Annotated in this window: 41 protein-coding genes, 3 pseudogenes and 1 CRISPR repeat array; of the genes and pseudogenes, 25 read left to right on the top strand and 19 right to left on the bottom strand. The window is 70.6% G+C overall.

Annotated elements, in window-relative coordinates; genetic code table 11:
- Positions 1-595: 595 nt before the first annotated feature.
- Together ACFYNS_RS30550 and ACFYNS_RS30545 are read left to right on the top strand one after the other, a co-directional pair.
- Positions 596-784, top strand: a complete 189-nt coding sequence (locus ACFYNS_RS30550) for a hypothetical protein (RefSeq protein ID WP_388606100.1) — start codon at positions 596-598, stop codon at positions 782-784.
- A gap of 66 nt (positions 785-850) precedes the next feature.
- Positions 851-1,087: pseudogene (locus ACFYNS_RS30545) on the top strand (DNA methyltransferase); the annotation flags it as partial.
- Positions 1,088-1,175: 88 nt separating this feature from the next.
- Here the strand turns inward: ACFYNS_RS30545 and ACFYNS_RS30540 are convergent.
- Both ACFYNS_RS30540 and ACFYNS_RS30535 read right to left on the bottom strand, forming a co-directional pair.
- Positions 1,176-1,547 (bottom strand): hypothetical protein, encoded by a 372-nt coding sequence (locus tag ACFYNS_RS30540; RefSeq protein ID WP_388606098.1) that lies wholly within the window; start codon positions 1,545-1,547, stop codon positions 1,176-1,178.
- A 59-nt stretch (positions 1,548-1,606) separates the two neighbouring features.
- The gene (locus tag ACFYNS_RS30535) at positions 1,607-2,101 is read right to left on the bottom strand and encodes a hypothetical protein (protein WP_388606096.1); all 495 of its coding nucleotides are present in this window, start codon (positions 2,099-2,101) and stop codon (positions 1,607-1,609) included.
- A gap of 110 nt (positions 2,102-2,211) precedes the next feature.
- Between ACFYNS_RS30535 and ACFYNS_RS30530 the strand changes: the two genes are divergently transcribed.
- Positions 2,212-2,391 carry a hypothetical protein gene (locus tag ACFYNS_RS30530; protein WP_388606095.1) on the top strand — a complete coding sequence of 60 codons (180 nt, stop codon included), beginning with the start codon at positions 2,212-2,214 and terminating at the stop codon, positions 2,389-2,391.
- A 225-nt stretch (positions 2,392-2,616) separates the two neighbouring features.
- Here the strand turns inward: ACFYNS_RS30530 and cas2e are convergent, their stop codons facing one another.
- From cas2e to cas3, 8 genes are read right to left on the bottom strand one after another with little or no spacing between them, the layout of a single operon-like run.
- Entirely contained in the window at positions 2,617-2,976 is a 360-nt protein-coding gene (cas2e, locus tag ACFYNS_RS30525) for a type I-E CRISPR-associated endoribonuclease Cas2e (protein ID WP_388606093.1), read from the bottom strand.
- Positions 2,973-3,935: a type I-E CRISPR-associated endonuclease Cas1e gene (cas1e, locus tag ACFYNS_RS30520; protein ID WP_388606091.1), complete on the bottom strand. Its 963-nt coding sequence runs from the start codon at positions 3,933-3,935 to the stop codon at positions 2,973-2,975. Before cas1e ends, cas2e begins: the two co-directional genes overlap by 4 nt.
- Before the next feature lie 4 nt (positions 3,936-3,939).
- Positions 3,940-4,689, bottom strand: coding sequence for a type I-E CRISPR-associated protein Cas6/Cse3/CasE (cas6e, locus tag ACFYNS_RS30515; RefSeq protein WP_388606090.1), 750 nt, complete (start codon positions 4,687-4,689; stop codon positions 3,940-3,942).
- Positions 4,689-5,405 (bottom strand): type I-E CRISPR-associated protein Cas5/CasD, encoded by a 717-nt coding sequence (cas5e, locus tag ACFYNS_RS30510; protein ID WP_388606088.1) that lies wholly within the window; start codon positions 5,403-5,405, stop codon positions 4,689-4,691. The genes cas6e and cas5e overlap by 1 nt, the downstream gene beginning before the upstream one ends.
- Complete coding sequence (gene cas7e / locus ACFYNS_RS30505) at positions 5,402-6,595, bottom strand: type I-E CRISPR-associated protein Cas7/Cse4/CasC (RefSeq protein WP_388606086.1); 1,194 nt, start codon at positions 6,593-6,595, stop codon at positions 5,402-5,404. The genes cas5e and cas7e overlap by 4 nt, the downstream gene beginning before the upstream one ends.
- 9 nt (positions 6,596-6,604) lie before the next feature.
- Entirely contained in the window at positions 6,605-7,288 is a 684-nt protein-coding gene (gene casB, locus ACFYNS_RS30500; protein WP_388606084.1) for a type I-E CRISPR-associated protein Cse2/CasB, read from the bottom strand.
- Positions 7,285-9,024, bottom strand: coding sequence for a type I-E CRISPR-associated protein Cse1/CasA (gene casA / locus ACFYNS_RS30495; RefSeq protein WP_388606083.1), 1,740 nt, complete (start codon positions 9,022-9,024; stop codon positions 7,285-7,287). The genes casB and casA overlap by 4 nt, the downstream gene beginning before the upstream one ends.
- On the bottom strand, positions 9,014-11,971 hold the full coding sequence (gene cas3 / locus ACFYNS_RS30490; RefSeq protein ID WP_388606081.1) for a CRISPR-associated helicase Cas3': 2,958 nt from the start codon (positions 11,969-11,971) through the stop codon (positions 9,014-9,016). The genes casA and cas3 overlap by 11 nt, the downstream gene beginning before the upstream one ends.
- Before the next feature lie 236 nt (positions 11,972-12,207).
- A CRISPR array of direct repeats spans positions 12,208-14,395; the repeat unit is 28 nt; unit sequence CTGCTCCCCGCGCAGCGGGGATGGACCC.
- 148 nt (positions 14,396-14,543) lie between these two features.
- Between cas3 and ACFYNS_RS30485 the strand changes: the two genes are divergently transcribed.
- The 4 genes from ACFYNS_RS30485 to ACFYNS_RS30470 all read left to right on the top strand — a co-directional run bounded on the left by ACFYNS_RS30485 (position 14,544) and on the right by ACFYNS_RS30470 (position 19,660).
- Positions 14,544-15,773 carry an IS701 family transposase gene (locus ACFYNS_RS30485; RefSeq protein WP_388606105.1) on the top strand — a complete coding sequence of 410 codons (1,230 nt, stop codon included), beginning with the start codon at positions 14,544-14,546 and terminating at the stop codon, positions 15,771-15,773.
- 690 nt (positions 15,774-16,463) lie between these two features.
- Positions 16,464-17,801 carry a sensor histidine kinase gene (locus ACFYNS_RS30480; RefSeq protein ID WP_388606079.1) on the top strand — a complete coding sequence of 446 codons (1,338 nt, stop codon included), beginning with the start codon at positions 16,464-16,466 and terminating at the stop codon, positions 17,799-17,801.
- 36 nt (positions 17,802-17,837) lie between these two features.
- Positions 17,838-18,614: a hypothetical protein gene (locus ACFYNS_RS30475; RefSeq protein WP_360295069.1), complete on the top strand. Its 777-nt coding sequence runs from the start codon at positions 17,838-17,840 to the stop codon at positions 18,612-18,614.
- A gap of 101 nt (positions 18,615-18,715) precedes the next feature.
- The gene (locus ACFYNS_RS30470; RefSeq protein ID WP_388606077.1) at positions 18,716-19,660 is read left to right on the top strand and encodes an ArsR/SmtB family transcription factor; all 945 of its coding nucleotides are present in this window, start codon (positions 18,716-18,718) and stop codon (positions 19,658-19,660) included.
- Between the two features lie 181 nt (positions 19,661-19,841).
- Here ACFYNS_RS30470 and ACFYNS_RS30465 read toward each other — a convergent pair whose 3' ends face one another.
- The gene (locus ACFYNS_RS30465; protein ID WP_388606075.1) at positions 19,842-20,489 is read right to left on the bottom strand and encodes a response regulator; all 648 of its coding nucleotides are present in this window, start codon (positions 20,487-20,489) and stop codon (positions 19,842-19,844) included.
- A 253-nt stretch (positions 20,490-20,742) separates the two neighbouring features.
- On the opposite strand from ACFYNS_RS30465, the gene ACFYNS_RS30460 reads away from it, so the two are divergent.
- The 9 genes from ACFYNS_RS30460 (at position 20,743) to ACFYNS_RS30420 (ending at position 30,034) form a co-directional block, all read left to right on the top strand.
- Entirely contained in the window at positions 20,743-21,246 is a 504-nt protein-coding gene (locus ACFYNS_RS30460) for a hypothetical protein (protein ID WP_388606073.1), read from the top strand.
- On the top strand, positions 21,246-23,264 hold the full coding sequence (gene lanKC / locus ACFYNS_RS30455; protein ID WP_388606071.1) for a class III lanthionine synthetase LanKC: 2,019 nt from the start codon (positions 21,246-21,248) through the stop codon (positions 23,262-23,264). Before ACFYNS_RS30460 ends, lanKC begins: the two co-directional genes overlap by 1 nt.
- Before the next feature lie 61 nt (positions 23,265-23,325).
- Positions 23,326-23,415 carry a class III lanthipeptide gene (locus ACFYNS_RS30450; protein WP_360295057.1) on the top strand — a complete coding sequence of 30 codons (90 nt, stop codon included), beginning with the start codon at positions 23,326-23,328 and terminating at the stop codon, positions 23,413-23,415.
- 64 nt (positions 23,416-23,479) lie between these two features.
- A complete protein-coding gene (locus ACFYNS_RS30445) occupies positions 23,480-23,569 on the top strand; it encodes a class III lanthipeptide (RefSeq protein WP_360295054.1) in 90 nt (29 codons plus the stop codon).
- 58 nt (positions 23,570-23,627) lie between these two features.
- Positions 23,628-23,717: a class III lanthipeptide gene (locus tag ACFYNS_RS30440; RefSeq protein WP_360295051.1), complete on the top strand. Its 90-nt coding sequence runs from the start codon at positions 23,628-23,630 to the stop codon at positions 23,715-23,717.
- 162 nt (positions 23,718-23,879) lie between these two features.
- Complete coding sequence (locus ACFYNS_RS30435) at positions 23,880-25,784, top strand: FtsX-like permease family protein (protein ID WP_388606069.1); 1,905 nt, start codon at positions 23,880-23,882, stop codon at positions 25,782-25,784.
- Positions 25,781-27,079 carry an MFS transporter gene (locus tag ACFYNS_RS30430; protein WP_360295046.1) on the top strand — a complete coding sequence of 433 codons (1,299 nt, stop codon included), beginning with the start codon at positions 25,781-25,783 and terminating at the stop codon, positions 27,077-27,079. The genes ACFYNS_RS30435 and ACFYNS_RS30430 overlap by 4 nt, the downstream gene beginning before the upstream one ends.
- The gene (locus tag ACFYNS_RS30425) at positions 27,072-29,162 is read left to right on the top strand and encodes a prolyl oligopeptidase family serine peptidase (protein ID WP_388606068.1); all 2,091 of its coding nucleotides are present in this window, start codon (positions 27,072-27,074) and stop codon (positions 29,160-29,162) included. Before ACFYNS_RS30430 ends, ACFYNS_RS30425 begins: the two co-directional genes overlap by 8 nt.
- Entirely contained in the window at positions 29,159-30,034 is an 876-nt protein-coding gene (locus ACFYNS_RS30420; RefSeq protein WP_388606066.1) for an ABC transporter ATP-binding protein, read from the top strand. The genes ACFYNS_RS30425 and ACFYNS_RS30420 overlap by 4 nt, the downstream gene beginning before the upstream one ends.
- A gap of 69 nt (positions 30,035-30,103) precedes the next feature.
- Here ACFYNS_RS30420 and ACFYNS_RS30415 read toward each other — a convergent pair whose 3' ends face one another.
- The 3 genes and pseudogenes from ACFYNS_RS30415 to ACFYNS_RS30405 all read right to left on the bottom strand — a co-directional run bounded on the left by ACFYNS_RS30415 (position 30,104) and on the right by ACFYNS_RS30405 (position 32,190).
- A complete protein-coding gene (locus ACFYNS_RS30415) occupies positions 30,104-30,550 on the bottom strand; it encodes a universal stress protein (protein WP_388606104.1) in 447 nt (148 codons plus the stop codon).
- A pseudogene (locus ACFYNS_RS30410) lies at positions 30,502-30,852 on the bottom strand (APC family permease); the annotation flags it as partial. The gene ACFYNS_RS30415 and the pseudogene ACFYNS_RS30410, both read right to left, overlap by 49 nt.
- Positions 30,853-30,978: 126 nt before the next feature.
- Positions 30,979-32,190, bottom strand: coding sequence for a saccharopine dehydrogenase family protein (locus ACFYNS_RS30405; protein ID WP_388606064.1), 1,212 nt, complete (start codon positions 32,188-32,190; stop codon positions 30,979-30,981).
- Between the two features lie 122 nt (positions 32,191-32,312).
- On the opposite strand from ACFYNS_RS30405, the gene ACFYNS_RS30400 reads away from it, so the two are divergent.
- On the top strand, positions 32,313-33,014 hold the full coding sequence (locus ACFYNS_RS30400; RefSeq protein ID WP_360295034.1) for a TetR/AcrR family transcriptional regulator: 702 nt from the start codon (positions 32,313-32,315) through the stop codon (positions 33,012-33,014).
- 262 nt (positions 33,015-33,276) lie between these two features.
- Here ACFYNS_RS30400 and ACFYNS_RS30395 read toward each other — a convergent pair whose 3' ends face one another.
- Entirely contained in the window at positions 33,277-35,361 is a 2,085-nt protein-coding gene (locus tag ACFYNS_RS30395; RefSeq protein WP_388606062.1) for a M4 family metallopeptidase, read from the bottom strand.
- Positions 35,362-35,771: 410 nt separating this feature from the next.
- Between ACFYNS_RS30395 and ACFYNS_RS30390 the strand changes: the two genes are divergently transcribed.
- From ACFYNS_RS30390 to ACFYNS_RS30380, 3 genes and pseudogenes are all read left to right on the top strand, one after another.
- Positions 35,772-36,695, top strand: a complete 924-nt coding sequence (locus ACFYNS_RS30390; protein WP_360295028.1) for a hypothetical protein — start codon at positions 35,772-35,774, stop codon at positions 36,693-36,695.
- A gap of 316 nt (positions 36,696-37,011) precedes the next feature.
- Positions 37,012-37,248 carry a hypothetical protein gene (locus ACFYNS_RS30385; protein ID WP_360295025.1) on the top strand — a complete coding sequence of 79 codons (237 nt, stop codon included), beginning with the start codon at positions 37,012-37,014 and terminating at the stop codon, positions 37,246-37,248.
- Between the two features lie 10 nt (positions 37,249-37,258).
- Positions 37,259-37,738 (top strand): annotated as a pseudogene (locus ACFYNS_RS30380) (ATP-binding cassette domain-containing protein); the annotation flags it as partial.
- Between the two features lie 461 nt (positions 37,739-38,199).
- Here ACFYNS_RS30380 and ACFYNS_RS30375 read toward each other — a convergent pair.
- On the bottom strand, positions 38,200-38,691 hold the full coding sequence (locus tag ACFYNS_RS30375) for an FBP domain-containing protein (RefSeq protein WP_360295022.1): 492 nt from the start codon (positions 38,689-38,691) through the stop codon (positions 38,200-38,202).
- Between the two features lie 71 nt (positions 38,692-38,762).
- Between ACFYNS_RS30375 and ACFYNS_RS30370 the strand changes: the two genes are divergently transcribed.
- Positions 38,763-39,338 (top strand): TetR/AcrR family transcriptional regulator, encoded by a 576-nt coding sequence (locus ACFYNS_RS30370; protein ID WP_388606059.1) that lies wholly within the window; start codon positions 38,763-38,765, stop codon positions 39,336-39,338.
- Between the two features lie 49 nt (positions 39,339-39,387).
- On the top strand, positions 39,388-40,572 hold the full coding sequence (locus ACFYNS_RS30365) for a GDSL-type esterase/lipase family protein (protein ID WP_388606057.1): 1,185 nt from the start codon (positions 39,388-39,390) through the stop codon (positions 40,570-40,572).
- 120 nt (positions 40,573-40,692) lie between these two features.
- Here the strand turns inward: ACFYNS_RS30365 and ACFYNS_RS30360 are convergent, their stop codons facing one another.
- Positions 40,693-43,068, bottom strand: a complete 2,376-nt coding sequence (locus ACFYNS_RS30360; RefSeq protein WP_388606055.1) for an ABC transporter permease — start codon at positions 43,066-43,068, stop codon at positions 40,693-40,695.
- Complete coding sequence (locus tag ACFYNS_RS30355; RefSeq protein WP_360295011.1) at positions 43,065-43,793, bottom strand: ABC transporter ATP-binding protein; 729 nt, start codon at positions 43,791-43,793, stop codon at positions 43,065-43,067. Before ACFYNS_RS30355 ends, ACFYNS_RS30360 begins: the two co-directional genes overlap by 4 nt.
- A 579-nt stretch (positions 43,794-44,372) precedes the next feature.
- On the opposite strand from ACFYNS_RS30355, the gene ACFYNS_RS30350 reads away from it, so the two are divergent.
- Positions 44,373-45,884, top strand: coding sequence for a hypothetical protein (locus ACFYNS_RS30350; RefSeq protein WP_388606054.1), 1,512 nt, complete (start codon positions 44,373-44,375; stop codon positions 45,882-45,884).
- A gap of 325 nt (positions 45,885-46,209) precedes the next feature.
- Positions 46,210-46,749, top strand: a complete 540-nt coding sequence (locus ACFYNS_RS30345) for an ANTAR domain-containing protein (protein WP_360295006.1) — start codon at positions 46,210-46,212, stop codon at positions 46,747-46,749.
- Positions 46,750-47,108: 359 nt separating this feature from the next.
- Here the strand turns inward: ACFYNS_RS30345 and tnpA are convergent, their stop codons facing one another.
- The gene (gene tnpA / locus ACFYNS_RS30340; RefSeq protein ID WP_388606052.1) at positions 47,109-47,537 is read right to left on the bottom strand and encodes an IS200/IS605 family transposase; all 429 of its coding nucleotides are present in this window, start codon (positions 47,535-47,537) and stop codon (positions 47,109-47,111) included.
- A 19-nt stretch (positions 47,538-47,556) separates the two neighbouring features.
- Here tnpA and ACFYNS_RS30335 point away from each other — a divergent pair.
- Positions 47,557-47,649: helix-turn-helix domain-containing protein (locus ACFYNS_RS30335; protein WP_388606102.1), on the top strand; the 93-nt coding region annotated here is incomplete at its 3' end.

Genomic DNA, 47,649 nt, shown 5'->3' with positions numbered 1-47,649 from the left:
AGGGATCTCGACAATCCACATTCTCGCTGGTCAGAGGCACTTTCTGCTTATGTGATCACCCATCGGACACCACGCCTCGTGAAAGCCGGAGGTTAGCAGGCGACCACAAGTGTGGCGTAGGGGTACCGCCGTTCCGCTCGACAGGGCTCGGCCAAGCGACGCCGGTGGTCTCGATGCGTGAGCGATGCGTGAGCGGACGGGTCAGCATTCCCTACGCTCTGGTGCCACACACGAGATCCTGGCAAGTTCCTGACCAGGTAAAACCGGACCGAGCGTGATCACGGAACACCACCCGTCACGATCTTGCACCCCCTCGTAATGCGTAGGTCAAGGGTTCGATTCCCTTAGGCGGCTCATCTGAAGCCCAGGTCACACCCGATGTGACCTGGGCTTTTTCATGTGTTGGGCGGTATTCGGACGCATGACAGATCCGCGTCCTCGTGCGCCCTCGTCCGAGGGGAGCGCATGGGCGCAGAGCTTGTGCAGAGGGGCGCGCGGGCCCCGACTTCCCAGGGGCGCTGCCTGTCGGTCAGAGCCTCCGGACCCAATGCTGGATTCGTGGAAGTGCTCCAAAAGCCGCGCCTACGCTGGGGCCGTGGCGAATCCGATAGACACCGTCCCTTTCCGATCTCTCGTGATACAGGCCAGCGCGGTGCTCCTGACCCAAGGAGTCGAGGTGGAGGCCACCGCCGTGCAGGGCGTCGCCGCGCACCCTGGCGAGACGCTGGCTCGCCAATCGGGCATGGATCCAGAGGCACTGCACGCGGTCTGGCCCGACGTATAGCCCACGCGACCCGCCACGGCGCGATCACCGTCCACCGCTACACCGACAGCGCCCTGTCGGCCTCTAATGCACATTACGCAGAAGCCGGTCGAAGTGATGCAGGAGCTGGTAAAGATCTGCCCACCCGCCGTCACCGTCCTCGGCCCCTTCACCGGCTCCGGCTCGACCGGAGTCGCCGCCCTGCGCGAGGGACGGCAGTTCGTCGGTATCGAACTGTCCGACCATTACGCCGACATCGCCGAACAGCGTATGGCCGACGAGCTGACCCAGGACGACTTCGGCCTCGCCGGACCCGAGGGGTGACCCCGGGGCGCCGAGGAGGACAGCAGAACGCGCGAAGGGGCGGTCACACACCGGTACGGGTGTGTGACCGCCCCTTCGCGCGGCGTGGTCAGGAGGCCGCGATGCTCCGCAGGATGATTTCTTCGGCGCGCTCCAGGTCGGCGCGCGAGCGCAGGCTCACCTCGACGCCCGAGATGCCGAGACAGCCGATCTTGGTCACGTCGCGGGTGAAGCCCTCCTCCAGCTCCACCGTCGCCGGATCGAGCTTCAGGTTCACCGCCACGACCTCCTTGCGCGGCAGCACCCGCACCGAGGCGAACTTCTGCAACCGCCGGTAGGTCAGGTAGTGCTGCTGCGGCTCCATCCACGCCCCCTCCGGCAGCAGCAGCCGCTCATCGACCGCGCCAAACAACTCCTTCACCTTCGCCGGAGCCCCCTCCAGCCGCTGCTGCGGCACGCTGACCTCCGGCACCGTCTCCACCGCGCTCGGAACGGTCGGTGCCTTGGTGCGGGAGGCAGGCCCTCCGGCGACGGAAGCGATCAGCCGCAGTGTGAGCACGTCGTCGAAGACCCGGTAAGAGACCAGGTCGATCCGACGGCCCGGCCGATCTCCTCGACTGCCACCGTGTCGTGGTAGGTGAACTCCCCGGCCACGCACACCACCCGCGGATTGCTCCAGTCCACCGGCCCGGCCGCCTCCGCACCGAGGCGGTTGGCGACCAGCTGCTCGAACTCGTGGTGGTGGTCCCGCAGCCACACCAGGTATGAGAGCGCCTGGTTGATCACATTCTGATCGCGCGACCGCTTGTACTCGATGACCACCGGAGTGCGGCTCTCATCCAGCCCGAGCGAGTCCACCCGGCCCCGGCCCCGGTGCCGACCGGTCCGGTACTCCGTGGCCAGGAACCGTATACCGAGCATCGCCTCCATGTTCGCCTCGATCAGCGACTGCAGATCCCGCTCCACCGCCACCGACGTACCCGGAATCTCCGTCGCCCGGCCACCTCTGACCCGGAAGACCTTCAGATCGCCCATGCACTCCTCCCCGCTCCAGCACGATCACTGCACGGCGACAAACGATTCGCCCCGACATCTATTCCTAGGAATCCCACTCAACCTAGATGGTTGCGATATAGCCTCGTCGCATGTTCTGGGCAGCCGCCCAGAACATGACCAGGAGGGTGATCATGCGTTTGTTGATCGTATTCATCGTGGTGGGCGTTGCCTTAGCGTGGCGGCGGGTGAGCCTGTCCATCGTCTGTGACGGCTGCGAGAAGCCGCATGGGCTACGGCTAGTGGTCCGCCCGAAGCGCGTCGGCAAGTAGACCGGACAGCAGTTGTCCCTGTCGCCCCCGGGCGGACCACCGAGCATGACATCCCCGCATACGCGAGGAGCACCGAGAGGCAATGAGTCGCCCACCCACCCCAGATGGGGGTCATCCCCACGTACGTGGGGAGCATCACTGGCGGCGATGGCGCCTCTCCGGCTGCCAGGAGGCATGTACGGCCAGGCTAAGGGACGACGCACCTACCGCATCCAGGGTGTCTTCTCACCGTCCGTAGCGGCGGCGTTTTGCGGTGGTGCTCCAGCCTTGCCGCGAGGGGCGTGTTGTGCCGGCGGTAGGGCTGGTGGGTTGTTCGGAGGGGCGCCGGATCAGGGTGATGCCCTCATGGTCGAGGGGCTGCCAGTGGTGGTCGTGGGTCTCGAAGGTGTAGCCCTGTTCGGTGTCGGTGCTGTAGGTCAGCAGTGCTCGGCCTTCGCGTGCGTACTCCCGTACTTCGGCCCAGAGTGCTTCCCGGACGCGGGCTGAGGGACGGCCGACGAAGACACCAGGGGAGATTTCGAGGAGCCAGCGGGTGAGGAAACCTCTGAGGCCGGTGGGGCAGTTGGACAGAACGATCACGGTCACCAGATCAGCCCTTCGCCGAGGTTGCGGCCGGATTCCAACTCTTCGCCTCGGTCGGACTGGAGCCGCACCCGGTCCCGGATCGGGTCGTCCTCCTCTGTCGGAATACTCTCCTCCATGCCGGGGGTCAGAAGCGTCTTCACGTCGCGGACGCAGCGTTCCAGCAGCCTTTCGGCGTGCACGCGGTCGCGCAGCGCGCGGCGCACACGGGCGCCGATGTCCTCCCCGCTCTCCGCTGCGACCTCGAAAGCGATCGGGATGCCGATCTCCGTCTTGTAGAGGTCCGCGATGTCGAGTGCGAAGGACAGCTCGTGTCCGGAGTGGACGAAACCCAGTCCTGGGATACATCCGAGGGCGGCCACAACACTCTGCGCGATGCCGTACATGCACTGTCCGGCTGCGGTGACAGCCTGGTTGGGGGCGTCGCCGGAAGCGAAGTCGCCCTGGACGTAGCGGCGACCGCGCCATCGGATACCGGTTCGGGCCGCCTCGGTGCGGTAGCACGTCTTGACCCGGTCGCCTTCCATGCCGAGCAGTTTCCGGCGGCTGCATCCGGCCGGGTCCTCGTCGGGGAATCGCAGCGAGTACATGGCGCGGGCGACGTTCAGCCGCGTCCGCGGGTTCGCCCACAGACGAGCCTGGGCCTCGGCTAGAGCGGAGGAGCGGGAGAGCGCCCGGCCGCCGGCGTAGTAGCGCACACCGTGCTCGCCAACCCAGACGATGCCCACGCCGCTTTCTCCCAGCAGCCGGATCGCCTGCTGGGAGATCTTCGTGCCGGGGCCGAGCAGCAGGGTGCCGATGGTCGCGGACGGGAGGTGGCGTACGCCGTCGCCGTCGGCGGCTGTGATCGCGTTGTCGGCGGCATGGATGACTGCGCGCTCGATGTAGATGAAGGAAAACCGGTCGCTGATCCGGGTGAGTTCGCGCGGGGAGGAGGCGCCGCGCTTGCCGACGGTGGTCATCGGCCTACGTCTCCGGGGCCAGGGTGAGCAGGCCGCAGCCGTACGCCTTGCCCCGGCCGATTCCCTGGGTGAGAGCGCTGCGCAGGGCGTCGGGGTCGGTGACCTCCAGTTTGCCGCTGAAGACGGCGGTGACGAGCGTGACCGGCCCGCGGCGACGTCCTTCCCGGTTCTTCTGTTCTGTCTCTGGCGCCGGATGATCGGGGCGTTTGCGGAAGGAGAGGTCGCGGCGGCCGTGAACGACCACGGCGTACTGGTCCAGAGGGTCCTCCGCTTCAGGCATCACGCCGGGTGCCAGCTCGAAGCCGTGCCGTGTCTGCTGTTGCAGGAGCCAGCCGAGTTGGTGGCGCGGAGAGACGTGTGCCGTGCGCTTGGTGGGCTCTCCGTCCTTGCGGCGGATGGAGTGCACCGGGTTGGCGGTGAGCCGGAACGCCCAGCGGTCGCCCTTGGCCAGGCGCTGCAGGAACGGTTGGTAGTTCCGACTCTCCCAGCCGGGGCTGGCGGGTTCCGCAAGCGCAGGCCAGCCGGCCTGTTCCACCAGGTGTGTGAGGTCGGGACGATCGGGGCTGACGAGGTACAGCTGCAGATCGGTGCGGTCGCTGTGGTCGAGCCGCCAGAGGATGCGGGGCCGAGTGGCAGGATCGGTCGGGAGGCCGGGGAAGCCGGCGAGCACTGCCGAGTGCAGGCGCTGCGGGGAAGAGAGCAGGAAACGTGCACCGGCACGGGCGGTGTTGATGCGGAAGCGGGTGAGATACATCAGCCGTCCTCCAGCGGCGGCATCGGGTCGTGCGCCGGAATCCTGGGAGCGGGCCGGGTGCCGGCTTCCGGGCGCGGGACGGTCTCGTTGCGCACCGACCGGCGTCCGTACCGACGGTGGCGCGGGTCGAAGCTGAGCGGCTGGTCGGCCACGATGTCGCCGGGTGGATCACCGGGTGCGGAGTCCAGCAGCAGGGGGAGCTGCATGGAGGCGGTGCGGGCGGTCCGCCGCCGGTACCAGCCGGAAGCGAGCCATGGATGCTCCCGGAGTGCTGCCTCCAGTCCGGTGTCGTGCCGTACTCCCATGTCCAGCCGTCGTGCGGGCGGGCAGGCGCGGCGGCCGAGGAACGGCAGGAAGTGGGGGGCCCGGACGGCGGAGTGCAGGTCCTCGATCAGTGTCTGCTCGCCCTCGACAGCGGCCAGGAACACCGCGTCGGCGAGGTAGAGGCGTTCGGTGATCGGCAGCGCCTTCCCGCTCTCCTGATGGTGCGCGGTGTGGAAGTCCCGTACGCGCGTTCCGGGTTGATCGATTCGCACGCCGAAGCGGAGCGCGGCGAGGTCGGAGACCTGCATGGTCCGGGCGCGGCCCTGGGCGGCGGCGAGCAGTCCGATCACCCCGCTCTTGGTCGGTGCGGATTCTGTGGAGCGCCGGGGGTAGCGGGACGCCGAGCCCCAGGACTGGAGCGGCCCGGCGAGCTGGAGCAGCAGGACACTCACCGCGTGACGCTCCACCGTTCCGTGATCGCCGCGCCGACGCCTTCCACCAGCCCGTCCAGGGTGACCGGGGTGCCGACATCGGCGAGCTTGCCGGTGTTGCGCCCGGCGCGTACCACCCAGGTCGCCACGGCCTCTTCGCCGAATGCCTCCTCCACATCGGCAATCTGCTCGGCCAGTCGTTCGCATGCCTGCCGCACGTGGCTGCCGGACTCGGCCATCGTCGGCTCCTCGAAGGCCCCCACGAAGCTGACCGGGCGGGTTTCGCGCAGCTTGACCACGATGGCGTCCGGCGGGGTGTGGTGGGCGAAAGTGTTGATCTTCCCGGTCGGCAGGGAGGTGACGAAGCTGCGGACGAATGCCTCCACCGCGCGGCGTACGGGAGTGGCCGCATCGGCGTTCTCGTCCATTCCCTGGCCGAGGTTGTCGGCGAGCCGGTCCACGTCCAGGGCGGCGTAGCGGTACAGCGTCGCGGAGTTGAACTCCACGGTGCCGATCATCCCGGCGCCGGTCTCCTCCTCGGCGTTCTCGTCGTCCACCGCGGTGTAGTAGTCGGACTCGTTCTCCACCGCGTGCACGCTGAGGGCGTGCGCGACCTGGGCGGCGGCATCCACATTGATGTCGGCACCGTCAGCGACCATGCGGCCGAAGAGGGCGATGTCCACCGAGTGCCGGGTGTCGGCGATCTCGCGGGCGCGGTCCTTGTTCTCCTTGGTCTTGAGGAAGCCCGCGATGTCCGTCCGGCCTTCGACCGCCAGCTCCGCCAGCCCGCGTCGCTGTTGGGCGCTGAGGAACATCAGGTACTTGGACTCGGGCGGCAGCGGCTCCGCGTCCTCGGCGCTCTCTTTGTCCTTCTTCGGTTTGCGCTCCGAGACGACGAGCTTGGAGCCCGTGCCGGCCTCGACCACCGCCTTGGCCAGCTCCCAGGAAGTCTCGGGCGTCACGCCGGGCTCCAACTCGCGGATGGTATCGCCGATGAGCTGGGCGACCTTCTTGGTCCGCACCCCCAACTCGGCCGGGTCGAGCAGTTCCTTGAATCCGGTACGGGTGGCGCGTTTCCATGCCTGGCTGGAGACCCGCGAGCGGCGTACCCCGCCGTAGACAGCGGTCTTCGGTGTGCCTGTGTCGTCCCGGTTGAGGTTGCTCGGGGGGACGCTGTGGAGGACGTGGATGTCGATGATCGTGCGGCTCACGGGGAATCCTTACTCTGTGCGCGGGTCGGTGGCGGACGAACCGCCGTCGTCGGAGGAGTGCGTGGCCGTCTCGTCCTCGGGGGGACGCCAGGAGTGGAACTCTCGGCCCCATTCCTGGCGGACCTTCAGGCGCCTGCCGGGATCGAGGGCCTGCTCGATCTGGTCGGCGAGCCGGGCGTAGTCCAGCGGTTCACTCTCGCTGCGCAGCAGCAGCACCAACTCCCGCAGCCGGTAGGCCAGTACGTTCGAAGACGTGGCTCCGGCAACCCGGACGAAATGCCTGCGCAGCGGCTCGTCGATTTCGCCCCGCGGCATCAGCGCCCGCACCGCGCCGCCGAGACGACGGCCGGGGACGTGCATCCGGGCCGTGCGGTGGGACTGCTGGTGCAGTGCGTATAGCGTCACCGCCAGGTGGACGGCTGTGTCGGCACGCTCGCTGTCCGGGCCGGGTCCCTTCTCGCCATAGAGCCTCTCGGTACCGGTCAGGCCGAACAGCTCAGGGACCTCTTCCGGCGCCTTGCCTGCGCCGCGTCGAAGCTGGGCGAGCCGGGCAACCGCCCACGCCTCGTCTTTGGGCAGCAGGTAGCCGCGCTGGAGCGGCTCCAGGAACGCATGCACCGTACGGCCCACGAGCCCTGGCCGGTAGCCGTCCGGCCAGGCGGAGGTGGGCGCCGGGCTGCTGGTGCTTGTCATGCCGCAGGCTCCTCGGGTCGATTCGGTGACGGGCCGCAGGTGCCGCCGGGTGGCTCGTCACCCTTCGGTGCCAGGACGCGGCGGCGCAACTCGGTGCGGAATACGCGCTCCACACTCGCGGAATTCAGCCAGTACGTACCGCCCTTCGCGGTGGGCAGCACGCGGCCCTCCCAGGCGGCCTCGCTGGAGAAGGCGACCAGCTCCAGGCCGAGCGCGAGCACCAGATCGTGGGCCGCGCGGCGCCAGTTCTCCAGCCGCTCGTCGGCGTCCACGCCGGGTTTCAGTCCGGCCAGCCACTGGCGGAACGGGCCGTCCAGTTCGCCGAACCCCCGGTCGCGGGTCTCCTCTCGGGGTGTCGCTTGGTCGCCCCCGGCAGCCTCCGCCAACCCTGCAGCGAGGCTGCCCAGCAACCAGACTGCAGTCTCCGCGAGTTGCACGGCATGCAGGGCGGCGTCCCGCAGCCGGGTGTCGTGCTGCGAGAGCAGCACCACGGACAGGCTCAGACTGTCGTCCACGACATCGGCGACCACCGACTGCTGGGTGCCGTAGGTGCATCCGAGCAGCCGGGCCCGGATGAGGTGGTCCTGGCCCAGCGCCTCGCTTTCCTCGGCCATGCGGCCCAGCCATTCCAGCACGCGCGGGGTGATGCCGGGGGCCGCGTCCTTGCCGGCCTTCCGCACTGTCTCGGGCGGATAGCCGGTGATCAGCGAGGCCAGGCCCCGCCATGCTGTGCGGGCCGGATCGTGGGTACGGGGGAGGTAGACCGGGCTTCTGCGCAGCTTCTTCTCCTGCTGCTCGCTGCGCCGCCAGCCGGACATCGGCTCGCGACCGTGCATGTCGCGGTAGGGGAGCGGATCGCCGTACGCCAGCACCACGCCGTACGCCTCATGTCCGTCGTGGTGCAGTCGTACCCGCCGCGCCTGCCAGGTGTAGAGTGCACGCGGACCGGGCGGTCCGGGTTCCGCATCCGGCAGCGGGGCCGCCCCAGGAGGCGGGGCCCGCCGCCAGACGGGCAGGTCTGCCTCGTCGTGCCGGAGCAGGTCGTCCTCCTCCCGGGGGATGAGGTTCAGCAGCAGCGTCTCGCGCAGACTGTCTCCTTCGGCGAGGACGCCGCCGAGCATCCCGGCCGCACCGACGCCCTGCGGGTAGACCTTGCCCGCCTTGACCCGCAGGTCGCCCACGGCACCCGACTTGATGCCCGAGACGTCCCAGGCATGGGCGTGCACCACCCAGCGGGCGGCCTCAGCGAAGGACAGCCGTTGCGCGCCGTGCGCCCGCATGGTGAGGAAGCGTTCGTTGTTGGGGACGTCGGCGACGATCCGGTCCAGGGAGAAGACCTCGTCCTTGGCCGTGCGCAGGTCCGCCACCTGGAAGAAGGGGCGCTCCGGGTGTAGCAGGTCGAACCGCTCCCGGTGCCGCGACAGATATGCCGCGACTTCATCGGAAGGGAAGCCTGCGGGCCCGGCCGTCCACAGCTCCTCCCAGTCCTCCCGGGTCTGCGGCCCGCCGTCGAGCGCGTCGTAGAGCACCGCCAGCAGCAGCCGGATCAGGGCGAACTCCTGGGTGGGAAGGTCACCCGGCATCCGCCGGATCTCTCCCGCCCGCTCGAACACCTCGGTCAGCGACAGCTCCTTCTCCGCACCGTCGCACAGCAGCACCGGAAGCCAGGGCTGCGAGGTCAAGTCGAAGGAAGCGGTCCCGGGTTCCGGGACGGCTGCACGAGTGTCACGGGGCACGGGTCACCTCAAGGCCGTCGTCGGGCGAGTAGCGCAATTCGAAGCCTGCCAGAGAGCACTGACACTCCTCGTCGAGCGCGAGGATCAACTGTCCGGCCAGCCAGTGGCAGTCGCGCCCCTGCCATGCCTCGACGTATAGCTCCTCCAACTCCGCCACCGCCCGGTCTGCAGTCGCGAAGCAGAACTGGTAGGGCAGTCGCAGGGCGCTGGCCGCCACAGCTCTGGCGCGGTGCGGGTCCGGCGCGACATCGGTGGGCAGCTCCAACCCCGCGCGGATCCGGCCGCGTTCGTCGGGCGGCAGGTGCGGCAGTGTGCGCAAGGCGCCGGTGGCGGTGCGTTGGACGACCAGCACTTCCACGCTGTCCTCGGCGTCCCGGACCTGCTGCCGCCCGGCAGGAGTGTCGTCGGCGTCTCCGACCCCCGCATCGATCCAGCCCAGCAGTGATCTGCCGGGTGCTCGCGGTGCGGGCAGCCGGTACGTCCTGGCTTTCCTCTGCTGCTCTGTCCGGTGTGCCTCATCGGCCTTCTCCGCCGCCGCCATCGCGTCCTGCCAGCCCGCAGGGCCTTGCGGGAGCGGCCCGTAGGCATCCTGGACCAGCGGGGCGATGTCCGCCGGGAGCCGGACCGCGTCCCCGCCGTCGGCGAGATGCGGTCGCAGTACTGCTGCGGCACGCAGCAGCGGCCACGTTCCGTACACCGCCCGGGAGCCGCGGACGGGCACCGGGGGAGGTCCGGCAGCTCCGGTCCACTCTCTCCCTCCGCCGTCGGGTTCCACACCGGTGATGAGGCAGCGAGCGGTGCGCAGCCGCTCAGGGCGCTTCCGCTCGTGACGGTGGAGCCGGCCCATGCGCTGCAGGACGAGGTCCACCGGTGCGAGGTCGGTGACCAGGAGATCGAAGTCCACGTCCAGGGACTGTTCGGCGACCTGGCTGGCCACCACGATGTGCGTGCCCTGAGGCCGCTTCCCGGCGCAGGTCTCCGGTGGTCCGAAACGCTCCCGCAGGTCGGCGTCCTTGGCGGCGCGGTCCAGGTCCACGAAGCGCGCGTGCGCGACCGTGACCGCATCCGCCCCGAAATACCCGCGCAGTACGGCCGCGGTATCCCGTACCCGGTCCACCGTGTTGCGGACGACCAGCGCACTCCCTCCGTCGGCCAGTTCGGCGGCCAAACGGCCGGCAATCGCCTCCGGTGCGTCCGCCAGCGTCTCGACGTGCGCCTTTGTGGCGCGGCCCGAGGCAGCCGGAGCCCGCTCGACCGCCGTCCCGCCCGGTGTGATCCCGGTGAGCAGAGGATAGGAGTGCGGGGTCCCGTCCGTTCGCAGCCCGTCCGGGTACACCTGCGCCTGCGAACCGGCATAGGCGCGTACCAGCTCCCACCGCCGCGCTGCGGGCAGCGTTGCCGAGAGCACCACGACCGGCACACGATAGGCGCCCAGCCAGGCCAGTGCGCCGTCCAGATAGGTGTCCATGTACGCGTCGTACGCGTGCGCCTCGTCGATCACTACCACCTTGCCCGCCAACGTCAGGTGGCGCAGAGCGAGATGACGGGCCTTCAGCGCCCCGAAGAGAAGCTGATCGACCGTGCCCACGACGAAGGACGAGAGCATCCCCTTCTTCCGCCCCCGCAGCCAGTGGTGCGCCACCAGCTCCGCTGCGTGTGTGACATGCCCGCCCTCGCGGTGCGAGCCCCGTGCCCACATGTCGTCGGTCTCCACGGCCAGAGGGCGGGACGGGGCGCCCATCAACGCCGTGTAGTGCGGATTGAGTGCGGACTTGGCGTGCGCGAGGAAGACGGAGTGGGCACCCCGCTCCCCGTCTTCGTCCGGCAAGCGGCCCAGCCAGTCCCTGAGCCGGGGGAACATCGCGTCGCCGGTCGCACGGGTCGGCAGCGCGAAGAAGCAGCCGCCCGCACCGGACCGCGCGGCGAACACCTCCGCCGCGGCCAGCGCCGCTTCCGTCTTTCCCTCGCCCATCGGCGCCTCGATGATCAGCAGACCAGCCGCAGGCATTTCGCGGGCCAACCGGACCGCGGCGGCCTGCACCGGGCGCACCTGGGCACCCGGCGGGAGGGCGAACCGGCTGCCGTAGTGGGCGTCGGTCTCCTCCGGCGGATTCACCGCCTGCCAAGGGCGGGGGAGTTGGAGTCCACACCATGCCGCCTCGATCCGCTCGGCGGAGGTCTGCCCCTGCGCATCGGGGTAGTACGGGAAGAGATCAGGGTTGCTCGCGATCCAGTCCGCCACGATCACCGTCGCCGAAAGCAACACCTGGACGGGCTGCGGAAGCCGTACGCCTCTCCAGGACGGAACCCGCTCTCCTACTCCGCACGCCGTCGCCGCGGCGTCCAGCAACTCCGTCTGCACGCTTCGCCAGAGGGCCTCGCTCGTTCCGCGCGTACGGATCAGCCCGGCCCTCCCGCGCAGATGCCTGACCTGCCCCGCATCCGGTGGTACGCCGTGATGGCCCCCGACGATCACGGAGAACTGCCCGCGTGCCGACTTGGGCAGCTCCCCCCGCTGCTCCAGCCACTCGTCCAGGAGGAGCTGCCCTGCCAGGCCATGAGGGGCCGCGCTGCGCTCGGCGAGCAGACGCCGCGTCGGCATCGCCAGCCCCTGGTCCTGCATCGCCCCTGCGAGGTCCTCCACCTGACAGGCGAAGGCCGGCGTCGCCTTCCCGATGTCGTGCACTGTCGCCAGCCAGATCGTCAGCAGCCGTGCCTCTGCCGCACCGCCCGGCATGACGGCAGCGATTGAGCGTCGCACCTGCGCGGGCAGCCAGTAGTCCCAAAGCCGCCCGGCGACCTCGCCGCTGTCGGCCATGTGTCGCCACAGCGGCAGCCAGGCCCCGCTCCTGCCGGCCTCGCGCTGGTCGGACTTCGCCCACACCTTCCGAGCGGGCATCGACAGCCCCTCTCCCAGTCTCGCCACCTGGGGCCGCCTGTTGTTCATAGAGAGGATTAGAGCCTTGAGGGCAGGGCGATACTGTGTTCTTGGATGAATCTGGCTGATAAGAGTTGTTACCGGTCAGTCCCTGAAGTCCTGCTTCACTCGCAAATGGCTTGTGCATGGCTGCTTCCCGAAGGAGGCACGGAGGTGTTCCCTTCTACACGGCGGGAGAAATGTCCGAATCTCGACTTGTTGCTCAAGAGGGCCTCTTCTCCAGCAAGAACCCCAGGTCAGCAAGACTGCTCCCCGCGCAGCGGGGATGGACCCTGGTCCGGCACGTCGGCGAGAAGTAGATTCTCCTGCTCCCCGCGCAGCGGGGATGGACCCCGCCCGAGGCAGTTTCCGACGGGAAACCCGCCCTGCTCCCCGCGCAGCGGGGATGGACCCGGGATAGCCCGCTCTCCAAACCGCCGCGGCCACTGCTCCCCGCGCAGCGGGGATGGACCCTCGACATGGGGGCCGTGAGCGCGCACCCACACCTGCTCCCCGCGCAGCGGGGATGGACCCTTCACGATCCAGCTCGTGAAGGCCATGACCCCCTGCTCCCCGCGCAGCGGGGATGGACCCCGCGGCGCCACCGGCATCTGCTGGGTGGTGGACTGCTCCCCGCGCAGCGGGGATGGACCCTCATCCTGACTCACCTCCCCTTGACGGGAAATCTGCTCCCCGCGCAGCGGGGATGGACCCGCTCCGTAGCCTTGGCGGGAGGTGCCGCCTGTCTGCTCCCCGCGCAGCGGGGATGGACCCTGGGTTCAGCACGCGGACGAGCGGGGGCTGGGCTGCTCCCCGCGCAGCGGGGATGGACCCGGTCCGTCTGGCACGACCGGTGGTCGAATCGGCTGCTCCCCGCGCAGCGGGGATGGACCCCCGCACACCCGGCAAGCCCGCCACGGGGACGGCTGCTCCCCGCGCAGCGGGGGTGGACCCCTCCCCCCTACTTCCTGAGCGGGGCGGTCCCGCTGCTCCCCGCGCAGCGGGGATGGACCCGGCGCCGGCCGACTGGCCGCCTCCGCGCGCGACTGCTCCCCGCGCAGCGGGGATGGACCCGGCCCGGACGGCTTCGACGTGTACGACTCCGTCTGCTCCCCGCGCAGCGGGGATGGACCCGCGGCGGCGGTAGCCGAGGGGTGGCAACACGACTGCTCCCCGCGCAGCGGGGATGGACCCAAGGCGCGGGAGCTGCGCGACACGCTCAAGACCTGCTCCCCGCGCAGCGGGGATGGACCCCAGGCCGCCGAGATGGCAGCCGGCATCGACTGCTGCTCCCCGCGCAGCGGGGATGGACCCGACGAGGGGCACCGTGTGAGCACTTGGACGACCTGCTCCCCGCGCAGCGGGGATGGACCCTCGGCCGCAAGGCGAGTCCGCTGAGCCTGCCGCTGCTCCCCGCGCAGCGGGGATGGACCGGACAAGCTCGGCCTGTCCTGGCCGGCCACCGTCTGCTCCCCGCGCAGCGGGGATGGACCCATGCGGATCGCGATGGATGCCGACGTGGTGGCCTGCTCCCCGCGCAGCGGGGATGGACCCCAATTTCCCCTTCGCCCCCGGCTCGTAATCCACTGCTCCCCGCGCAGCGGGGATGGACCCTCGCTGGCACTGATGGCGCACCAGGTCGATGACTGCTCCCCGCGCAGCGGGGATGGACCCTGCACGCCCTCCATCGCCACCCCGGTGCCCGACTGCTCCCCGCGCAGCGGGGATGGACCCATCTCCAACGTAGAGTCCGGGTCTGGCGAGACCTGCTCCCCGCGCAGCGGGGATGGACCCATCTCCAACGTAGAGTCCGGGTCTGGCGAGACCTGCTCCCCGCGCAGCGGGGATGGACCCTGCTGTACGAGGTGTATCTGGTGGCGGGCACTCTGCTCCCCGCGCAGCGGGGATGGACCCTGGGGATGGCGCGCCACGGCCGTCGTTGCGGTCTGCTCCCCGCGCAGCGGGGATGGACCCCGCGTCTGGCCGGAGTCGTCGTTGAGGGGCTCCTGCTCCCCGCGCAGCGGGGATGGACCCCAGGCGGCCGAGGCCGAGGAGCGGCGCAAGGACTGCTCCCCGCGCAGCGGGGATGGACCCGCCACGACTATGCGGCGAATCGCCTACCTCCACTGCTCCCCGCGCAGCGGGGATGGACCACCGGGGGATGAGGCATCGGTAACCGTGCTCGGCTGCTCCCCGCGCAGCGGGGATGGACCCCCCATGCTCCCCCACACCGCAGCCCAGTCGAACTGCTCCCCGCGCAGCGGGGATGGACCCGACGACGTGATCGAGGGCGATCTGCTCGCGCACTGCTCCCCGCGCAGCGGGGATGGACCCGCTCCCAGCCCCAGCCAGGGCACAGCCACGACCTGCTCCCCGCGCAGCGGGGATGGACCCGAGACCGACAAGCCCGCCTGGCCGCTGTTGAACTGCTCCCCGCGCAGCGGGGATGGACCCCGCAACGCCGCCTAGTACTCCAGTCGCAGTTTGCTATCGCTGCTGGTCAGGGCCCTGTTTCGGAGTGTACTCGGCTGATACTCCGTCAGGTGGTGGGAGTTCGTGACCTCGGGTGCGACGGGCCGTTGTGTTTGTCGTGCAAGATGATGTGCGGCCCGATGTCTGGTCGGCGGAACTGGAAGAGTTGCTGGTGCGGATCGGTCACCGGTTCGGGCGGGTGGATCTGCGGCGGCGAATGCGGGCCTATGTGCACGGCCTGCTCGGGCCGGTGGGCCGCAAGAACAGCTGGCAGCTGGCCGAGCACGCCGGTCACCGTACTCCCGCCGGCCTGCAGCACCTGCTGAGCCGCGCCTGCTGGGATCCCGACGAGATCCGCGATGACCTGCAGGAATACGTTGCCGAGAAGCTCGGGGACCCGGCGGGTGTGCTGATCATTGACGACACCGGGTTCATCAAGAAGGGCACGGTCTCGGCCGGGGTGCAGCGGCAGTACTCCGGCACCGCCGGCCGCACGGAGAACTGCCAAATCGGCGTCGTCGCCGCCTACGCCAGTGTCAGAGGCCGGGCGCTGGTGGACCGGGAACTCTACCTGCCGAAGTCCTGGACCTCCGATCCAGACCGCTGCGCCCAGGCGAAGATCCCCGACGAGCGCGCGTTCGCCACCAAGGGCGACCTCGCGAAGGCCGTCATCATGCGGGCACTGGCCTCGCCGCTGCCGATCGCCTGGGTGACCGCCGACTCGGCCTACGGCCAGGAGTGGCGGCTGCGCCGCATGCTGGAGGAAGCCGGCGTCGGCTACGTCCTGGCCGTGCCCAAGTCCCAGCATGTCCACGCCGTCGGCCGCATCGACTTCGCCATCGCCCAGGCCCCCGACGACGCCTGGGAACGCCACTCCTGCGGGGCCGGCGCGAAGGGACCGCGGGTATACGACTGGGCTGCAGCCCGGCTGCCCGCCATCGACGACTTCGACGGTGACGAGCCCACCCACGACCGGTGGGTGCTGGCCCGCCGCAGCCTGGCCCGCCCGGACGAGATCGCCTACTACCTCGCCTACGCGTCGGCTGGCACTCCCATCGCCGAACTGGTGCGGATCGCCGGGGCGCGCTGGGCGATCGAGGAGGCATTCCAGGCCACGAAGAACGAGTGCGGCCTGGACCAGTACGAGGTCCGCCGGTATCCGGGCTGGTACCGGCACATCACCCTGGCCATGCTCGCCCACGCCTTCCTCGCCGCCATGGCCGCCGCCGCAGGGACCGAAAGGGGGGCGGCAGAAACAATTCCGCCGCCCTCGCACCGCTCACCGTGGCGGAAATCCGGCGACTCCAGGCAACTGGCCGCCCCACGCCGACGCACCTGCGGCACACCGGCCACGCGCTGAACTGGTCCCGCTGGCGCCGCCGTCACCAGGCCACCGCCCGCCGCTGCCACTACCACCGTCGCACCCGAGGTCACGAACTCCCACCACCTGACGGCGCATCAGCCGAGTACACTCCACAACAGGACCCTGACCAGCAGCGATAGCAAACTGCGACTGGAGTACTAGGCGGCTCCGTGGTGAACCGCAGGTCAGGATTCTGGCCTGCGGTTCTTCGTTTCTGGCCGCGAGGTATGTGTGCGGACAGCTCTGGTGGCCTACCTGTTCGGCTGTGCGGCGCCGATGTTCCGCAGCCGAGTCCGATTCGGATCACCGAACGCATCGCCGGGTTTCTGACCTGGGGCTCCGCTGTTCCCTCGGGCAGCGTGGCCGAGCAGCAGGCGGGCCTGAGCGTCTGGGGGGAGCCGTGCCGGTGGCAGCACCCGGGCAGGAATCCGGGCAGGAATCCGGGTAGGAATCCGGGCAGGAACGGTGGATCGGTGGCCGCACTGGTCGGTGGCCGGGCCCTCTCTGGGCACGGCCGGGCTTGTGGCCGGGACGACACGGGGGCTGACCAGGGAGAGCGGCGATTCGGCAGAGTCGGGCGGGGGCGGCGACTGTCCGGCGCGCTTTGCGTCTGCGCCGCTGTGCGAAGGTCGCCCGAGGTGACGTTTCCCTGCCGAGGCCGACCGATGAGTACTAGCCTTCTGCTGTGTGACCAAGCAGACGGGCTCGGGGAGACAACGGCGGGTTCGGTTACGCGGCTTCCTCTGTGCGCTGCTCGTAGGGGCGACGTCGGTGATCGCCGCCATGACGACGGAGTCGGTCGGGCCGCTTGTCAGCGGTTCCGGTGCCGCCTCGGTCATCGCGGCATGGGTGGTCACCGTGTGGGGGCCTCCGCAGCAGCGGATCCTGCTGGTCGCCCTGCCGGGAACCGCAGCGGTCTCTGTGGTCGTCACTTTCGCCTATGAGGGCCCCGCCCGCTCGGATGCAGCGAACTGGTGGACGGCTGAGACGCTGGCACTGATGATGCTGATGGTCGTCGGGGTGCGTCGTGCGAGCATCCGGGCGGCGATCGGCCTCGCTGCGCTGCTGACGATGACGATCACGCTGTCGCCTCTGCGTATCACCTTGAACGTCGTCCCGCCCTCCAGCCGCAGCGAGACTCTGCAACTCTGCTTGATCTGGGCGATCCTCGCCATGGTCGCCATGGGTGTCGGCGCCTACTTGCGGAACCTGGACGCGCGCAGCCGCGCCGTCGCTGCAGCCGAGCGCCGTGCCGAACGGCTCAGCCTGGCGCGTGACCTGCACGACTACGCTGCACATGACGTCACGGCGGTGGTCGTCCTCGTCGAGGCGGCGCAGGTAATGGCGAAGAAGGATGCGCGGCAGGCGCTGGAGCTGCTTCCTGAGATCGGTGCGGCGGGTGCCCAGGCTCTCAAAGCGATGGACCACACCGTTCAGCTCATGGCCGAGACGCCGCCAGGAGACGATCGCGAGTCCACTCTGGGGCCGGCCGGACATCGGGAACTTGCTTCCGGCAGCAGCGGGGAGGAGGAACGATCAGTTCCGCCGTCGCGCCGCGAACCGCGTCGTGACCTCGGCGAACTCGTGCCCCTTGTCGCACGGTTCAACCGTACGGGCGCGCCCGAGGCGGTCCTGCTCATGGCCGAGGGCGCTGTGGACGACATCCCGGCGGAGGTCAGCAGGATGGGATACCGGGTGATCGTGGAGGCGCTCACCAACGTGCGCCGGCATGCCGCGAGCGCGTCACGGGTGGAAGTTCTCCTCCGGCGCGAAGGAGGGGTTGACAGGCCGCGACTGCGTGTGCAGATCACCGATGACGCGCAGCATCCAGAGGCCGAATCCGGCCTGGTCGAACGCGTGGCAGGAGCCGGAAGCACCGGTATCAGCAGTCTCTCCGAGCGAGTCGAGGGACTGGGCGGGAGGCTGACCGCGGGTCCTCGCGAGGGAGGTGGGTGGCGAGTTGCCGTCGTACTGCCGCTCTCTTCGTACAAGGCCTCCGGGGGATGCAATCTGCCGAATGGCTGATACCGATGGAAGCCCACCCCTGACAGCCTGATCCGCATGTCTGAACGGACGGGGGGACGCATCGTTTTGGCGTCGGCGGTGATGTGCTGCGCCGTACTGGCCTACCTGGGCACGGGTGCGATGGACGATCTCGATGCTTCCCCTCGTGGTGATCAACGGCGGTTCGACTTCACCGGGTCGCGGCTCTCCGTCGCCGTGGGCGGAGACGGAGAAGTACGCCTGGAGCGCGGTCGCGGAGACGGGCTCGTCGTCATCAGGGAACTCGCCGGGGCAGCCGCCAAACAGGGCAACGCGGACTGGGCGCTCGACGGGGATGCGCTCCGCCTCTCCGCCGAGTGTCCGGACATCGCCATCAACTGCTATGGCGAGTACGTGGTGAAGGTTCCCCGCGGTGTCGATGTGTCCGTGACGTCGAGGGGTGACGTCACGGTCGCCGGCCTGCGTTGCGCGCTGCACATCGCAACCCGGACGGGCGACGTGAGGATGGAGCGGACGTCCGGGACGCTTCGGCTGCGATCGGACAGCGGACGAATCCAGCTGGTGGAGGCCAGGTCGACGGATGTCGAAGCTCGTTCTCTTCGCGCGCCGGTCTCGCTCACGTTTGTGCGGCCGCCGATGCGGGTGATGGCGATTTCGGATGCCGGGGATATCGACGTGAGAGTGCCGAGCGTGTCCGCCGCATACCGCATCGACGGCAGGGCTGGAGATGCGGCGGACGTACACATCGGCATCAGGGGCGTTCCGTCGGCGAAACGGAGCATAGCCGCCCGCACCGAAAAAGGAGTCGTCGAGATCCGGAAAGCGGAAGATTGAAGAGCCGATGGCGACCGGGAAAACGTACCGGACGACCGAGGTGTCAGCCGAGAACAGCCGTCGTAAGGGCCGATACTCACTGGAATGGGAGTCGCATCTTCATGTACCGCATCGTCCTGTCCGCTGACGACCTGGCGGGTATCAGAATCAGCGATGGAGCCGTCCCCCTCCTCGAAACCGTCTTCGCTCTCGAAGCGCTCAAGGAGACTGGTGAAGAAGGGTTCCACGAGTGGCGTAGGCGGGTGCGCAGACACCTCATGAATCCGACTGCGAGAGCAGAGCGCATCGTTCGACTGTCAGGTCGTACGGATAGCTGTTCGGCGTTGTTGGACCCCAGTACCCGGGCGCAGCATCCACAGGCGCTGTCTGCGGCCCAGGATTTCAGCAGGCTCGCCGTGGCGCCCCACTGGGAGCCGATCCGCGTCCACCTGGAGAACGCGCAGGAGTCCCTGCGGGACACCATGGGCCGCCACGGGGTGGGAGTCCTGCTCGGTCGCCTCGGGCCCGGCATCCGTTGGAGGCCGCCGGTGCTGGAGGTCGACGGTATGGGCTCGGGCAGGCTGAGGCCGACCGGGCGTGGCCTCGTGCTGATGCCTTCGCTGTTCTTGCACCGGCCTGCCCAGGTGGTACGGAACGACCGGGGCGACTTGCAGAGCGCGCCCCTGTTGGTGTTTCCCGATCGGCCGCGTTCGGAGGACCTTCCCGGCCTGCTGGCGGACGGCGATGCGGTGCGAGGCGATCGGCGTGAGGAGATCGACAGCCTGGCCGCCCTGGTGGGCAGAACCCGGGCGGCCGCGTTGCGTGCGGTGCGGGAGAGCTGCGGCAACGCCGAACTCGCCGAACGGCTCGGAGTGACCACTGCGGCGGTGAGCCAGCACACGGCGGTCCTGCGAGCGGCCGGACTGATCTCGACGCGTCGGAGGGGCAGCCATGCGGTCCACTCCGTGACCCAGCTGGGACGTCTGCTGATGCGGGGTGACGACGCCCAGTTGCGGCAGATGCTGTCGGCCCCGCGCGCCATCGTGAAGCAGCCGGCAACCGCGTGACGGATGTCGGCTGCTCGACTCATGACATGGCTCCCTGCTGCCCTCGGCATGATGTCCATGGTGTGGTCGGGCGAGGCCCCCGCGGTATCGGCCGTTCGGCAGACCATGTCGGCCGTGACGCCGTTCGGCGGGCTCTTGGCGACGCCGGAGCCGGACCGGTGTCCCGGTGCGGAAGTGGAACCTACGTCTGAGCCATCAGACCGGACTCCCAGACCCATGCGGCGATGCCCACGCGGTTGCGAACGCCCAACTTCTTCTGCAGCCGGGCCAGATGAGTTTTGACTGTTCCCGCAGAGATGAACAGTTCGGCACCGATGTCCGAGTTGGTCAGGCCCTCCGCGACGAGTCGGGCCACTTCCTCTTCACGTGATGTCAGCGGCTCGTCGGGTCGGCGGACCGCCCGGCGCTGGTGTCGGAAGCGGTCGAGCAGCCGGGTGGTGACCTCAGGACTGATCATGGAGTCTCCGGCGGCGGCCGCGCGCACGGCCTCGACCAGTACGGCGGAGCGGGAGCGCTTGAGGAGGAATCCGCAGGCGCCCTCGCGCAGTGCTGTGTGCACGTACTCGTCGAGGTCGAACGTGGTGACGACGACGACGCGCACAGCCGGCATGGAGCGGGTGATCTCCCGCGTCAGCTCCAGTCCGTCCATCTCCGGCATGCGGATATCCGCCAGCAGTACGTCGGGCTCCAGAGAGCGGATTGCCACCAGTGTCGCGACTCCGTTGTCTGCTTCCCCGACGACCTGCAGGTCCGCCTCGGCTTCGAGAATCCGCCGGAATCCCATACGTATGCTGGCTTGATCGTCGGCAAGAACAATGCGCGTCGTCATACCGTTCATGGTGCCATGGGCGAAGGGGGTGGCGCGGCCGGGTGATTTCGGTCATTCATGCATTGGTTTTGGACAGCGTGAAAAAACTTGCGTACCCGCCTGAGGGGCTGCGGTGAGCCTGGCATGCGGAATTCAGGAGCCAAGCGGATTCGAGTCCTCCGATTAAGCCCTGCCTTTCAGCGGTTGCCAGCTGCCGCCCGGGGGGTAAAGGATCGGAATCTGTGAGCGGACAGGTCGAGGAGTGGGAGGGTGCATGGATCCCGTATATGAGGCGTATACCATCGCCGATTCCACTTGGTATGAGCCGTTGGATCGCTGTGAAGATTCCTCGTCCCGCTTCTCGCTGAGCTTACGGGGAATACCGCAGGGGTGGCGCCGCGAACACCAGGGCGTGTGGGAATTCCTGATGCCGGGTGACGCGCCGGACATGCCGGAGCAGGGATGGAAGATTCACATCAGCGCTACTCCGGACAGCGCCGAGGAGACCGTCGAGGCAGCCTGGAAGGTATGCAGGCGACTTGCTCTGCCCTGGAAGTTCCTGCGGAGCCGGCACATCGTCACCGCGATGAACACCAAGTATGCGGGCCGGGCCACGAGCGGTAAGACCGTGACCGTGTACCCGCGTACGGAGAGCGAACTGCGCGCCGCTCTCACGGAACTCGACGGAATACTGCACGGGTGCCCCGGACCGTATGTTCTGTCCGACCACCGCTGGAACGAGGCCCGGTCTCCGTACGATACGGAGCCTTCAAGCTGATGTGGTGCGAGTTGCCGGACGGCACCCGGGTGCCCGCACTCCGCGGCCCTGGCGGCCGGCTGCTACCTGATCAGCGCAGGCCGGTGTTCACCGTGCCCGAATGGGTGTGCACACCGCAATTCCTCGCCCAGCAGATGTCGACCGGGGCCCCGGCCGACGGGGACGGCACTCTGGGCGGCTACCAGGTGCGCAAAGCGTTGCACTTCTCCAACGGCGGGGGCGTCTATCTGACCGAGGATGCGCAGGGCCGGGCGACAGTCCTCAAGGAAGCCCGGCCGTATGCGGGGCTCGACGCAACCGGCGCCGACGCGGTGGATCGGCTGCGCACTGAGCAGGCGGTCCTCGAAAAGCTGGCGCATCTGCCCTTCGTGCCACGCCTGTTCGGCTCCTTCGCCGTCTGGGAGCATCAGTACCTGGCGATGGAGTACGTCGAGGGGGAGACCGTCAACGCCTGGCTCGGGCGCGAGTATCCACTCACGCGCTACCGGCCCACGGAGGCCGTCCGAGCCGAGTTCGCCGCTCTGGCCGTCCGGATAATGGAACAGGTCGAGGAATGTGTGGCAGCACTGCACGGTGCAGGGGTGGCATTCGGTGATCTGCACCACCGCAACATCCTGGTCCGTCCCGACGACAGTGTCGCCCTCGTCGACTTCGAACTCGCCACCCCCCTGGATTCCACGCGGACACTCGCGCTGGGAGCGCCCGGCTTCACGGATCCGACGATCAGCGACACACGTGAAGCGGATCTGTTCGCCCTGGGATGCTGCCAACTCGCCGCGCTCGCACCACTCACAGTACTGACGCTGCGCAACCCGGCCGCGGTGGCCTCACTGCTGGAACTGGCCACCACGTCCTTCCCGACCCTCCCACCGGAGTTCGTCCGGCGCATGACCGGACGACTCGCGCTCTCTCCCGCCCTGCGGCCCCATCTTCCGGAGGAGAACACCCCCAAACCTCCGGCCCGCCTGCCCGCACCGTCAGTGGACGGGCTGCTGCGCGGCATCGCCCGCGCTGCAGACCCAGGCCGTACGGACCGACTGTTCCCCGGAGATGTCGCCGGCCACCGGCCAGGCGCTTCAGCGGGTCTCGCGTACGGCGCACCCGGAGTGCTGCTGGCGCAGCAGGCTGCGGGGTGCGTCCTGTCGGACGAGCATGTGGCATGGCTCGTGCGAACGGTGCGACAAGCGCCCCTCGATGCCCCGACCGGTCTCTACGACGGACTCGCGGGAGCGGCGTGGCTGCTGCACGCTGTCGGGCACGCCGAGGCGGCGAACCTCGTCGACCGGCTGCTGACAGGCCCGCAGCCGTCCTCACCCGGCCTGTTCAGCGGACTCACCGGGCTGGCCCATCTCTTCCTGGAAGTCGGGCTCAAGGATGAGGCGATCCACCTGGCGACGCGTGTCCACGAGCGCGCAGGGGAACAACGGATCCTGGACCGACCCGGATTGATGTACGGCTGGTCGGGACCCGCGATCCTCTTCGCACGCTGCGCCAGGACGACCGGGGCCCTGGAGTGGGCTCAAGCCGCCGCGGAGGCAGTGCGCTTCGACCTGCGGCACGCACGCGACCTCGACGGCATGCTCCAGATGCACAGCTCCAGCCGGCTGCTGCCCTACCTCGCCGAGGGATCGGGAGGAGTCGCATTGGCAGCACTGGCACTGCCCGAGGCCCAGGCCGCCGACCTCGACGCCCACGGTGTCGTGCTCGGTGCGCTGCGCGCGGGAGCCGTACAGGTCGTCGTACAGGGAGGGCTGTTCAATGGCCGGTCCGGGCTCGCATACCTGCTCTCCCATGCCCTCGTGCGCCTACCTGACTGGCGAGCGGAGCTGCACGCCCATCTCAGATCCTTGGCTCTGCACGTTGCGCCGTTCGAGGACGGCCAGGTGCTGCACGGAGATCAACTGGTCCGTCTTTCGACGGACCTGGCGACCGGCTCCGCCGGCGCGCTCATCGCGCTGAAAGCCGCACAGACCCCCGGCAGCTGTCTGCTACCCGGTGCTCACACGGCCCACGAGTGAGCACCGGCCGGCCGACTGCGCCGGTGCCTGGCCCGACGAATGGAGAAAGGAGGTGTTTCGCATGCTGAACGTTCTCGCTCTGCAGGAGCTCGACGAGGAGACCGTCGTCGACGCCCCGATCAGCACCATCAGCCTCGGCGGCTGCCACTGAGGCAGGCGCGCGAGCGCGGTCGGATGTCGAAGAGCCCGATGAGGTGCGGAAGGAGGTGTTTCGCATGCTGAACGTCCTGGCCCTGCAGGAGCTGGACGAGGAGATCGTCGTCGACGCTCCCGTGAGCTCCATCAGCGTCGTCGCCTGCCACTGAGGCACCGGCTTCGCACACGAGTGATCGCTTGCTTCGAGGGAACGAGGAGGTGTTTCGCATGTTGTATGTGCTGGCTCTGCAGGAGCTGGACGAGGAGATCGTCGTCGACGCTCCCGTGAGCTCCGTCAGCATCGTCGTGTGTCACTGACACATGGCGGCGATCAGATCCACTCGTTCCGAGAAGCGAGTTCGGGGAGGCCACGATGAGGGTGGCCTCCCCGGGCTTGTCCCAGCTTATGCCCCCCGCGGAGGACAGCGAACCGTGTCTGCGGCGTCTCGCATCCCTGGCCCCCTTGCCGGTACGACGAGCATGCGTCACCTGTTCGTCTCCGAAGTGCGGGCGTACCCCGGCAGAGTCGCCGGTGCGGCGCTGGCGTGCGCGATAACGGCTGCGGCGGTGGGCGCGTGCGCGCTGCTGTTCATCGGCGCCGGCCTGCCGGACTTCCCGGAGAACTCCGTGGCGGCCGACGCCGCCCTGGGCGCAAGGAACCTGCTGTCTCTTCTGCTGTCCATGCTGCTGATGTGTGCGGTCGTCGTGATCGGCTCGACCGTCTCGCTGTGGACGGGGCAACGCCTGGCCCAGTTCGCCGTGTTGCGCGCCCTGGGTGTCACCGCGGGCGGACTGCGCCGCATGGTTGCGGTCGATGTGGCGAGTCTCGCCCTCCTCGCAGCCGCCGCGGGTGCTGCCGCCGGCATGGTGCCGCTGGCCCACCTCGGGAAGGATCTGCTCGCGGGACGCGGGCTCTTTCCCGAAGCCGCGCCGCTTCCGTCGGGAGGGCAGACGTGGTGGACGGCCGTCGCCGTCTGTCTCACCACGGCGGCAGTGGCGCTGCTGGCGGCCATGGCTGCCGTGCTGGCCGCGGGGCGGGTCAGCCCCGGGGCCCTGCTCAAGGACGCGGAGCTGTCCGTGGCGTCGTCCCGGAGCCGGATCCGGCTGATCACGGGTGTCGCCATGGCCCTGGCGCTGTGCGTCCCTCTGCTGTTCGCCATGGCGTTCCTGGACATCCCCGCGACGGTCAGGGGGGCCATGGCGCCGGGCCTGGCACTGGTGGTGATCCCCACCCTCGCGGTGCTCGCGCCGTGGATCGTGCCCGCACTGGTCGTCCCGACCTGCTGGGCCATGCGGGTCCTGGACCGCCGCGTGGGCCGTATCGCCGCCGCCGGGCTGCGGGCCGACCCCGCGCGGACGACGGCCATGGCGGTGCCGGTGCTGCTGGCGGTCGGCGTCGCCGTGTCCTTGCTCGGCGCGGGCGCCACCATCGGACGGGCGGTCGAGCGGCAGACCGGGGAGGGTCTGCGTGCCGACGGAGTGGTCACCGCCGAGCCGGGCAGCCGCCTCCCCGTCACAGCTCGGACGTTCCCCGGAGGGACGGCCACTCCCTTGGTGGCATCGGAGGTCACCGCGCCTCCCACCTCTTTCGACGACGAGCCGGCGGCCACCAGCGCCTGGGGCGTGGACGGACCGGCGCTGGCCGACGTCGTGGACCTGGATGTGCGCGAGGGGCGGTTGGCGGACCTTCGCGACGGTGCCTTCGCGGCCGGGGCCATGCAGGCCGACGGGCATCACTGGAGCGTCGGCCAGAAGGTGCGGCTGACCATGGCCGACGGCTCGCGCCGGACGCTGATCCTGGTTGCCGTCTTCGAACGCGACCTCGCCTTCCCCGAGTTCGTGATCCCGCGGTCCACCGCGCTCGACCGCACCCCGTCGCCGTACGCCGACCGCATCCTGCTCACGGGCCAGATCCGGTCCTGGCCGAAGGAGCCGGGCCAGAAGGTCGACTCCCGGGCCGGTTATCTGGCCGACCTCGCCCCCCGCGACCCCGCCGACGACCTGGCCACCCGCCTGATCGTGGCTGTCGTCGCGGGCTATGCGCTGCTGGCCGCTGCCAACACCTGCTCGCTCGCCCAACGCGACCGCCGCGCACAGCGCTCCTCCCTGCGGGCGATGGGGCTGGGCAGATTCCAGCTGCTGCGCTGCGTCCTGTACGAAGCGGCCGGTGCCACTGCGGTCGGCGTGGCTCTGGCCGCTGTCACGGCCGTGACCTGCCTGGTTCCGCTGTCCCTGGCTCTCAAGGCCGGCCCGATGCCGGGCTTCGACGGGCCGTGGAGCGTCGGAGTGCTGGTCGCCGCGGCTCTCTCGGTCGCCGTTCCGTCAGCCGTCACCGCTCACCCGCTGTCCGGTCTCCAGAGACAGTTCGCGAGGAGATCGGCATGAAGGAGCGATACGAGGGGACAGGGGGCAGTCCTACGCGAAAGGGCCTCGGCAGGCTGTTCTGGCGCCTGTACCTCGGAGAGTCGGCCTCCGCCGTGGGCACGGCCGCCTCGGTCATCGCGCTGCCCGTCGTCTCCTTGGACAACAGCGGAGACGTCCGACTCGCCGGATTGATCAGTACCGCGCTGTCGCTCGGGATCGTTCTGGCCCGGCTGCCCGCCGGTGTGCTCGCCGACCGGTACGAGCGCCGGACTCTGCTCCTCGTGTGCAACAGTGCCGGTGCTCTCGTGCTGGGAGCGCTCGCCGCTCTGGAAGCCGTCGGCGAAGCACGGTGGGAGCTCCTCCTCGGGGGCGCGTTCCTGCTGGGTGCGGTAGGAAGCACACTCGCCCCTGCCGAGAACGTCGCTGTACGGAATTTCGTCGACGCCGCCCTGCTGCCCAGGGCTCTTGCCCTGATCCAGAGCCGGGCTGCCGTGGCCATGATCGTCGGCCCGCTGGCCGCCGGAGCGCTGCTCAAGGCCGAGGCGGCCTGGGTGTTCGCCGCCGATGCCGCCACCTACCTGGTGGCGGCCGGTTTCGCCGCCCTGCTCCCGGCGGGGGCGGGGCCCAGGAGCGATGAGCAACCTCCGCTGCAGGCCGTTGTCGAAGGGCTGCGCTTCCTGTTGCGTTCCCCGTTCCTGTGCTACGGCGCGCTCAACGCGACCGTGCTCAACCTGGTGTTCAACGGGCTGCTGATCGTCATCATCGCCTCCGCCGAAGGCGCCGGAGCGGGCAGCCTCGACATCGGCGTACAGACCGCGGCTCTCGGTACCGGGGCTCTTGCAGGCTCCTTCGCCGCCGCCCCGGTGGCGCGGCGTCTCCCCGCAGGTCCCGGTATCGCCTGCTCGACCGGGGTCGTCGCCGCCGCACTGCTCGGGTTCGCGCTGGTCCACAGCACCTTGGGCGCGGCGCTGCTTCTCGCCGTCGCGACGGCGGCGGGCCCCGTGATCACGGTGATCATCACCTCGACGCAGATGCGCCTCACTCCGTCACGTCTCCAGGGGCGTGTGCACAGCGGCAGCGGATTCCTCTCCCAGTCGATCGCCCCGTTCGGACCGGCGCTGGCCGGTGCCGGTTCGCATGCGTTCGGTCTGGCGCCCACGGTCGCGGGCGCCGCCGTGGTCGTGCTGCTTCTCGCCGTCAGCGGCGGTCTGGTCGCGGCTCGGCACGGGGTGACGAGCGGCGAGTACGAAGCGTCCGGGGGATGCAAGGTGTCCGAGGGGTTCGAGGGGGAGTCCATGGAGGCGAAACGTGGCTGACAGCAGGCCGAAGGGCGACCACGCCGTGCCGGGGGAAGACGTCAAGGAACCGCGCGATCCGTTCCGTTGGCTGGAGGACCGTGGCTCTCCACGGACACAGGCGTGGTTGGCGTCCCAGCGGACCCTGCTGGACTGCCATGCCCGCCGGGAGCAGGAACCGGAAGCGGCCTGGCGACACGTCCTCGCCGAGATCGAGACGGCTGCGGCGGGCCGCGCCCTCACTCCGCCGGTGGAAGCGGGAGGTCTGTTGTTCCGGCACGAACTCACCGCAGAGGGTGCAGAGGTGCTGTCATCGTCCGCAGCCGACAGCCCCGGGAGCGTCCTGCTGACCACGAGCGGGCACCCGTCGGTCAGCCGTCTGGCCGGCTGGCAGCCGGACCCGAGGGGGTGCGTGGTCGCCGCGCAGCTGCACCACGACGGATACGAGAACGGCGGCCTGCACCTCATACCGGTCGGTGGGGGAGCGGAACCGGGAGAGCTTTCCGACGCATCGCCGCACCCGGCTGTCGCATTCCTCGGCGGTCTGCTGCTGTACAGCTCGGGCACGCGGACCGAACACACCCTGCGCGCCCACCACCTCGGCTGCGGCAGCACTCGAACTGTCGAACTCCCCGTCGCAGGCCCCGTACGGATCTCCCTGCACACGGGCGCAGACGGGCTCCTGCTGCTCCGGACCCGGGCCTTGGGTACGTCTTCGGCGCACTGGTGGTGCACGCGGTGGACCGGCGGGGGAACGCCCGACTGGCAGCCGCTGCCCTTCGAGGGCCGGCGCATCACTGCCTGCGCGCTGGGAGCCGATGAGCTGTACGTCGCAGGACCCCGGGACGTGTACGTACTGCACCTCTCCCGCGTCGCCCGAGGAGACGCGGCGAAGCCCCTCCCCCTCGCGTCCGCTGCTCAGTCCCATACCGCGTCAGCGGGGGAGATCCAGGCGTTGCGCATGCTGGGCTCCCGCACGGATCCCCACCTCTCCGTGCTGAGGAGGTCCGGCACCGTACGCCGCCTCGAGATCCGACGCGTGATCGGGGCGGCCGGCGTCCCCACCGGCGGGGACGCCGACGAGGCACCGGTCCACAGCTTCACCTGGCACGCCCGCCTGCGCCTCGGCCCGACGTCGCACGACCGGGACGGAAGACCCGGTGACTCACTCTGGTTCCTCGCCGACGACCCTCTACACGGCGCGGTGAGCCATCGTGTCACCCCTGGCAGTCCCGTCGAGCCGGCATCCCGCCGCTCCGCTCTCCGCACACTGACGGCCACCAGCCGCGACGGAACCACCCTCCCCATCACGATCTGCGACCCTCCCTCCCGGACGCGGAATGAACCGGCACCCACCCTGGTCACGGTCTACGGCGGCTTCGGCGTCCCTCTCGAACCCTCCTGGGACCCGATCTTCGCCGCGTGGCTCTCCGCCGGGGGGCGCATCGCCTGGGTCCATGCCCGAGGCGGCGGCGAGTTCGGGCCCGACTGGGTGGCGGCAGGACGTGGTCCGGGGAAGTCCGACACCGTCGATGACCTGTGCGCGGCAGCCCGGACTCTCCATGCCGAGGGAGGGACAGGACACGGGCGGCTTGCCGCGCTTGCCGCCAGCAACGGCGGTCTGGTGCTGTCCGCGGCCCTGGTGCGGGCGCCTCACCTCTTCTCGGCCGTGGCCTGTGCTGCCCCGCTCACCGACATGGCGCGCTACCACGAGGGCGGCGGTCTCGGAGAGTTGTGGCGCGAGGAGTATGGGGATCCCACCGACCCCGAGGGGCTGAGAGCACTCCTGAAGTACTCCCCCTACCACCATGTACGCGCCGGTGACGGGTATCCGGCTGCCGTCTTCATCACCGGCGGCAACGACGCCCGTGTACGACCGTGGCACGCCTGGAAACTCTGCGCGGCGCTGCAAGAAGCCACCGGCGGCGAGTCGCCCATACTCCTCGATCACCAGGAGAACACCGGGCACTACGGACGAGCAGGCGGCGACGCCCGGTCCCTGAGCGCCCGCGTCCTCGCACTGCTCGCCACCCGGACCGGCTTGGGAACACCACCGGTCGGGCCATCGCTCGTACCCGCGCCATCCACGAGGAGCATCTCATGACCTCGGCTCCCTCCCCCCGCGGCACGGCAGACCAGCCGCACGGCCTCCCGGCGGCCGCCTCCGCCGTCGACCTCAGCAAGGTGCATGACCACGGTGCGCGGAGCGTCACCGCGCTCGACCGTGTCACCGTCTCCTTCCACCGAGGCCGGTTCACCGCGATCATGGGGCCCTCCGGATCGGGCAAGTCCACCCTGATGCAGTGCCTCGCCGGGCTCGATTCGCCCACGTCCGGGTCGGCACGGATCGGTGACCTGGAACTCACCCGGCTCTCTGACCGGGAGTTGACCCGGTTACGCCGCGAACGGATCGGCTTCGTCTTCCAGGCGTTCCACCTGCTGCCCGCACTGACGGTGGCCGAGAACATCACCCTGCCCCTGGGTATCGCCGGCCGGCGTCCGGAGCCGCAGTGGCTGGAACAAGTGATCACCGCCCTGAGTCTCAGGGACCGTCTCACCCACCGCCCGGGCCAGCTCTCGGGCGGACAACAGCAGCGAGTGGCCTGCGCACGTGCTCTGGCGGGCCGTCCCGAGATCATTTTCGCGGACGAGCCGACGGGAAATCTGGACTCCCGATCCGGCGCCGAAGTGCTCTCCCTGCTCACCCAGTTGGTCCGGCAGTTGGGTCAGACGATCGTCATGGTCACGCACGACCCGGCCGCCGCGGCATACGCGGACCGTGTGGTCTTCCTGGCCGACGGCCGGATCGTCGACGAGATCCGGCAGCCGGACGTGGACCAGGTGCTGGAGCGTATGAAGCGATTCGACCGTCCAGGCGGTGCTCGTGCGCTGGGGGACGAGTCCTCGGCGGAGGGCGCGGGTGAGGTGGGCGGGGTCGGTGAGGAGGAGGCTGGAGAGGCCGGCGTGGCGTGGTGATGGGGCGGTCGCCTTCGGGCGTGCCCTGGTCACGAGCCGAGGCCTCCGTTCCGGGGGCCGGCCCGGAGGTCAGCCGTCGGTCGGGACGCAGAGAACGGGAATCGTCGACAGGTGCAGCAGCTTGTGGGGTGTCGAGCCCAGCAGTGCGCCGCGCATGGGGCTCTCGGCCCAGCTGCCGACCACGATCACGCGGGCGTGGTGGCGATTCGCGGCCTCGAGCAGGGCCGGCGCCGGTTTGTCGTCGACGACTTCCACGGTGGTAGGCACCCCCATCTCGTCGGCGGCCTCGACGGCTGGGTGGAGCGCTGCGCGGCCGGCTTGACGGATGGCTTCCTGATGGCTCCGGTACTCCTCGCCCACGCCGCCGGGGGCTGCGGCACCGTGGACGAGCACCAGCGGCTCGCCGAACGCGAGCGCCATCTCGAGGGCGACCCGAAGTGCTCGGGCCGCGCCGGTGGATTCGTCGCGTCGGCCAGGGAACCGACGACGAGGACGCCGGTCATGGCGACGGCCCAGCCGCCGAGCCAGCCGGCCCACGGTCCCATCGCCCGGGTGACCCAGGAGAACGTGGTGCCGCAGTCCTGGTCGACCTTGTTGAGGTAGAAGAACGCCGATGCGATCAGCAGCATGGGTACGAAGGAGGCGAGTATGACGCCGGGGGCGTAGACGCCCACGAGGGCCACGACCGGTCCGATCACCGCCGCCAGTGAGTAGGCGGGGGATGTGGAGTTCAGTCCGATGACGAGTGCGTCGGTGAAGCCGATCGCATCGGCTTTCAGACTGCGGGGCGGGCCCGCGCCCGTGATGCTGTCTTTCATCTTCTCTCGCTTCGGAGGTGTCGGCGTCTTCTCGTGACCCGCGTCTGCGGGTGAGAGCACGAGACGCGTGGAACGGGCGGGCCGGCCCCGGCTCCGTCGGGGCCGGGGTGCGTTGCGGCGTCGGCGCTACTGTTCGCGCAGGCCCCACGGGGAGCCGTACTCGGTCAGCAGGTCCAGGAAGGGGCGGGGCGCGAACGCCTCGGGGCCGAGGATGCCCGAGCCGGCCCAGGTGCTGTGCGACAGGAGTTCGAGGGCGATGACGGGGTTGATGGCGGTCTGCCAGACCACGGCCTGCGAGCCGTATTCGCGCATCGACCACTGGTTGTCGACCACGTGGTACAGGTACACCTCACGTGGGCGGCCGTCCTTGGTGCCTTTCGCCCAGGTACCGGCGCAGGTCTTGCCGTGCATACGATCGCCCAGTGTCGCCGGGTCGGGCAGGCAGGCGGCGACCACGTCGCGCGGGGAGACCTGGGCGCCGCCGGGCAGGGTCACCTTCTCGGTGCGGTCCAGTCCCAGCTTGTTCAGCGTCTTGAGGGTGTCGATGAAATCGTCGCCCAGGCCGTACTTGAAGGTGACGCGCTCGGCGTCCACCCAGCGCGGGATCAGCAGTACCTCTTCGTGCTCGACGTTGACGCACTCGACCGGGCCGATGCCCTCGGGGAAGTCGAAGACCTCGGGTTCGCTGAAGGGCTCGGTGGTGAACCAGCCTCGGTCCTTCTCCCAGATCACCGGCGGGTTGAGGCACTCTTCAATCGTGGTCCAGATGGAGAAGGACGGTGCGAAGTCGTAGCCGTCGACGGTCAGGTTCGCGCCGTCACGGACTCCGATCTCCGCTATCTCGTCGAACAGCTCGTCTGCGGCGTAGCGGGCGAAGACATCCGAGAGACCTGGCTCCACTCCGATGCCGACGAGCGCGAGCTTCCCTGCCTTCTCCCACTGGTCGGCCCGCTCGAACTGCGCGTCGCCGAGCTTGACGCCACACTCCTCGTAGGGCCGTGACACGTGGGGGGAGGAGAGCGACATCGCCATGTCGAGGTAGTGCACCCCGGCCGCGAACGCGGCCTCGAAGAGCGGTGTCACGAACCGCGGATCGGTGGCGTTGAGCAGCACGTCGCACCGCTCTTCGGTGAGCAGGCCGGTGACGGCTGCCTGGTCGGACGCGTCGATGCGGGCCGCGCTGAACCGGGTTTCGCTCTCGCCGAGGGCGGTCACCGCGGCCTCGGCACGGGCGAGGTCGTAGTCGGCGACGACGATGTGGTCGAAGAAGGAGCGGCGGGCGGCGATCCGGGTGATCGCGGTGCCCACGCCGCCCGCGCCCACAAGCAGTACTCGCATGGCAACAGTGCCTTTCGTCGGGGAGGCCGAAGCCCTGGTCGCGCCATGAAACGGTCCCGCCGTGACGACGTCAATCGTGTTGGCATAAGCTGGTGGGGAGCGGAGTGGAGAAGGGAGTCGGCATGGCGAAGGACGTGGTGCCGGAGGTGGCCCGGCGGCGCAGGAGACCCACCAAGCAGGGCGTCGTCCTCTCGCAGCAACTGATCGTGGACACCGCGCTGCGGATGCTGCACGAGCACGGCCGGGAAGGGCTGACGGTGCGGCGCCTGGGCACAGCGCTCGGCGCCGACCCGAGCAGTCTGTACCGCTACTTCCGCGGCACCGACGACCTGACACTGGCCATCGCCGACGAACTGATCGGACGCTCGATGCGGGGCTGGGAGGCCACCGGCGACTGGCGCGCCGACCTGCGCAGTCTCGGGCTGCGGATCTACAGCGCATACCTTGCGCACCCGGAGGCGGCGGTCCTCACCGCCAGCCGGGTCAGCGGCCGGACCAACGAGATCGCCGCCGACGAGGTGCTCCTGCGCATACTGCGCTCCACGGGCCTGTCCGATCCCGATGCGGTGCGCATCTACCACGCGTTCATCGACCAGACCCTCGCCTTTGCCGCACTCGACGCCGCCAGCCTTGCCCTGCCGGAGGCGGCTCGCGCCGCCGACGAGGAGGTCTGGCGCGCTACCTATGCCCGGCTGTCCCCGCAGACCCACCCGCACATCGCCGCCACGGCCCCCCTGCTGGTAGCCCGGATGAACGACAGCGCGTACCCGACGGCCCTGGACATGCTCCTGGACAGCGCGGCAGCAAAACTCGCAACCATCTGAGCCGGCCGCGACTCAGGCCGGCAGCCGCTTCCGGTGTCTTTGACGCGGGGCCCGCTGGGGCGGCCGGCGTTCGACCGGAGGCCGAACGTCGTCTCCTGCTCGCGCCGGCAGCGGGAAGGCGTGTTCGCCCAGCTCGATGAGTGCTGCCGAGCGCCCCGACGACCAGCACGGACCGGCACTACAGGATCGCCCCGCCGCGAGGCAGCTGTGCTTCCCGGCCGGCCGGGCCGGTCGCCTGACCGGCCCGGCCGTTTCGCCGGAGTCAGCCGGCGGTGACCGCGGTGTCGTCGATCAGGAAGTGGGTGGCGGCGGAGCCGTCCTCGGTGCCGGTGAACTTTATCGTGACGGTCTTGCCCTTGAAGGCGCTCAGGTCCAGCGTCCGCAGGGTGTAGCCACTGGGGCTCGTGTTGGAATAGCCGGCCAGTGTCGACGTCCTGCTTCCCGCCGTGGCCCGGACCTTGAGTGTGTCGTACGCCGTCGAGCCGCTCTCCTCGGTGCTGATCGACAGGTAGAAGGAGAGTTTGGGCGCCTGTGCCGTCGACGGGACGGACACGGTCTGGGACAGGGTGTCGGTGTGAGTGGAGCCGTAGCCGTTCAGCCAGGCGTAGAAGCGGCCAGAACGGGCCGAGCGGTCACTGTCGTCGGTGATGACGTTGCTGCTCGCGTCCCACCCGGTGTTCCCGGATTCGAAGCCGGGGTTGGAGAGCAGGTTGGAGCCGTTGGACGGGGTCGTGGAGCAGGTGGTGGAGGTGGGGGCGACGGATACCGCGCTCCACGCCTTCTCGACGGTCGCGCACTGGGCCGAGGACGCGCCGTACAGGTCCGTGGCCGCCTTGATGGTGGCGCTGCGCGCTTCCGAGTACGTGGTGTCAGCCGTCATGTACGTGGTGAGTGCGCGGTACCAGATGGCGCCGGACGCGGAGTTGCCGATGCCGCTGATCGTGGAGCTGTTGCACGTCGGGCTGTTGCCCCACGCGGACGTGCCGGAACCCACCGCGAGCAGGTAGAAGAAGTGGTTGCCGACGCCCGACGAATAGTGCGGGTTGAGGTTCTTGGTGTTGCTCGTCCAGCAGTCCTGCGAGCCGCGGCCGTCCTGGCTGGGCTTGTCCATGTAGCGCAGCGGTTGGCCGTCGCTGGAGAGCTTCTCGCCGATGAGGTAGTCCGGGCGGTCCGCCGGGTTGTCGGTGTTGAACTCGACGAGTGTGCCGAAGATGTCGCTGGTGGCCTCGTTCAGGCCGCCGGACTCGCCTGCGTAGATGAGGTCCGCGGTGGACTGGGTGACGCCGTGGCTCATCTCGTGGCCGGCTATGTCGATCTGGGTGAACGGCTTCTGTCCGGCGTCGCCGTCACCGTAGTACATGGCGAAGCCTTCTGTGTCCCAGCCTGCGTTGCCGTAGTTCTCGCCGTAGTGGACGAAGGAACGAGCGCCGACGCCGTCGTCGGCGATGCCGTTGCGGTTGTGCTCGTTCTTGAAGTAGTCCCAGGTGGCCTGGATGCCGTAGTGGGCATCCACGGCGACGGTCGCACGGTCCGAGAGGGAGCCGTTGCCCCAGACGTTGTCGCTGTCGGTGAGGGCTGATCCCCAGCCGGCCGGTATGTCGCCGTCTCCCGGGACACGCTGGTTCATGGCGTCGCGGGTCTCGCCGTTGCCACGCGACGGATCCTTCAGCTGGTATCCGCCGCTCACGGCGGTGGTGCTCAGGGAGACGTCGCCGGTCTGGTAGCCGTGGCCGGAGCCGCTGGCGGTGTGGAAGTCGTCCCAGGTCAGACCGGCGGATCCCTTCTTGGCGTCGACCAGCACGTTGAGGTGGCTGGGCGACTGGTCCTTGGCAGTGCCGTGGACCTTGACCTGCCAGGCGAGCCGCGGGGTCGCAGTGGACACGGCGTCGATCACGAGCGCCGACTCGGTTTCGGAGCGGGTGCCCTTGAACAGGCTCTCGGCCTTGGACTCGGCCTGGCGGGCCGTCACCCGGGCCTTGGTGGGCAGGGAGAGCTTGTGCTTGAGCGTCAGGTCTGTGTCGCGCAGGCCACCGTCGGGCGCCGAGTGGACCACGACGTCTCCGCCGATCACGGGAAGCCCGCGGTAGGAGCGGTCGAGGTGAACATGGCGGGAGCCGTCCTTGTCGAGGAGGACGGATCTGGATCTGAAGGTGTCGTGGTCACCGGCGCGCACGGCGGCGGGGTGCTCGGCCGCCTGTTCTTCGGCGTCCCGGAGCGCTTCGGTGCGGCTGGGCTTCGGAGGGGTGGGGCGATCGCGGCCCGCCGCGGTGGCAGGGGAGAGCGCGCCCGCGATGAGCAGACCGCCCAAAGCCAAGGCCAACGGCGCACGGAGTGTGGGTCGATTCATGGGGTCGGAGACTGGCCCGCAGCTGTACAGCAGGGCAATATCCGGTGAACTCTGTTAAAAACTGGACCAGGTTGAACCCGCGGGAGCCGAAGTCGGTGCAGATGAGGGGCCGTTCACGCGGAAGCGTCGCGGTGTGGCGCGAACCATACTGTTCATGAGGTGAAAGACAGGTGGATCTCTCCCTGACATCGTTATCATGACTCATCCGTTCGATCGCACTCCGCCCGCTGTGCCACCCCCCTCTGTGCATCTGTTCCTGCCGGACGCACCGATCCCCACCCTCGCCTCGCATGTCCTGCGACTTGCCCTGACGGGTCACGTGGCCACGCCGTTGCGTGCACCGTCCGGAGGTCCCCACCATGTCCGACTCGAAAGGCGCACCTCGCCCACGCCATGGACGGCCAAGCTCCTTGCCGGGATTGCTCGAGGTCCGGGATGCCCTCCGCGACGGCCCCTTCGAAGCTGCGCTCGACACGGCGATCCAAGCCAGTGGACTGAGCCTGGACCGACTCCAGCGCCGGCTGGCCGCACGCGGCGTAGCGGTGAGCGTGACCACCCTCAGCTATTGGCGGCGGGGGCGCAGCCGTCCTGAACGCCCCCAGTCCCGTCAGGCCATCCGTCTGCTGGAGCACATCCTCGATCTGCCCACGGACTCCCTGGTGTCGCTGCTCGGCCCCCAGCGTCCGCGCGGTCGCTGGGCTCGCCGGGCGGTGGCTGCCATGGAGACGGAGCGGCTGTGGCGGGGCTACGAAAGTCTGCCCCGTCTGCTCGGGGACATGGGTGCCACGGACGACGGCCTCACCCGGCTGTCCGCGCACGACCGGTGCGAACTGGACGCCCGGGGTGCGGAGTCACGCTTCCGCACCACGCTGGTGCTGCGGGCCGAGCGCGACCGAGTGGACCGATGCCTGATCATCGCTCGCGGCGACGACCCGGCGCAGGGTGTTCCCGTGTTGAGCGAGGTACGCAACGCCAGGCCGGGCAGGGTGCGCACCGACGCCTCCATCCCGCTGCTCGTGATCGAGATGATGCTCGACCGGATGATGTCGGTCGGCGAGACGACGGTGTTGGAGTACGCCTACGACTACGGGGCGACCAGCCAGCCGGCCCGTGAATGCGGGCGAGGATTCACCGCACCCGCACGGATGTACACCCTGGAGGTGTCCTTCCATCCCTCGGCCATCCCCGTCCGCTGCTACCGCTATGCGGGTCCCTTCGCCCCGGAGCCGCAGGAGGATCCCGAAACGGTTTGGATCAGCTCCGCCGGCAGCGCACAACTCGTCGTCCAGGATCCGGCACCGGGGTTCCACGCGCTGAGGTGGGAGTGGGACTGAGCGCAGCGACCGGTGGACTCCCGCGTGTTCGCGCCGAAGGTTCACCGCGTCCGCCGCCGGCCCTGCCGCACAACCCTCACCAGGGCAGCCGCACGACACCCCGTCGACTCTCGGTTCGAGGTCACGGCTTGCGCGTGAGCGCGCACGAGAGTCTCCAGGCGCCCCGCGTTCGCCGCCATGCGCGCCCCTGCCACCGGCTGGTCGCCTGCCACTGCGCGCTCTTCCGCCACCGAGTGAGCGCCTGCCGCTGACGGGTCATCCGCCTGCCCCCGACCGGTCATCCGCCACCGAGACCCTCGACGTCCGGACCCACGGAATGCCCGCGGACCTCGTCGCGACCGACCGCGACGACATCGAGGTGACCCGGTGGTTCGACGTCGGCTTCAGCGCCGACCCGCACTCCGGGTGGCGGCTCAAGGGCGGACGACTGGACCTGGAGGCGGGTTGCGAAGGGTCCGCCAACTGCGACACCCGCTTCCGGATCGAGGTGCAGAAATCGGTGACCGTGCTGCGCGGCGGCAGGGCCACGAGGCTGACCGGCAGCGGGAAGTAGGGGGCGCGTCGTGCTGGAACTCGTTGACATCACCAAGGTGTACCGGGGCGGCAAACGGGCCGTGGACGCCGTGACCATGCGGCTGGAGACCGGGATGCTGGGGCCGCTCGGCCCGAACGGCGCGGGCAAGTCGTCGCTGATGCGGATCGCCTCGACCGTGACCCGGCCGACCGACGGAAGGGTGCTGTTCCACGGCACCGACGTGGTGGCCCGGCCCGGAGTGGTGCGCCGCTCCCTCGGCTGTCTCCCGCAGGACTTCGGCGTGTACCTGAACCTCACCTCGCGGGAGTTCCTCTCGTATCTGGCCGCCGCCAAGGGGCTCTCGGCCCGCTCGGCCCGTGTCCGGATCGACGAACTGCTGCAACTGGTCAACCTCACCGAGGCGGTCAAGCGGCCCCTGGGCACGTACTCCGGCGGCATGCTGCGCCGGGTGGGCATCGCCCAGGCGCTGCTCGCCGACCCGGAGGTCGTCGTCGACGAGCCGACCGCCGCCTCTATCTGCCCCTTTGGTACAGCACGGTCAACGGCCTCCCGGCGGTCGACTTCATGGGCGCGATCCGGGCCGACGACGGCAGCCCGGCCGGCCTGTCGCCGGTGTTCCTGGCGGCGGCCGTGGTCGTGATGCTCTCGGTCGTCTTCCTGTCGGGCGCCGCCCGCCGGGCGACGTCGTAGCCGTGACGCGGTGCCGGCCGGTCAGGGCTGACACCGCGGACCGCGGCGGCGCCGTGAACCGGCAGGCGAACTGCCGGTGGTTCCCGGTTTCCGGTGGCGGCCTTCCTGCCCGGGGCCTCCTGCTCGGGCTTCGCCCCCGGGAGCCCGCCCGGAGTCTCCGCCCGACGCCGGGCGGGCGCTGTCCCGGTGCCGTGGCCGGGAACGGGGTCCTCGGTCGGGGGAGGCCCCTGCGCCGTCTCGCCGTGCCCGGGAGCGCGGCCCCCGGGCCGGTCCCGGGGGTCAGGCCGTCACCCTGGCCAGGAACGCGTCGAGGTTGGCCGTGGCGCGCTGGATCTTCTCCTCGGTGGTGAGCGACTCGCGGTACCGGACGGCGAGGCCCGTGTCCTTCTTGCCCCGTACGTAGAGCGAGCAGCACAGGTCGCTGCAGAGGTAGGTGCCCACCGAGTTGCCCTGCTTCCCGGCCTTGCCGGCCATCGGCGCGACCATCAGCGAGACGCCGCTCGTGTGGTCGGTCAGGCATATCGAGCACATGCTGCGCCGGGTCTGCCAGGGGGCCGGGGCGGGGCAGCGCAGCGCGAGGGCCCTGGGGCGGTCGTCCCGCCGGGTGACCAGGTAGGCGCGGTCGGGGGCCTGGGGGTCCCGCCAGCCCAGGTAGTCCAGGTCCTCCCAGGGCCGCTCGGCCAGGTCGCGTGGCACGGACAGCCGCTGGGCCTCTCCCTTCGTGCAGTTCACGAAGGCGGCCCGGATCTCTCGCTCGGTCAACGGTTGCATATGGGTGAGGCTAATTTGCCTAAAGGTATTAGGCAAATACATAATGCTCTCGACTCAACACGAGGAGCGTTATGGTGCGTGCCGGACTGACCACGGAGCGACTGACCCGGGCGGGCGCGGAACTGGCCGACGAGGTCGGCTTCGACCAGGTGACCGTCTCGGCGCTGGCCCGGCGCTTCGACGTCAAGGTCGCGAGCCTGTACTCGCATCTGCGCAACTCGCAGGACCTCAAGACGAAGATCGCGCTGCTCGCCCTGGAGGAGATGGCGGACCGGGCCGCCGAGGCGCTCGCCGGACGCTCCGGCAAGGACGCGCTGTCGGCCTTCGCGAACGTCTACCGCGACTACGCGCGGGAGCACCCCGGACGCTACGCCGCCGCGCAGACCAGGCTGGACCCGGAGACGGCGGCGGCCAGCGCGGGAGTCCGGCACTCCCGGATGACCCGGGCGCTGCTGCGCGGCTACGACCTGGCGGAGCCGGACCAGACGCACGCGGTCCGGCTGCTGGGCAGCGTCTTCCACGGCTACGTGAGCCTGGAGATGGGCGGGGGGTTCAGCCACAGCGCCCCGGACACCCAGGTGACGTGGGAGCGGGTGCTGGACTCCCTGGACGCCCTGCTGCGCAACTGGCCCGAACCCCGCCCGTGACGCCCCGCCACCGCCCCACCCGTACCGACGACGCGAACAGGCTGAGGACATGCACGCCGAGGACAACCGGACCAACACACCCCTGACCGCGGACCTCGTGCGCGGCGCGTCGGCACTGGAGCGCACCGAGCGCGGCCTGCTGCCGCACCGGCTGCCCGCCGCGGCCCGGGCGCAGTGCGACGACGGGCAACTGCACATGGCCGAGTCCCAGCCCTCCGGGGTGCGGCTGGCCTTCCGTACCGCGGCGACCGCCGTCGAACTCGACACCCTGCCCACCAAGCGGGCCTACGCCGGCCTCGCGGCCGTCCCCGACGGGGCGTACGACCTGGTCGTGGACGGCAGCCTGGCAGACAGGGGCGAGGTGCGAGGCGGCAACACCCTGACCGTCGACATGGCGACCGGGACCGCCGAGACCGCTTCCGGCCACGGTGGCACGCTCCGCTTCACCGGGTTGCCGGACCGGATGAAGGACGTCGAGATCTGGCTGCCGCACAACGAGACCACCGAGCTGCTGGCCCTGCGCACCGACGCCCCCGTCGAGCCGCTGCCCGACCGGGGCCGCAGGGTGTGGCTGCACCACGGCAGTTCGATCAGCCAGGGCTCCGACGCGGCGAGCCCCACCACGACCTGGCCCGCCCTCGCCGCCGCGCGCGGCGGTGTGGAGCTGGTCAACCTGGGGCTGGGCGGCGGTGCGCTGCTCGACCCGGGCACCGCCCGCGCGATGCGGGACACCCCGGCCGACCTGATCAGCGTCAAGATCGGCATCAACGTGGTCAACAGCGACCTGATGCGGCTGCGCGCCTTCACCCCGGCCGTGCACGGCTTCCTCGACACCCTCCGCGAGGGCCACCCCGACACACCGCTGCTGGTCGTCTCGTCCCTCCTGTGCCCGATCCACGAGGACACCCCCGGCCCCAGCCTCCCGGACCTGGAAGCGCTCGGGGACGGTCGGCTGCGGTTCGTGGCCATGGGCGATCCCGCGGAGCGGGCCGCGGGGAAGCTGACCCTGCGGAGCATCCGCGAGGAGCTGTCCGGGGTGGTGCGCTCCCGGGCGGCCGACGACCCGAACCTGTACTACCTCGACGGTCTGGAGCTCTACGGCGAAGCGGACGCCGTCGAGCTGCCGCTGCCCGACGGGCTCCACCCGGACGCGGCCACCCACCGCCGCATCGGCGCACGCTTCGCCGGGCTCGTTTTCGCGGAGGGGGGCCCGTTCGCCGCCGCGCCCGCGTGAGCGGCCGCAGCAGCGGGCCGTTCCCCGCGCCGTTCCTCATGCCCTGCGCGCGTTCTCCGGGCTCCGGGCCTCCCCGCGCCGCGGCTCCGGCGGGCGCGGGGAGCGCGCCGCCGGCTTCCGTCACTCCGTGCGGAGCCCGGCCGGGCGCATCATGCGCCACAGCAGTGGCAGGCTCAGCAGCGTCACGACGGCGACCAGCCCGGCGCCGACGGCGAACATCGGCCAGATGACGCCCCAGTCGGCGACCGACCCCGAGATGACCCGCAACAGGGCCCAGCCGAGGCCGAGCCCGAACGCCGAGGCCAGTACGAGACCCAGCGCCACCGGGATCGCCGTCTGCCAGAGCACGGAGGCGCCCAGCGTGCCGCGGCGGGTCCCGAAGGCCACCAGCACCGCCAACTGCCGCCTGCGTTCGCGCAGCTGCTCCGTCTGGGACACGACCATGCTGGCGGCGATGAGCACCAGCACCGCGGTGGCCGCGGCGAAGATGACCCGGCTCAGCTCGGCGAACCCGGCGGAGACCGTCGTGTGCTGGGACAGCCACACGTCCGCCGCCGGGCTCTGCCGGTAGACGGTCGTCCGGACGTGCTCCAGCGCCTCCGGCGCGTCGTCCTGGAGCCGCACCAGGCCGGTGTACTGGAGGTCGAGCCGGTCGGGGGCGAGCGCGCCGGGCGTCACCAGGATCCCGGTGACCGGAGTGCCCCAGCCGGACGGCTTCGCGGACACGGTGCGCGTGCCGTGGGGGATCTGCCAGCTCTCGGTGCCGCGGCCGTCGGACCCGGCCACCTGGAGGGCGGTTCCGGCGCGCGGCGGGGCGGGGCGGCTGGTCTCCTCGTCCGTGTCCCGCGGGTCCGCCGCCGCGCGGAAGACCTGTCCGTCGCGGCAGGAGCCGACCTCCGCCACTTCGCGCAGCGTTCCGCAGTCACCCACGATGACCTGCGCGTACTCCGCCGCATCGGTGCCTGCCGCCTTCCCCGCGATCTCCTGGGTGCTCTCCAGGAACCCGGTGGTCCCGGCGACGCCCGGGGTGGCGGCGAGAGCCCGGTCCAGCTTCCGGGCGCCCGCGGTGTCCGCCGTGAGGTCGATGACGTTCACCTGCCGCAGCGCGGACTTCTCCAGGCCGGTCTCGTGGGTGGCCTCCGCCTGGACCCCGGCGAACAGCAGCTGCAGCGCGACGGCCCCGGCCACGGCGATGGTGATCCCGCTGACGGCCCGCGTCGCCGTGCCGCTGGACAACTGGAGCCGGCGCACCGCGAGCTGCCAGGAGACCGGCCCTCCGCGCAGCTTGCCGACCAGCCGCTCCACCACCCAGGGCAGCAGGAGCGCGATGCCGCTCAGCAGCGCCACCACCCCGGCGGCGACCCGGAACTCGTTCACCTGGCCGCCGCCTCCCGCGCCCAGCGCCCCGGCCAGCGGCAGCAGCAGCGCCAGCCCGACCACCGGGGGCAGCAGCCGCCACCACAGACGGCGCGGCCGCGGCGTGCTCTCCCGCGTCACCCGCACCGGCTCGATCGTCACGCCCCGCAGCGCGAACACGGCGGCGCCGACCGTCACCAGCGGCAGCCCGAGCACCACCAGTGCGCCCAGCACCGGGTCCGGGACCACGTCGGCGGGGAAGACGCTGACGTCGAAGAGGGTGACGTCCGCGGCCAGCTCGCGCCCCAGCGCGAAGACCGCGCCGCCGAACAGCAGCCCCAGCACCGCTCCGGCCAGCGATTCCCCGGCGGCGATCCGGCGGGTCATGGCCGCGTCGGCCCCCACCAGCCGCAGGGCCGCCAACCGCTGGTCCCGCCGCTCGCCGCCGAACCGGGTGGCCGTCCCGATGAAGGTGGCCACCGGCATCAGCAGCACCGCGCACGCCACCGCGCCGAGCAGGACCAGCAGCGGGTCCACGTCGCTGCGCTCCTGGACGTGGCCGAAGTACTTCACGCGCTGGGCGTCCTCGGCCCGCAGCGCGTCACTGCCCAGGTAGAAGGAGAGATCGGCCGGTCCGAGCAGGCCGTCGTCGGCGATGACGCCGACGACCCGCGCGTTCAGCCGCTTCGCGAGCTCCGTCCCCTCCGCGGAGTCGAGCAGCTCCTTCAGCGCGGGCGAGACCAGCATCTCGCCGGGCCCCGGTATCCGCTCGGTGCCCGGCGGGGTGACCGGGCGGCTGCCGTCGGCCTGCAGGAGCCGGCCTTCGATGTCCCGCCCGTGGAAGGTGGTGTTCGCCACGGCCGTCAGCAGGGTGTGTTCGGTGGCCCGGCTCTCGTCCGCCGAGGTGGCGTTCCCCAGCACCGAGCCGTTGACCGCGCGGGCGTCCCTGCGGGATTCCTGCGCGCTCATGATCGACGGCACCGCGGCGGCCAGCAGCAGCATCGCCACCCCGAGCCCCACGCCGACGGCGGTCAACAGGGTGCGGAACCAGCCCTGGCGGCCGGCGAAGGCGAACCCGGCGCCCATGGCCAGGTCCCGTGTCCACTCGCGCACCCGGTGCGCCCTGGGCCTGCCGCTCATACCGCGCCCACCACACCGCTCATGTCCCGTGCCGTGCCGTCCCGGACGACGACCTCGCGGTCGGAGTAGGCGGCCACCCGCGCCTCGTGGGTGACCAGCACGACCGCGGCCCCGGTCTCGCGGGCAGCCGCCGTCAGCAGTTGCATGACCCGCTCCCCGTTGAGCGAGTCGAGCGCGCCGGTCGGCTCGTCGGCGAAGACGACGCGGGGCGATCCGGCCAGCGCGCGGGCCACGGCGACCCGCTGGCCCTGGCCGCCGGACACCTGGCCGGGCCGGTGGTGGCGGATGTCGTCGACCTCCAGGCGCGCCAGCCACTCCTGGGCCCGCGCCTCGGCCTCCTTGCGGCGTGCGCCCGCCAGACGCAGCGGCAGGGCCGCGTTCTCCAGGCAGGTCAGCTCGGGCACCAGCTGGCCGAACTGGAAGATGAACCCGAAGTCGCCCCGGCGGAGCGCGCTGCGCTCCGCGTCGGAGAGCGCCGACATCTCCCGTCCCTGGTAGGTGATCCGGCCCGCGTCCGGCGGGACGATCCCCGCCAGGCAGTGCAGCAGCGTGGACTTGCCGGAGCCGGAGGGGCCCATGACCGCGACGACCTCACCGGCGGCGACGGAGAAGTCGGCACCGGAGAGGGCCGCAGTCGATCCGTAGGTCTTGTGCACGCCCTCGGCGTGCAGCAGGGGTCCGGTCGACGGGTCGGGCCCTTGACCGGTGCTGAGTGGGGGGAGCAAGGGGCGCACCTCCGGGGTGGGTTCGTGGGTGGGGCGGCGGCCGTCTCGGAGGCCGGCGCGGGTCGGCTTCGGCGCGTCCGCCGCGGAACCGCTCGGGGAGCCTCCGGGAACCTTCGGGGAGCCGAAGCGGATTGCCCTGGCGGAACGTCCTGGCGGAACGTCCTGGTGGATCGCCTTGGCGGGGTCGCCGAGGCGGAAGCGGAAGGGTCGTGGTGGTGGGTGTGCGGTGCCGTCCGCCGTTGACTGTCGGTCACCGACGTGGGTCGGTCGGCCGCCACCGACGTGCGTCGGTCGACCGGTCCAGCGGAGGCCGGTGCGGCGGGTGGCGGATGGGCATGACCGCGACTCTACATCATGTGTATACACGGGGTGTATACACATCCGCGGCGCCCCCTCGGGTGCGACCGTCGGGGGCCGGCCTCCGCGCCCGGCCTCCGCCCCGGAGCCGGACCCGGAGGCCGGTACAGCGTTGGATGCCGGGTCCGGCGGAAAAGTTCACCGCGGACCGGAGCGGGCATCCCGTCGCCGAGACAGAATCCGTAAAAGTGAGAAATGTCTGTCTTGCGCTAACGTGATCGTATGCACACCGTACGAAGGGGTGCGCGGCTCGTGTCGGTGCTCACCGCGGCGCTGGTCGCGCTGCTGCTGACGACCGCGGGCCCCGGCGGGCCGCGTGCCGCGGACGGCGACGGGGTGTCCGCTGCGGCCGCCGCACTGCGGGACGGCCCCGTCCACGTCGACCCGCGCGCCCGCGACGCGCTTCCCCCGGCGGCGGCCAAGGCGCTGCGGAGCACCATCGAACGGGCCGACAAGCCGGTCCTCGTCGCCGTGCTGCCCGCCGACGGCGACTTCGACCGGAAGACACTGCTGCGGGAGCTGCGCGCCGAGACAGGCATCGCCGGCGTCTACGCGGTCGCGCTCGGGGACCGCTTCGACGCGGGCGCCGACCATCGGATCATGTCGCGGGACGCCGTCCGGGACGCGGTCGGCGCCGTACGGCGCGCGCACCCGGGAGATCCCGGCGCGACGGTCACCGACTTCACCGACCGGGCGGTCCGGCAGGCATCCGGTTCGGCACCCGCGGCCTGGGACGGGGGCGGTGCCGCCGAGGACGGCGGCCGCACCGGAGGCGGCACCGCGGCGATCGTCACCCTGGGCGTCCTCGTGCTGCTCGCCGGAGGCGGCGCCTTCCTGGTCAGCCGGGGCTCCCGCAGGCGGCGGGCCCGGTTGGAGCGGGCCGGGCTGGAGAAGCTGCGCCCTGTCGTGGACGAGGACATCACCGCGTTCGGTGAGGAGCTGAGCCGGATCGGCTTCGACCCGGCCACCGCCACCGCCCGCGCCCGCCCCGGCGACGCCGGCGGCACCGGCGCCGCTGCCGCCCGGACCGGGGCCGGGGCGGCCGGGGAGAACGGGACGGCCGGGGAGGGCAGGGAGGACGAGGAGGGCAAGGAGGACGAGGAGGGCGGGGAGGGCGGGGAGGACAGGGATGCCGCGCGCGAGGACTACGCGCGGGCACTCGACGCGTACGACGACGCCAAGACCCGGATGGCCGCCGCGCGTCGCCCGCAGGACGTACGCGAGGTGAGCCGGGCGCTGGCGGACGGCCGGTTCGCGCTCGCCACCCTGGAAGCGCGGCTGCGCGGCACGGCCCTGCCCGAGCGCCGGGCCCCGTGCTTCTTCGATCCGCGGCACGGGCCGTCGGTCGAGGACGTGCAATGGGCGCCACCGGGCGGAACCGAGCGCTCCGTCCCCGTCTGCGCGGCGGACGCCGCCCGGCTGGCCGACGGCGAGGAGCCCGCGGCCCGCGAGGTCGGCACCCCGCAGGGGCCGCGGCCGTACTGGGAGGCCGGGCCGGTGTACGCGCCGTGGGCCGCCGGGTACTTCGGCGGGGGGCTGCTGCCAGGACTGCTGACCGGCACCCTGCTGGGCGGCGCGCTCGGCGGTCCGTACCCGGACGGCTTCGGTGACCCCTCCGGCGGGGGCGACTTCGGCGGAGACTTCTCCGGGGGCGGCGCCGATCCGCGCGACTTCGGCGGCGGCTTCGGTGACGGCGGCGGCTTCGGCGGCGGTGACTTCGGGGGCGGCTTCTGAGAACGGACCAGGGGCGATTTCCGGCCGAACTCCGTTCCGCCGCCCGCGGCAGGCTCCTGCCGCTTCCGGCGCGCCGCGGCCTCCGGTGGGTTTGCCCTGGCGGATCGGCGGTTACGCGCACCGGTACGCGAGAGTGAGCTCGCCTCGCGGAGGCACCGGCGGGTTGGGGACACAGCCCCCGGTGCCGTTTTTCGGCTGCGATGCCCGGTTGGCGCAGGGTTGCTGCTGTCGGGCCGGTGGGTTCACGCTCGGAGGAGTCCGGAACGCGGAGTCGGCTGTGACAGCGGTGCCGTGTCGAAGGACCGTCCGACGCTGGGAGAGCTTGATGAGTGCCGCAACCGGGTCTGCGCGTACGACTGCGCTCGCGGGACGCCCGCGGCCCAGAACCGTACCGGCGGGCGAGGCGACGGCCCCGGCCGCGCCCCCGGCCCACCGGATCGAACGCGAGCCCGCCGCCATGGACGCGGCGGAACCGGACGGTTCGGTGGCCCCTGCTGACGCGCCGCTGTCCGTGCGGGAGCGCGAGGAGCTGACCGCGCGGATCGACGCACTCGACACCGAGGTCGGGCAACTCCGGGAGGCACTGGCGAGCCGTCCCGTCATCGACCAGGCCAGGGGCATGGTGATGGCCCTGGCGCCGTGCGACGCGGAGACGGCCTGGCAGGTCCTGGTGCGGGTGTCCCAGCACTCCAACGTCAAGCTGCGGAGCGTGGCCGCCGCGCTGGTGTCCGGCGCGGCGGGCACCGCCGTCCCCAAGCCGGTGCGCAAGCACCTCGCCACCGCCCTCCGCGAAGTGCGGACGGCGCCCGGCCGACGCGCCAGAAGCGGGCCGCCGGACCACCGCGAGTCGCGCACACAGCGCTGAACACCGGCCGGGCGACCGGGCGCTGACACCGGCCGGGGCGACCGGGGCGGCACCGCCGTGCGCCGCGCGGTCGGTCCCGAGCTGTGCCGTCGCCCCGAGCGGCGCGGCCGACCCGAGTGGGCCGCGCCGCTCGACTCCGCTCTCGGCCGGAGCCCGATCCCGCCGGTCCCGAACGGAGCCCGGTCCCGATGCGCGGGACCGCGTTCGGGGAACGGCCTCCGCGGAACCGCGCCGGTTCGAGCTTCGGTGGTTCGGGCTTCGGTGGTTCGGGCTCGGCGGGACCCCCGACTACCGAGGCGCTTAGCGAGAGTGCCCCGTCCTTCAGGGCGGGGGTGAATCGCCCCACGGCGGCGGCCCGCTCAGTCGGGCCGCTTCTGCTGTTCGATGTAGTCCTTGACCACCTGGAGCGGTGCGCCGCCGACCGATCCGGCGAAGTATGAGGGCGACCAGAAGTGTCCGTGCATGACGGCGCGGTTGACCCGGCCGGTGAACTCGGCGCGCAGACGCCGGGCAGAGACGCCCTTGAGTGAGTTCACCAGTCCGGACAGGGCGATCTTCGGCGGGTAGTGCACGAGGAGGTGCACGTGGTCGGCTTCGCCGTTGAACTCGGTGAGCGTGGCGCCGAAGTCGTCGCACACCTTGCGCATGGTCTCTTCGCAGCGTGTCAGCATCTCGTCGTCCATGGCGCCCCGCCGGTACTTGGTGACGAAGACCAGGTGTGCGTGCAGGTTGTGGACGACCGTACGGCGCCTGCGGATATCGGGATTTGGGTCCCGTCGTGGTGGCATAGGCCAATAGGGTGATCTCATGCAGCTGCGGTACAGCTTCCGCCTGTACCCGGGCGCCGGTCAGCGCATGGCGTTGGCGAGGGCGTTCGGGTGTGCGCGGGTCGTCTTCAAC

The sequence above is a fragment of the Streptomyces sp. NPDC006925 genome, from assembly GCF_042869575.1.
Classification (GTDB): Bacteria; Actinomycetota; Actinomycetes; order Streptomycetales; family Streptomycetaceae; genus Streptomyces.
The sequence above is the reverse complement of the archived record's forward strand: the minus strand, read 5'-3'. Positions and strand labels throughout refer to the sequence as shown.

Coding starts and splice junctions, on each gene's coding strand:
- ACFYNS_RS30405 (WP_388606064.1), bottom strand. CDS start 32,190: ATGCGAGTACTGCTTGTGGGCGCGGGCGGCGTGGGCACCGCGATCACC.
- ACFYNS_RS30530 (WP_388606095.1), top strand. CDS start 2,212: ATGTTCTGGGCAGCCGCCCAGAACATGACCAGGAGGGTGATCATGCGT.
- ACFYNS_RS30445 (WP_360295054.1), top strand. CDS start 23,480: ATGCTGAACGTCCTGGCCCTGCAGGAGCTGGACGAGGAGATCGTCGTC.
- ACFYNS_RS30460 (WP_388606073.1), top strand. CDS start 20,743: ATGGATCCCGTATATGAGGCGTATACCATCGCCGATTCCACTTGGTAT.
- ACFYNS_RS30430 (WP_360295046.1), top strand. CDS start 25,781: ATGAAGGAGCGATACGAGGGGACAGGGGGCAGTCCTACGCGAAAGGGC.
- ACFYNS_RS30350 (WP_388606054.1), top strand. CDS start 44,373: ATGCACACCGTACGAAGGGGTGCGCGGCTCGTGTCGGTGCTCACCGCG.
- casB (WP_388606084.1), bottom strand. CDS start 7,288: ATGACAAGCACCAGCAGCCCGGCGCCCACCTCCGCCTGGCCGGACGGC.
- ACFYNS_RS30365 (WP_388606057.1), top strand. CDS start 39,388: ATGCACGCCGAGGACAACCGGACCAACACACCCCTGACCGCGGACCTC.
- ACFYNS_RS30420 (WP_388606066.1), top strand. CDS start 29,159: ATGACCTCGGCTCCCTCCCCCCGCGGCACGGCAGACCAGCCGCACGGC.
- ACFYNS_RS30440 (WP_360295051.1), top strand. CDS start 23,628: ATGTTGTATGTGCTGGCTCTGCAGGAGCTGGACGAGGAGATCGTCGTC.
- ACFYNS_RS30435 (WP_388606069.1), top strand. CDS start 23,880: ATGCGTCACCTGTTCGTCTCCGAAGTGCGGGCGTACCCCGGCAGAGTC.
- ACFYNS_RS30395 (WP_388606062.1), bottom strand. CDS start 35,361: ATGAATCGACCCACACTCCGTGCGCCGTTGGCCTTGGCTTTGGGCGGT.
- ACFYNS_RS30535 (WP_388606096.1), bottom strand. CDS start 2,101: ATGGGCGATCTGAAGGTCTTCCGGGTCAGAGGTGGCCGGGCGACGGAG.
- ACFYNS_RS30375 (WP_360295022.1), bottom strand. CDS start 38,691: ATGCAACCGTTGACCGAGCGAGAGATCCGGGCCGCCTTCGTGAACTGC.
- ACFYNS_RS30345 (WP_360295006.1), top strand. CDS start 46,210: ATGAGTGCCGCAACCGGGTCTGCGCGTACGACTGCGCTCGCGGGACGC.
- lanKC (WP_388606071.1), top strand. CDS start 21,246: ATGTGGTGCGAGTTGCCGGACGGCACCCGGGTGCCCGCACTCCGCGGC.
- cas1e (WP_388606091.1), bottom strand. CDS start 3,935: ATGACCACCGTCGGCAAGCGCGGCGCCTCCTCCCCGCGCGAACTCACC.
- ACFYNS_RS30465 (WP_388606075.1), bottom strand. CDS start 20,489: ATGACGACGCGCATTGTTCTTGCCGACGATCAAGCCAGCATACGTATG.
- ACFYNS_RS30385 (WP_360295025.1), top strand. CDS start 37,012: ATGCCCGCGGACCTCGTCGCGACCGACCGCGACGACATCGAGGTGACC.
- cas6e (WP_388606090.1), bottom strand. CDS start 4,689: ATGTATCTCACCCGCTTCCGCATCAACACCGCCCGTGCCGGTGCACGT.
- tnpA (WP_388606052.1), bottom strand. CDS start 47,537: ATGCCACCACGACGGGACCCAAATCCCGATATCCGCAGGCGCCGTACG.
- ACFYNS_RS30450 (WP_360295057.1), top strand. CDS start 23,326: ATGCTGAACGTTCTCGCTCTGCAGGAGCTCGACGAGGAGACCGTCGTC.
- ACFYNS_RS30470 (WP_388606077.1), top strand. CDS start 18,716: ATGTACCGCATCGTCCTGTCCGCTGACGACCTGGCGGGTATCAGAATC.
- ACFYNS_RS30370 (WP_388606059.1), top strand. CDS start 38,763: ATGGTGCGTGCCGGACTGACCACGGAGCGACTGACCCGGGCGGGCGCG.
- ACFYNS_RS30400 (WP_360295034.1), top strand. CDS start 32,313: ATGGCGAAGGACGTGGTGCCGGAGGTGGCCCGGCGGCGCAGGAGACCC.
- ACFYNS_RS30475 (WP_360295069.1), top strand. CDS start 17,838: ATGTCTGAACGGACGGGGGGACGCATCGTTTTGGCGTCGGCGGTGATG.
- ACFYNS_RS30360 (WP_388606055.1), bottom strand. CDS start 43,068: ATGAGCGGCAGGCCCAGGGCGCACCGGGTGCGCGAGTGGACACGGGAC.
- cas3 (WP_388606081.1), bottom strand. CDS start 11,971: ATGAACAACAGGCGGCCCCAGGTGGCGAGACTGGGAGAGGGGCTGTCG.